The organism is Streptomyces sp. NPDC015127 (assembly GCF_043080095.1).
Classification (GTDB): Bacteria; Actinomycetota; Actinomycetes; order Streptomycetales; family Streptomycetaceae; genus Streptomyces.
The window spans coordinates 230687-288357 of record NZ_JBIBVE010000004.1; the positions used below are offsets into that span (position 1 = coordinate 230687).

Here is a 57671-nt window from a genome sequence, read left to right on the forward strand (position 1 = left end):
AACCGCATCCGGGTCGGCTCGGCCCCCGACTCCTGGGGAGTGTGGTTCCCCGACGATCCCCAGCAGGTGCCCTGGCAGCAATTCCTCGACGAGGTCGCCCGGGCCGGCTACGAGTGGATCGAACTCGGCCCCTACGGCTACCTCCCGAGCGACCCCGTGCGGCTCACGGAGGAGACCGCCCGGCGCGGACTGAAGGTCTCGGCCGGCACCGTTTTCACCGGCCTGCACCACGGCCCCGCCGTCTGGGAGGAGACCTGGGCGCACGTCTCGGACATCGCCGCGCTCACCCGGGCCATGGGCGCGGAGCACCTGGTCGTCATCCCCTCCTTCTGGCGCGACGACAAGACGGGCCGAGTGCTGGAGGACCGCACGTTGACCCCGCAGCAGTGGCGCGACCTCACCGCCCAGAGCGAACGCCTCGGCCACGAGGTGCGCGAGCGCTACGGACTGAAGATCGTCGTTCATCCGCACGCCGACACCCATATCGACACGGAGGAGAACGTCAGCCGCTTCCTCGACGCCACGGACCCCGACCTGGTCTCCCTCTGCCTCGACACCGGCCACTACGCCTACTGCGGGGGCGACAGCGTGAAGCTCATCGAGACCTACGGCGAGCGGATCGGCTACCTCCACCTCAAGCAGGTCGACCCCGCGGTCCTCGCCCAGGTCGTTGCGGACGAGGTGCCCTTCGGGCCCGCGGTCGGCCGCGGCGTCATGTGCGAGCCACCCGCCGGCGTGCCCGCGCTGGAGCCCGTACTGAACGCGGCCTCGTCTCTCGGAGTCGATCTCTTCGCCATCGTCGAGCAGGACATGTACCCCTGCCCGCCGGACCGGCCCTTCCCGATCGCCGAACGCACGCGCGGATTCCTGCGCTCCTGCGGCGTCTGAGCGCCTGCTGCTCATCCGTCACAGTTGTCGCCGTCCGATCACGCATGTCTCCATTTCGCGGGTCTTACGTCACAGCCGGTCAACAGCCCTGCCCCTGCCTCGATCCACGGTCGTTCCCCAGGGCACAGGCTCAGTGATCGCCAGCGTCCGCGCGGCAGCTCCCCCGACGGCATCCCGCCCGCCGCTGCCGCGCGCGCAGGGAGGTGCCAGACACATGACGGACAGAAGGCTCTGGTCCTACAAGGACATCGCCGCGCACATCAAGGTGCAGGCGGACACCGTCCGCTCGTATCGAAAGCACGGCCTTCTTCCGCCTCCCGACCACGTGGAGGCCGGAAAGCCCTACTGGTACGCCGACACCATTCGCGTCTGGGTGGCCAACCGGCCCGGGAACAAAGGCCGCAGAGAATGAGACACCGGGCCCGAGACGCGGAGCTCCAGGCGGGCGGCCCCGCACCCTGGCGGTGCGGGGCCGCCGCCATGACGTGGCGGCGGGCGCCGAACGGGAGGGAGGCGGTCGCATTCCGTTGCCCCGCGCCCCTCTTCGGTGACGCGTCGGCGAAACGCTCGCATTCATACCCCCTAGGGGTATAGAGTGGGTGGCGTCAGGACGCCTCGGTGTTCCCGCGGCCCCTGACGCACCCTGTACTCGTACGTTCCGCTCAGGAGGAGAACGCGATGACCGCCGAGACGAAGATCGAGATCGAGACCGTCCAGGGCTCCGGGTCCTGCTGCTCGACCGACGGCTCCTGCCACGACACCGGAGCGGACGCGCAGGCCGGCGGCGTCACCACGGTCTACCAGGTCTCGGGCATGACCTGCGGCCACTGCGAAGGCGCGGTCAGCAGCGAGATCTCCGAGATCCCCGGGGTCAGCTCCGTGAAGGCGGTGGCGGCCACCGGCACGGTGACCGTGGTCTCCGACGCCCCGCTGGACGAGGCCGCCGTGCGCGCCGCCGTGGACGAGGCGGGCTACGAGCTGGTCGGCCAGGGCTGAGCACCACGGGGACCCGCGCCGCCGACCGGAGGGACGTACCCGGCCGACCGGGGCGGGCGACCGGACCTGGCGCACAGGCGCCCCGCGTACCGAGGACCGGGCCGCACCCGACCAGTCAGATACTGGTGGGGTAAGGCCCGGTCCCTCGTACGTGTGGAGTCCCGAACGTGGAAACAGCCCAGGTCGAGCTCATCATCGGCGGGATGACCTGCGCCTCCTGCGCGGCACGCGTCGAGAAGAAGCTCAACCGCATGGACGGCGTGAGCGCCACGGTCAACTACGCGACCGAGAAGGCGCACGTCAGCTACCCGCCGGACATGCCGGTCGCCGAGCTCGTCGCCACCGTGGTCAAGACGGGCTACACCGCCCAGGAACCGCCGCCTCCGGCCCCCGAACCGGAGGACACACCGGACGGGGCCCCGGCGGACCGGGCCGACGAGCACGGCGAAACCGGCGGGCGGGACGGGGAGCAGCGCGCCCTGCGGCAGCGTCTCGTCGTCTCCGCCGCCCTCTCCGCGCCCGTCGTCCTGATGTCGATGATCGGCGCCCTGCAGTTCGACAACTGGCAGTGGCTCTCGCTGACCCTCGCCGCTCCCGTCGTCGTATGGGGCGGGCTGCCCTTCCACCGCGCCGCCTGGACGAACCTGCGGCACGGTGCGGCCACCATGGACACGCTGGTGTCCACCGGCACACTGGCCGCGTTCGGCTGGTCCCTGTGGGCGCTGTTCTTCGGGCACGCGGGCATGCCGGACATGCGCCACAGCTTCGACCTGACCGTCTCCCGCGCGGCCGGGAGCTCGGCGATCTATCTCGAAGTGGCCGCCGGGGTCACCACATTCATCCTGCTCGGCCGGTACCTGGAGGCTCGTTCCAAGCGCCGGGCGGGCGCCGCTCTGCGGGCGCTGATGGAGCTGGGCGCCAAGGACGTGGCCGTCCTGCGGGACGGCACCGAGGTGCGCGTGCCGGTCGACCGGCTGGCCGTGGGCGACCGTTTCGTCGTACGGCCCGGGGAGAAGATCGCCACGGACGGCACGGTCGTCGAGGGCGCGTCGGCCGTGGACGTCTCGATGCTCACGGGCGAATCGGTGCCGTTGGACGTGACCGCGGGCGACCAGGTCACCGGCGCCACCCTCAACGTCTCCGGCCGGCTCGTCGTCGAGGCCACCCGTATCGGTGCCGACACCCGCCTCGCCCGCATGGCGAAGCTCGTCGAGGACGCGCAGAACGGCAAGGCCGAGGTCCAGCGTCTCGCGGACCGGGTGTCGGCGGTCTTCGTGCCCGTCGTGATGCTGATCTCCCTGACGACGCTCGTCGTCTGGCTGCTCGCCACCGACGACGCCACGGCCGCCTTCACGGCCGCCGTCGCGGTGCTGATCATCGCGTGCCCCTGCGCCCTCGGGCTCGCCACTCCGACGGCCCTCATGGTGGGAACCGGCCGCGGCGCCCAGCTCGGCATCCTCATCAAGGGGCCCGAGGTCCTGGAATCGACCCGCGCGATCGACACGGTGGTGCTGGACAAGACCGGAACCGTCACCACCGGCCGGATGACCCTTCAGGGCGTGCATCCGGCCGAAACCGCCGACGGGGCGGAACTGCTGCGCTTCGCGGGCGCGTTGGAGCGCGCGTCGGAGCATCCGATCGCGCGCGCCGTCGCCGACGGTGCCGAGGAGCGCATCGGCCCGCTGCCCGCGACCGACCATTTCGTGAACGTCCCCGGGCTCGGTGTCCGCGGAACCGTCGAGGGCTACGAGGTGCTCGTGGGACGCGCAGCGCTGCTGCGCAGCGCGGGCGTGGAGCTGCCGGACGCCCTCGTGACAGCAGCGGCCGCCGACCGGGGCCGTACCGCCGTCTACGCCGCCCGGGACGGCAAGGCACTCGGGGTGCTCACCGTCGCCGACGCGGTGAAGGAGACCAGCGCCGAGGCGGTACGGGAGCTGCGGGCCCTCGGGCTCACCCCGGTGCTGCTGACCGGCGACGGGCGAGCCGTGGCGGAGGCCGTGGCCGCCGCGGTCGGCGTGGACGAGGTGTACGCGGAGGTACTGCCCGAGGAGAAGGTGCGGGTCGTCCAGGGGCTGCGGGCCGAGGGCCGTACGGTCGCGATGGTCGGCGACGGCGTGAACGACGCCGCCGCGCTCGCGACCGCCGATCTCGGCCTGGCGATGGGCACCGGCACGGACGCGGCGATCGAGGCCGGGGACCTGACGCTGGTGCGGGGGGACCTGAGGGTCGCCGGGGACGCGATCCGTCTCGCACGTCGGACTCTGGCGACGATCAAAGGGAATCTTTACTGGGCCTTCGGCTACAACGTCGCGGCCCTGCCTCTGGCGGCGTTCGGCCTGCTCAACCCCATGATCGCCGGGTTCGCCATGGCCTTTTCGTCCGTGTTTGTCGTCACCAACAGCCTGCGGCTGCGCTCCTTCTCGTGACTACAAACTGGTCACAAGACCTTCACAAGGAGACCTAGATCACAGATATTTGGGGGTAACCATTAAGGCTCCTCGCGAGTCTAAGTGGTCGATGCCGCGAACGTCTTGGGGGACGTTCATGGAATGTCTTGGGGGACGTTCCAGGCAAGCGTTGGCCGGGGCACGTGCCCGGGGAGCTTTGAGCGGCCCTCCCGTGCGTACGTACCCCGGCAGACCGCGTGAGGAGCCTCTGCTGCCCAGCAGACACCCGGCCGGATCCCGTGGGGGGAATCCGTTGTCGGGGAAATGGGAAGCGCCCCGTCCGCCGACCCGTGGGGGGATCGGCAGCGGGGCGCTTTCCGCGCTTGCTCGCCTGTTGGCTCGCTCGTGACGCACCCGCCCCCTGAGGGGCGGGCGCCGGCCGAGAGGCAGGCTCTCGACCGGGGCTCAGCCCACCGGACCGGGCCGGACCGGGTCCGGGAAGGGGCGGCGCGGAAGCGGCCGGTCCTCGCGCGCCTGCGGCGCGCTCAGCGGGCCTCGACGGGGACGAAGTCGCGCAGGACCTCGCCCGTGTAGATCTGGCGCGGACGGCCGATCCGGGAACCGGGCTCCTTGATCATCTCGTGCCACTGGGCGATCCAGCCCGGAAGGCGGCCGAGGGCGAAGAGCACGGTGAACATCTCGGTCGGGAAGCCCATCGCGCGGTAGATCAGACCCGTGTAGAAGTCCACGTTCGGGTAGAGGTTGCGCGAGATGAAGTACTCGTCGGAGAGCGCGTGCTCCTCCAGCTTCAGGGCGATGTCCAGCAGCTCGTCGGACTTGCCGAGGGCCGAGAGGACGTCGTGCGCCGCCGCCTTGATGATCTTCGCACGCGGGTCGAAGCTCTTGTAGACGCGGTGGCCGAAGCCCATCAGCCGGACGCCGTCCTCCTTGTTCTTCACCTTGCGGATGAAGGAGTCGACATCGCCGCCGCTCGCCTGGATGCCCTCGAGCATCTCCAGGACCGACTGGTTGGCGCCACCGTGCAGCGGGCCCCACAGGGCGCTGATACCGGCGGAGATCGAGGCGAACATGTTCGCCTGCGAGGAGCCGACGAGGCGCACCGTGGAGGTGGAGCAGTTCTGCTCGTGGTCCGCGTGGAGGATCAGCAGCTTGTCGAGTGCGGAGACCACGACCGGGTCCAGCTCGTACTCCTGGGCGGGGACCGAGAAGGTCATGCGCAGGAAGTTCTCGACGTACCCGAGGTCGTTGCGCGGGTAGACGAAGGGGTGGCCGATCGACTTCTTGTAGGCGTAGGCCGCGATCGTCGGCAGCTTGGCCAGCAGCCGGATCGTGGACAGGTGGCGCTGCTTCTCGTCGAACGGGTTGTGGCTGTCCTGGTAGAACGTCGACAGCGCGCTGACCACGGAGGACAGCATGGCCATCGGGTGCGCGTCGCGCGGGAAGCCGTCGAAGAACCGCTTGACGTCCTCGTGCAGCAGGGTGTGCTGCGTGATCTCGCCCCGGAATCCCGCGAGCTGGTCGACCGTGGGAAGCTCACCGTTGATCAGCAGGTACGCCACCTCGAGGAAGGTGGAGCGCTCGGCCAGCTGCTCGATCGGGTAGCCGCGGTAGCGCAGGATGCCCTGCTCGCCGTCGAGGTAGGTGATCGAGGATTTATAGGCGGCGGTGTTGCCGTATCCGCTGTCCAGGGTCACCAGACCGGTCTGGGCTCGGAGCTTCCCGATGTCGAAGCCCTTGTCACCGACGGTGCTCTCGACCACCGGGTAGGTGTATTCACCGTCCGCGTACCGCAGTACTACAGAGTTGTCGCTCACGTCATCCCTCACCGACGTAGTGCCTCTACTTCGAGGTGCCCTGACTGTCTCTACCATCCCCCATTTGGCTCAGGAGAGTGCACTCGGGGTCGACCATTGGGCCCATCGGCGGCACTCAGTGCCGCCAACCTGCTCATCTTGCCCCCTTCGCCCCGGTTCTGAAAGCCAGAGTGGGGCAGGGGTGGTGTTTCCCACCCTCACCGGCACCTTCCCGCACGGCGGGGACCCTGAACCGCCGCCCGGACGGCTCAGCCGATCGGCGGCCCGCCGGCCAGCCGGTGGTCCAGCGCGGTGAAGCGTCTGCCTGCGGAAACCGTGCGCACGGCCTGGCCTATCGCCTTGCGCGAGCCGACCAGCACGACGAGCTTCTTGGCCCGGGTGACGGCCGTGTAGAGCAGGTTCCGCTGGAGCATCATCCAGGCTCCGGTGGTGACCGGGATCACCACCGCCGGGTACTCGCTGCCCTGCGAGCGGTGGATCGTGACCGCGTACGCGTGGGCCAGCTCGTCCAGCTCGTCGAAGTCGTACGGCACCTCCTCGTCCTCGTCGGTGAGCACGGTCAGGCGCTGGTCGTCGGCGTTGAGCGACGTGACGACGCCGACCGTCCCGTTGAAGACCCCGTTGCGCCCCTTGTCGTAGTTGTTGCGGATCTGGGTGACCTTGTCGCCCACGCGGAACACCCGCCCGCCGAACCGCTTCTCCGGCAGATCCGGCCGGGCCGGGGTGATGGCCTGCTGCAACAGTCCGTTGAGCGTGCCCGCGCCGGCGGGACCGCGGTGCATCGGCGCGAGGACCTGCACATCGCGCCGCGGATCGAGCCCGAACTTCGCCGGGATGCGCCGCGCCGCCACGTCCACCGTGAGCCGTCCCGCGTCCTCCGTCTCCTCCGCCACGAAGAGGAAGAAGTCGTTCATCCCCGAAGTGACGGGCTGGAGGCCGGAGTTGATCCGGTGGGCGTTGGTGACGACCCCGGACTGCTGGGCCTGGCGGAAGATGCGCGTCAGCCGCACGCTGGGCACGGGCCCGCCGTCCGCCAGCAGGTCGCGCAGCACCTCGCCCGCGCCGACGCTCGGCAGCTGGTCCACATCCCCCACCAGCAGCAGATGCGCCCCCATCGCCACGGCTTTGATCAGCTTGTTGGCGAGCAGCAGGTCGAGCATCGACGCCTCGTCGACGACCACCAGGTCCGCGTCGAGCGGCCTGTCCTTGTCGTACGCCGCGTCGCCGCCGGGCTTGAGCTCCAGCAGCCGGTGGACCGTGGACGCCTCGGCGCCGGTCAGTTCGGCCAGCCGCTTGGCGGCCCGTCCGGTGGGCGCGGCGAGCAGCACCTTCGCCTTCTTGGCGCGCGCCAGCTCCACGATCGAGCGCACGGTGAACGACTTCCCGCAGCCCGGGCCGCCGGTCAGCACCGCGACCCTGCTGGTCAGCGCCAGCTTCACCGCGGCCTGCTGCTCGGGCGCCAGAGCGGCTCCCGTGCGCTGTGCCAGCCAGGCGAGCGCCTTGTCCCAGTCGACGTCCCGGAACGCCGGCATCCGGTCCTCGTCCGTCCGCAGCAGCCTGCGCAGCTGACCGGCCAGGGACAGCTCGGCGCGGTGGAAGGGCACCAGATACACGGCCGTGACGGGCTCACCGCCGTCGGGACCGGGCACCTGCTCCCGTACGACCCCTTCCTCGTCGGCCGCGAGCTCGGCGAGGCACTCGATGACCAGGCCCGTGTCGACCTGGAGGAGCTTCACCGCGTCCGCGATCAGCTGCTCCTCGGGCAGGAAGCAGTGCCCCTGATCGGTGGACTGGGACAGCGCGTACTGCAGGCCGGCCTTCACCCGCTCCGGGCTGTCGTGCGGTATGCCGACCGCCTGCGCGATCTTGTCGGCGGTCAGGAAGCCGATGCCCCACACGTCGGCCGCGAGGCGGTACGGCTGGTTCCTGACGACGGAGATCGAGGCGTCCTCGTACTTCTTGTAGATGCGCACGGCGATGGAGGTGGAGACGCCGACGCCCTGGAGGAAGACCATGACCTCCTTGATGGCCTTCTGCTCCTCCCAGGCGGCCCCGATCAGCTTCGTCCGCTTCGGTCCGAGACCGGGCACCTCGACGAGCCGCTTGGGCTCCTGCTCGATGACGTCCAGCGTGTCCACGCCGAAGTGGTCGACGATCCGCTCGGCGATGCGCGGCCCGATCCCCTTGATCAGCCCGGAGCCGAGGTAGCGCCGTATGCCCTGGACTGTCGCCGGCAGGACGGTGGTGTAGTTCTCCACGGTGAACTGCTTGCCGTACTGCGGGTGGGAGCCCCAACGGCCCTCCATCCGCAGCGACTCGCCGACCTGCGCGCCGAGCAGCGACCCGACGACGGTGAGCAGCTCACCGGCGCCGCGGCCGGTGTCGACGCGGGCGACCGTGTAGCCGTTGTCCTCGTTGGCGTACGTGATGCGCTCGAGGACGCCTTCGAGGACGGCGAGGCGCGGCATGACCTGTTGGGACATGCTCCGACGTTATCGCCGGGGACGGACAACGCGGGGTACCTGTGGAAAACCTCCGGCACCACGGGCCGGACCACCTGACACGAGCGGTCCTCCGCCGTCGTGACGGCGGAGGACCGCTCGGTCGGGCAAGGCCGGTCAGGCGGGCTTGGCCTGCCAGCGCTGCTGCGCCGCTCCCGAGTCGGTGACCTGCACCACCAGGCCGTCGGCCCCGGCGGCGAGCGAAAGACCGCTGTGCTTGGCCCTGATCGTCAGCGACCCGGAGGTGTTGGTGATCAGCCACTTCTGGTTGGCCGTGTCGCCACAGGTGTACTGCACCACCTTCGCCCCGCTCGTCGTGTCGCTGTACGCCACATCGGCGCACAGCCCGCTGCCGGCGTTCTTCAGCTGGTAGGAGCCGTCGTCGCCACGGGTGACGTTCCACTTCTGCGCGGGAGAGGCGGACGGCTCACCGACCGTCAACTGCCCGGCGTTCGTGTCCCCCGGCGCCTGGAGCAGCGGTCCGGAGTCGGTGCCGTTGGCCAGCGCGTACTGGCCGTCGGGGACCGGCGCCGGGACGATCTCCTCGTGTCCCACGCTCATCGCGAAGACGTGCACGGAGCTGTTGTTCGGCAAGGTGACTGCGGCCACCTGCTTCGCCGGGTCGATGCGAAGGGTCTTGGTGTAGACCCGGTAGTCGACCGTGGGGTAGGCCGGGCCGGACGGGGTGTTCTTGCCCTTGGTGCTGATGGCCGTCTTCGCGCCGTACCTGTCCGTGGGCAGGCAGCACCAGTTGGGGAAGCCCAGGGTCGCCACCGCCGTGGACCCGTCGGTGTAGTGCACGGTCGCCTTGCCGTCGGCCGAACCGCTGGTGCCCGTGCCGAGGAAGGCCAGCGCGTTGCCCTTCTCCGTCGAGGAGACCTTGATGGTCTGGCCCTTGCCGGTCACGTTGTCCGGCGTGCCGGGCTGCGTGTTCGGCCACGTGAAGGTGAACCCGTTCGCCTTCACCGTGGCGCCCGGCGCGGCCCCCTTCTCGGCCAGCCGCTCGGCGATGAAGCTGGAGCCGCCGCCGTCGATGTTGCCGGTCTGCGGCTTGTCGGCCGGGGTGACGCCGACGTTGTCCGCCGCTGCCGCCACGGAGGCGTACGCCAGGGTGGTGCTCGTCCGCGAGGTGACCGTGCGCTGCGCGTTCCGGGTGGCGTACGCCGCCGAGGCGCTGATCTCGAACGAGCCCGGCTTCGCGCTCTCGGGCGGCGTCACGGTGAACCGCGCGGTGAACGTCCTGCCGTCCGCCAGCGACTCGGCGGTCGTGGGCCCCTCGGCCCGCACGCTCCAGCCCTCGGGGGCGGCCACGGTCGTGCCGGTCACCTGCACGGGCTTGCCGGTGCTGTTGGTGAACGCCGCCGTGACCTGCTGCGGTTCGCCGATCGAGGAGATCGCCGGAGTGGCCGCGTCCAGCCGGACGTCACGGTCCTCCGGGTGCTTGCCGCCGACGGAGGCCGCGCCCAGGACACGGACCTTCAGCGGTGCACTGGTCGGCACCTCGGCGGTCTTGACGTGGACCGCACCGGCCCGGTCGTCGTAGTACCAGCCCGACTCCGCCGCGTCGAGCTCCTCCGCCGATGCCACCTTCCGCAGGACGTCGAGGTCCGCCGTGACAGCGGTCGGCCGGTCGTCGGTGTGCACGGTCAGCCCGTACCGCCGCTCGGCGGGCTTGCCCTGGTAACTGCCCTCCAGGGCGCCGACGGTGACCTCGACGTTGCCGGAGCGGCGCGCCTCGGGCGCGCTGACGTCGATCTTCTGCGTGGCCGATGCGCCGTCCGCGTGGGCGCGGGTGCGGCCGTCGTCCTCGTAGACGGTGAAGGACGTGGCGCCCTCGGGGTAGATGTCGAGGTCGAGACGGCCCGCGTCCTTGCCCTGCTTCCAGTCGGTGGTGCCCTCGGGGAACATCGGCACGATCGCGCCCGCCCGCACGAACAGCGGCAGCGTGTCCAGCGGGGCCTGGTAGCCGTCGAGCGTCTGCCCGCCCTCGTACACGCGGCCGGTCCAGTAGTCGACCCAGCGGCCCTCGGGCAGGTAGATGCCGTTGCGGACGTCGCTGTCCTCGTAGACCGGGGCGACCAGGAAGTCGTCGCCCGCGAGGAACTCGTACTTCGCCCGGTCGCCCCATGTGGCCGGGTCGCCCGGGTAGTTGAGGTAGAGCGGCCGGGTGGGGCCGACGCCGTTGTGCGAGGCGGCCGCGCTGTGGGTGTAGAAGTACGGCAGCAGCCGCTCGTGGAGCAGCAGGTACTTCTTGTTGATCTCGGTGTACGGGCTCCCGTAGCGCCAGGGCTGCTTGTCGCTCGACGCCCAGCCGCTCATGGAGTACGTCATCGGCAGCAGCATCTTCCACTGCAGATCGCGCACATACGTCTCGGCGCTGCCGCCGAAGATGCCGTCGATGTCGCCCGTGGTCATGTGATGGCCCGACATGGTGGAGCCGGCATAGGTGGGTATCTGCCAGCGGATGTAGTCCCAGGTGCCGGACTGGTCACCGCTCCACATCGCGCCGCACCGCTGCGTACCCGCCCAGCCCTCGACGGTCAGCACGGTCGCGCGGTCGGTGCTGTACTGCTCGATGCCGCTCTGTGCCTTCTCGCAGGCGTCGAGGGCGAAGCGGTAGCCCGGCCCCACCCAGGCGACGTCGGTCTTGCGCACGCGCACACCGCTGCCGACCTCGGACTCCTGCTCGGTCAGGTCGGACTCGGTCCACAGACCGAGTTCGCCGCCGTGGTCGTGCAGCATGTCGCCGGTCTTCGCGAGGTCCTCGTAGCCGCAGCCGTAGCCGTCGTTGACGAGCATCCAGCCGAGCGGCATGCCGTGCTCCGCGTAACCGTCGGCGATCTTCGTGGCGTCGCGCAGTGTCCTGCGCTCGCCGCGGTTGGCGTTGTGCAGGTAGCAGTCGGCGTCGCCGACCTCCAGCGCGTACATCGGCATCATCGCGGGACGGCCGGTCAGTTCGGTGTACCCGTCGATGACGTCCTTGGCCTCCCCGACGAAGTAGTACGCGTCGAACCGCTGCTCCTTGTGCGTGGTGCGCACCGGTGAGCGGAAGTCGTACCGGCCGGGGGCGAAGGTGTTGCGCAGCACGCCGTAGCCCTGGCTGGAGACGTAGAACGGCACCGCGTTGGGGTTGCCGCCGTCGTTCCAGTTGTAGTCGCGGTCGATGTCGATCGCCTGACCGCGGTGGCTGAACCGGCCGTTCTGCATGCCGCCGCCGAAGAACTGCTCCTCGGCGCCCTGGGTCAGCGACTGCACGGTCCCCTCCTCGGACCATGCGATCGGTGCCCTCTCGCGCCACAGCTCCTTGCCGTCCTCGTCGGCGAGCGTGAGGGTGAGCGGGGACTTGGCGACGGTCAGCGTGGCCTCGTCGGTGCGGATGACGTAGGCGTCGGCGTTCTCGGAGAACGTCGAACCGGCGCCCGCGTAGTCGCGCTTGACGACGATGTCCGCGTCGGGGGCCTTCGGGTCCGACGGGTCGTCATTGGCCGGGTCGGTGAAACGGCCGTCCGGTGCCAGGTGGATACGGAAGAGATCGTCGTCCTGGAAGCTGATGCGCAGCTTCGCCGGGCCCGAGGACACGGTGTAGTCGTCACCGTCCGCCTCGAAGCCGGTGACGTCACCGAGCCGACCCGCGGTGGAGCCGCCGTTCGCCAGGGACGCCGCGGCGCCTGGGCTCGCCGCGGACACTCCTATGAGGACGGAGGCAAGTACCGAGACGCCGAGTCTCGCTCGCCGTTGGATCATGGGGACGCTCCGGAATTCGCGAAGGGATGGCGCATCGGGATGGTGCGCATCCAATCGGCAGGAGCGAGCAGCAGTCAACAGGCGTGCTGCAAAAAACTGCGCGTTTCCATGCTCGAAGCTTCAAGAAACGTCAGCGAGTGGTCTTCCTGGCGAGTGCGGATCCGGCCTGCCCGTGGGCGTTCTCCCGCGCCCGACCTCGTCCGCACCCCCGTGCACCGCGCCCGTACCGGATCGCTGCGGCCCTGCCGCCGCGGCCCGGCCGGGCGCGCACCGGCCGGTGCGCTCAGAACACCTCCCCCGCGAACCTCTTCGCCGTCTCCCCCAGCACGTCCACCCCGTCCCGCGCCCACAGCCCGTCGTTGAACAGCTCCACCTCGATGAAGCCCGTCCAGCCCGCTGCCTCCACCCGCTCGCGCCACTCCCGCATGTCGACGGCCCCGTCGCCCAGTTGGCCCCGGCCCGTCAGGACGCCCGCCGGGAGCGGGGTCGTCCAGTCCGCGAGCTGGAAGGAGTGGATGCGGCCCTGCGCGCCCGCGCGGGCGACCGCCGCGGGGGCCCGGTCGTCCCACCAGATGTGGTACGTGTCCACGACCACGCCCACCTGGGACGACGGGAAGCGTTCCGCCAGGTCGAGGGCCTGGTCCAGGGTCGAGACCACGCAGCGGTCCGCCGCGTACATCGGGTGCAGCGGTTCGATCGCCAGGCGGACGCCCCGCTCCCCCGCGTAGGGGGCCAGCACCGTCAGCGCGTCCGCGATGCGTTCGCGTGCGGCAACCAGATCGCGGCTGCCCGCCGGCAGGCCGCCCGAGACCAGGACCAGCGTGTCCGTGCCCAGGGTGGCCGCCTCGTCGATCGCCGCGCGGTTGTCGTCCAGCGCGCGGGCGCGCCCGGCCGGGTCGAGGGCGGTCAGGAAGCCGCCGCGGCACAGGGACGTGACCGTCAGGCCCGCGTCCCGTACGAGCTTCGCCGCCGCGTCCAGGCCGTACTCCGCGACCGGTTCGCGCCACAGGCCGACCGCCGGGACGCCCAGGCGGGCGCAGGCGTCGACGAGGGCCGGGAGCGTCAGCTGCTTCACCGTCATCTGGTTGATGCTGAAGCGGGACAGAGCGTTCACTGCGGGACTCCGTGGACCGAGAGCAGGGACGTCATACGGGACTCCGCCAGCGCCGGGTCCGGGAACAGGCCGAGGCCGTCGGCCAGTTCGTACGCCCGTGCCAGATGGGGCAGCGAACGCGCGGACTGCAGGCCGCCGACCATCGAGAAGTGCGACTGGTGGCCGGAGAGCCACGCGAGGAACACCACGCCCGTCTTGTAGAAGCGGGTGGGCGCCTGGAAGAGGTGGCGGGACAGGTCGACCGTGGGGTCGAGGAGCTTGCGGAACCCGCCCACGTCCCCGGTGTCCAGGACCCGTACCGCCTCCGCGGCCAGCGGGCCCAGCGGGTCGAAGATGCCGAGCAGCGCGTGGCTGAAGCGTCCTCCCGCCGAGGGCCCCTCTCCCGCGATGAGCTCCGGGTAGTTGAAGTCGTCACCCGTGTAGCAGCGCACGCCCTGCGGCAGGCGGCGGCGCAGGTCGACCTCCCTCTCAGCGTCGAGCAGCGAGACCTTGATGCCGTCCACCTTGTCGGGGTGGGCCACGATGACGTCGAGGAACACGGAGGTCGCCGTGTCGAGGTCGGACGAGCCCCAGTAGCCCTCCAGCGCCGGGTCGAACATCGGGCCCAGCCAGTGCAGGATCACCGGTTCCGACGCCTGGCGCAGCAGGTGGGAGTAGACCGCGAGGTAGTCGTCCGGGGTGCGGGCCGCTGCCGCGAGGGCGCGCGAGGCCATGAGGATCGCCTGCGCGCCGGTGGACTCGACGAGGGCGAGCTGCTCCTCGTACGCCGCGCGCACCTCGTCCAGCGAGGCGGGCCCGGTCAGCTGGTCGGTGCCGACGCCGCAGGCGATCCTGCCGCCGACCGCCTTCGCCTCGGCCGCCGAGCGGCGGATCAGCTCCGCCGCACCCGCCCAGTCCAGGCCCATCCCGCGCTGCGCGGTGTCCATCGCCTCCGCGACGCCCAGCCCGTGCGACCACAGGTGGCGGCGGAAGGCGAGGGTCGCGTCCCAGTCGACGGCAGCGGGCGAGTCGGGCGTGGTGTCGGCGTACGGGTCGGCCACCACATGGGCGGCGGAGAAGACCGTACGGGAGGTGAGCGGCACGCCGGGCGTGAAGCTCAGCGGCTCGGTCCGGGGGTCGTACGCGCGGACCGTGCCGTCCGGGTTCGGGAGGTGGATCGTCACAGCGACAGCTCCGGCACGTCGAGGCGACGCCCCTCCGCGGACGAGCGCAGGCCCAGCTCGGCCAGCTGCACGCCGCGCGCGCCGGCCATCAGGTCCCAGTGGTACGGCTCGTCCAGCGCGACATGGCGCAGGAACAGCTCCCACTGGGCCTTGAAGCCGTTGTCGAACTCCGCGTTGTCCGGAATCTCCTGCCACTGGTCGCGGAAGGACTCGGTGACGGGCAGGTCAGGGTTCCACACCGGCTTGGGCGTGGCGGAACGGTGCTGGACGCGGCAGTTGCGCAGGCCCGCGACCGCCGAGCCGTGGGTGCCGTCGACCTGGAACTCGACCAGCTCGTCGCGGTTGACCCGGACCGTCCAGGAGGAGTTGATCTGGGCGATCGCGCCGCCCTCCAGCCGGAAGATGCCGTACGCGGCGTCGTCGGCGGTCGCCTCGTACGGCTTGCCGTCCTCGTCCCAGCGGCGCGGGACATGTGTGGCGACCTGCGCGGTGACGGAGGTGACGCGGCCGAACAGCTCGTGGAGCACGTACTCCCAGTGCGGGAACATGTCGACGACGATGCCGCCGCCGTCCTCCGCGCGGTAGTTCCACGACGGCCGCTGCGCCTCCTGCCAGTCGCCCTCGAAGACCCAGTAGCCGAACTCCCCGCGCACGGACAGGATCTCGCCGAAGAAGCCGCCGTCGATCAGGCGCTTCAGCTTGAGCAGACCCGGCAGGAAGATCTTGTCCTGCACCACGCCGTGCTTGATCCCCGCGGCAGCCGCGAGGCGGGCCAGTTCGAGGGCGCCCGCGAGGTCGGTGGCGGTGGGCTTCTCGGTGTAGAGGTGCTTGCCGGCGGCGACGGCCTTCTTCAGCGCCTCGACGCGGGCGGAGGTGACCTGGGCGTCGAAGTAGACGTCGATCGTGTCGTCCGCGAGCACGGCGTCGAGGTCGGTGGAGATCTCCGTCAGTCCGTGCCGGTCGGCGATGGCGCGCAGCGCGTGTTCGCGGCGGCCGACGAGGACGGGCTCGGGCCACAGGACGTCACCGTCTCCGAGGTCGAGACCGCCCTGTTCGCGGATCGCGAGGAGGGAACGGACCAGGTGCTGGCGGTAGCCCATCCGTCCCGTGACGCCGTTCATGGCGATCCGCACTGTCCTGCGTGTCACGAAGGTACCTCCATGTTCCCCTCGGTTTTCCCGAGATCCCTCGATATGAGAATAGCAAGCGCTTTCTACGCGGTATGAAGCTAGCCTGCCGACAGCGGCCCGGACAAGGGGGGCCGGTTCATCTCCTGCGGAGGAAAGCGATGACAGTCACCCTGGCGGATGTGGCGGCCCGCGCCCGGGTGTCCCCGGCGACCGTCTCCCGCGTGTTGAACGGCAACTACCCGGTCGCCGCATCGACCCGCGAACGGGTGCTGCGCGCGGTCGACGAACTCGACTACGTCCTGAACGGCCCCGCGAGCTCGCTCGCCGCCGCGACCTCCGACCTGGTCGGCATCCTGGTCAACGACATCGCCGACCCCTTCTTCGGGATCATGGCCGGGGCCGCCCAGACCGAGATCGGCGGGCAGGAGGGTTCGGGGCGCGCCGGCGGCGAGAAACTGGCCGTGGTCTGCAACACCGGCGGCTCCCCGGAACGCGAGCTGACCTACCTGACCCTGCTCCAGCGCCAGCGGGCCGCGGCCGTGGTGCTGACCGGCGGCGCGATCGAGGACCCCGAGCACATCGCGGCGATGAGCGCCAAGCTGACGAAGCTCGCAGACGCCGGGACACGGGTGGTGCTCTGCGGGCGGCCCCCGCTGCCCGGCAGCGACGCCGTCCTGGCGTCGCTGGCCTTCGACAACCGCGGCGGCGGGCGGCGCCTGACCGAGCACCTGATCTCGCTCGGGCACCGGCGGATCGGTTACGTCGCCGGGCCCGTGGAGCGTACGACGACCCGGCACCGGCTGGAGGGCCACCGGGCGGCGCTGGCCGCGGCCGGGCTGACGGGCGGGGACGGGGAACAGGAGCGGCTGACGGTGCACGGGCCGTACGACCGGCGCTCGGGCTACGACGCGACGCTCGAACTGCTGCGGCGCGACCCCGGCTTGACGGCCGTCGTGGCCGCGAACGACACGGTGGCACTCGGTGCCTGCGCGGCGCTGCGCGACCAGGGGCTGCGCATCCCGGACGACATCTCGGTGGCGGGCTTCGACGACCTGCCGTTCTCGATCGACGCGGTGCCGGCGCTGACGACGGTGCGACTGCCGCTGTTCGAGGCGGGGGCGCGGGCGGGGCGGCTGGCGATGGGGAACGAGGCGCCGCCGCCGGGGGGTATCGCGACGATCGCGGCGGAGCTGATGGTGCGCGAGTCGACGGCCCGCCCGGGCCGCGGCGGGGGCGCTGGGCGGACGGCGGAGGAGGGCTGAGGGCGGGTGCGCGGGGGGTCGGGGGCGAGGTGGGGGCGGGGCGCACGCTCCGTGGGTGCGAGCCGGTGGGTGACTCGCGCGCCCCGTCCGCACCGCCCGCAGCATCTTGCGGCCGGCGACGGCGTCGGCATACCTTTGACTCTGTCAACGGTATGCCTCTGGGGGCCGCCATGTCCGTCCACGAAATCCGCGCCTTCAACCGCTTCTACACCAACGTCATCGGTGCCCTCGACTACGGCAAGCACCTCTACACGCCGTACACGCTCACCGAGTCCCGCGTGCTGTACGAGCTCGCCCACAGTCCTCGCACCGACGCCGCCGATCTCCGGGCGCAGTTGTCGCTCGACGCGGGGTATCTGAGCCGGCTGCTCGGCAAGTTCGAGCGGGACGAGCTCGTCGAGCGGGCGCCGTCCGAGGTCGATCCGCGGCGGCAGAGGATCACGCTCACCACGCGCGGGCGGGAGGCCGCGGCCCTGCTGGACGAGCGGTCCCGGCGGGCCGTCGGGGCGCTGCTGGACGGGGTGCCGGAGCCGGAGCGGGAGCGGCTCGCCGAGGCGATGCGGACCGTGCGCGAGGTGCTGGCGGAGGCCCGCCCCGACAGCGACCGGGAGCCTGTGCTCCGTGAGCCCGGCCCGGGCGACCTGGGATGGATCGTGCAGCGCCACGGCGCGCTGTACGCCGCGGAGTACGGGTGGAACACCGAGTTCGAGGGCCTTGTCGCGAGGATCGTCGCCGACTTCGCGCAGGACCACGACCCGAGCCGGGAGCGGGTGTGGATAGCCGAGCTGGACGGCCGTCCGGTGGGTTCCGTGATGTGCGTACGGGACGACGCCCCGGCCACCGCGCGGCTGCGCCTGCTGCTCGTCGAGCCGGAGGCCCGCGGGCACGGTCTGGGCGACCGGCTGGTGCGCACGGCCGTGGATTTCGCGCGCCAGGCGGGATATCGGGACATGGTGTTGTGGACGAACGACGTACTGGACAGCGCCCGCCGGATATACGAGCGGACCGGCTTCACGCTCGTCGCCGAGAAACCGCATCGCTCGTACGGGGCGCAGCTGGTCGGCCAGGACTGGCGGCTGCCCCTGCACTCACCGCCCCTGCAGGAAGGACCGACCCCATGAAGTTCGCCTTCTCGACCCTCGGCGTGCCCGGCATGCCCGTCGCGGACGTGGCCGCGCTCGCCGCCGGGACCGGCTACCAGGGCGTGGAGTTGCGCACGCACCCCGAGGAGCCGGTGCACCTGGGCCTGACGACGCCCGAACGGCAGGCGGTGGTGAAGGAGTTCGAGCGAGCGGGTGTCGAGATCCTCACGGTCGCCGGGTATGCGCGGGTCGCCGCGGCGGGGGACGACGGTCCCGTCCTTCAGGAGCTGGACCGGTTGGTCCGCCTGGCCGGCGACCTGGGGGCCGCGTTCGTCCGCGTCTTCCCCGGCGGCGGCGACCAGGGCCCGTCGGAGGCCGACGCGATCGCGGCGCGGCGGCTGGGCGCGGCCGCGGAGACCGCGGCGAGCACGGGTGTGCGGATCCTGCTGGAGACGCACGACTCGCACCGCACGGGCGCCGATGTCTCACGCGTCCTCGGCACCGTCGGCCACAAGCACGCGGGCGCGTTGTGGGACGTGATGCACCCGTGGCTCGGCGGTGAGGCCCCTCGGACCACGCATGCCAGCCTGAGCCCGTTCCTCGGCTACCTCCAGGTCAAGGACGTGGCCTCGCGGGACGATCTGACACCGCTCCCGCTCGGCGCCGGCCTGCTGCCGCTCGCCGAGTGCCTGTCCTTGGCGGACCCGGACGGCTGGGTGTGCTGGGAGTACGAGAAGCGCTGGTACGAGGGGGCGGCGGAGTTGCCGGGACTGCTGGCTGCGGGCCGGGAGCATCTGGCGGGGCTGGTCTGAGGGGGCGCCGGGCTGTCGATGCGTGCCCCGAGGTCGTCAGGTCCGCGCGCCCGTCACCGCCTCCCTCGACTCCACCGCCGCCACGTCCCCGGCCTTGCGGCCGCCGGACAGCGACGTCAGCGCCACTCCGCCCACCAGCAGCGCCGCCGCGCACCAGCGCAGGGGGCTGATCGACTCGTCGAGGAACAGGGCGGCCGACGACATGCCGAACACCGGGACCAGCAGGGAGAACGGAGCGACAGAGGAGGCCGGATGATGGCGCATCAGGAATCCCCAGGCGCCGAAGCCGAAGATCGTGGTGATCCAGGCGACGTAGACGACGACGCCCGCGCCCGTCCAGTCGAGCGAGCGAAGGGCCGCCATGTCCCGGTCCACGCCCTCGGTGAGCAGGGACAGGCCGAGCAGGGGGAGGATCGGGACGAGGCTCACCCACACCATGAAGTTCAGGGCGTCGGGCGGGGACGCCTTGCGGGTCATGACGTTGGAGACGCCCCAGCAGGCCGCCGCGGCGATGCACAGCAGGAAGCCCAGCAGCGGACCCGACATGCCCTCGTCGACCGCCGCGACCCCGATGCCGGCGAGGGCCACGGCCATGCCGAGGGCCCGTACGCGCCCCGGCCGTTCGCCGAGGGCCACGAAGGCGAACAGGGCGGTGAAGACCGCCTGCACCTGGAGGATCAGGGACGACAGGCCGGCGGGCGCCCCCTGGTCCATGCCCGTGAAGAGCAGGCCGAACTTGGCGACGCCCAGCACCAGACCGACCCCGACGATCCACTTCCAGGCGACCTTGGGGCGGCCGACGAAGAAGACCGCGGGCAGGGCCGCCGCGAGGAATCGCAGGGCGGAGAAGAGCAGCGGCGGGAAGTGGTCGAGGCCGATCTCGATGACGACGAAGTTGACGCCCCAGACGGCGGCGACCAGGGCGGCGAGGGCGATGTGAGCGGGTGGCATGACGCGAACGGGACGCATGGCATCGAGCATCTCCGTCAGGGAACATGTAGCACCAGCTCGGATTCCTTCATGGTTGGATGAAGCACTGCTGAACGAAAGGATGCGGACGTGCTCGATCTCGGCCGGCTGCGCGCTCTGCACGCCGTCTCCGTCCACGGCACGGTCGGCGCCGCTGCCGCCGCTCTCGGCTACACGCCCTCCGCCGTCTCCCAGCAGATCGCCAAACTGGAGCGGGAGACCCGCACGACGCTGTTGGAGCGACAGGGCCGCGGCGTACGGCTGACCGACGAGGCACAACAACTCGCCGCGACGGCTCATCAGTTGCTGTCCATCGTCGAGGAGGCCGAGGTACGTCTCGAGGAGCGGCGCGGCGTGCCGTCCGGGCGGCTCGCGGTCGCCTGTTTCGCCAGCGCGGCGCGCGGCCTGATGCCCCTCGTACTCGCCGATCTCTCCCGCCGGCACCCCTCCCTCGACGCCCGCCTCCAGGAGATGGACCCGCATGTGTCGATCGACCTCGTCGCCCGCGGTGCGATCGACCTGGCCGTGGTGCACGACTGGGACATCGCGCCCATGCCGGCCCCGCCCGGCGTGGAGCAGGCCGTGATCGGCGACGACCTGTGCGACCTGCTGGTTCCGGCGGACCACCCGATGGCCGCCGAGAAGTGCGTCCGGCGGGAGGAGCTGGGCGGCGAACGGTGGATCATGCAGCCGCCGGGCACGGTCTGCCACGACTGGCTCATGCGCACCCTGCGGGCGGCGGGCCACGAGCCGCTGGTCGCCCACCAGGCCGAGGAGTACCACACGCAAGTCGCCCTGGTCTCCGCCGGGCTGGGCATCTCGCTGGTCCCCCGGCTGGGCCGCGGGCCGCTGCCGCCCGAGGTCACGGTCGTCGGACTGGATCCGGCGCCGAGCCGGCGGCTGCGCGCGCTGTGGCGTGCGGGGGCGGCCAGACGGCCGGCGATCACGGAGACGGTCCGCACGCTGCAGCGGCTGTGGCCGCAGGTCGCCGACCGGGCGTAAGAGGCCACCGGAGCCTCCCGGCCGCCCTCGATCACGGCCGGACCGGGCGGCCATTCGTGCCGGTTCTGCGCGGGGCCTTGACCTGGCAGTTACTTTCCGGATATCCGTGGCACCTTGGCAGTTTCCTTCAACCTCCCTTGTGCAACTCCCCTGCTCTGCAAGGCCGGAAGGAGCACCAGTGCACGACCGGAACCTCTCCAGACGCACCCTTCTCACCGCGACCGCGGTCGCCGCCGGGGCGGTCGCGACCATGTCGCCCGCCGCCGCGTCGCCCGCCGCCCGCGGCACCCGTGACCGCCTCAAGCGGCTCATCTCCCGGATGAGCCTGGAGGAGAAGGTCGGCCAGCTCTTCGTGATGCGGGTCTACGGGCACTCCGCCACCTCGCCCGACCAGGCCGACATCGACGCGAACCTGAAGGAGATCGGCGTCCGCACGGCCGCCGAGCTCGTCGCCCGGTACCACGTCGGCGGCATCATCTACTTCGTCTGGGCGCACAACACCCGTGACCCGCACCAGATCGCGGACCTGTCGAACGGGATCCAGCGCGCCGGGCTCGCCCAGCCCACGCCCGTGCCGCTGCTGATCTCCACCGACCAGGAGCACGGGATAGTGGCCCGTGTCGGCAAGCCGGCCACGCTGATGCCTGGCGCGATGGCGCTCGGGGCCGGGGGCTCGCGGTCCGCGGCCCGCACCGCCGCGCACATCGCCGGGACCGAGCTCGCCGCGATGGGCATCGTGCAGAACTACGCGCCCGACGCCGATGTGAACGTGAACCCGGCCAACCCGGTCATCGGCGTCCGGTCGTTCGGCGCCGACCCGGCCGCCGTCGCCCGGATGGCCGCCGCCCAGGTGACGGGTTACCAGGCCGCGGGCATCGCGGCGACGGCCAAGCACTTCCCCGGTCACGGGGACACCACGGTGGACAGCCACACCGGCATCCCGGTCATCACCCACACCCGCGAGGAGTGGGAGCGGATCGACGCGCCGCCCTTCCGGGCGGCGATCGACGCCGGGATCGACTCGATCATGACGGCGCACATCCAGTTCCCCGCGCTGGACCCGAGCAACGACCCGGCCACGCTCTCCCGCCCGATCCTCACCGGCATCCTGCGCGAGGAACTCGGCTACGACGGCGTGGTGGTGACGGACGCGCTCAACATGCAGGGCGTACGGGAGAAGTACGGCGACCACCGGGTGCCGGTGCTCGCCCTGCTCGCGGGCGTGGACCAGCTGCTCAACCCGCCGGATCTGGCGGTCGCGTGGCACGGGGTGCTGAGCGCGGTCAAGAGCGGCGAGGTCAGCGTCGCCCGCATCGAGGAATCGATCCTGCGGATTCTGCTGCTGAAGGAGAAACTCGGGCTGTTCCGCGACCCGTTCGTCTCCCACCGGGGCGTGGACCTCGCCGTCGGCACCGCTCCGCACCTGGCCGCCGCCGACCGGATCGCCGAGGGCACCACCACCCTGCTGACCAACCCGGACGGGCTGCTGCCGCTCAGCCGCCGCAGTTCCCCGAACCTGCTGGTCGTCGGCGCCGACCTGGCCTCTCCCAGCGGCACGACCGGCCCGCCGACGTCCGTGCTGGCGAACGCCTTCACCGAGCTGGGCTTCCGGGCGAGCGCCCTGTCCACCGGCACGGCGCCCAGCAGCGCGAAGATCGCCGAGGCGGCGGCCGCGGCGCAGGACAAGGACGTCGTCGTCGTGGGCACCTACAACGTCTCGGCGACCAGTTCGCAGCGCACGCTGGTGGACCGGCTGGTCGCCACGGGGGTGCCGGTCGTCGCGCTCGCCATCCGCAATCCGTACGACATCGCCCGGCTGAGCGGGGTGAAGGCGGCGCTTGCGAGCTACTCGTGGACCGACGTCGAACTGCGCGCCGCCGCCCGGGTGATCGCGGGCGCGGCCGAACCGCAGGGCAGGCTGCCGGTTCCGGTGCAGCGCGCCGACGACCCGGCGCGGGTGCTGTTCCCGATCGGCCACGGGCTGTCGTACAGCTGACGTGCGAAGGGGCTGTGTCCGCCGTACCGCGGACACAGCCCCTCCTGCTGTACGGATGTCACGGACGCAGGGTGCGCTCCGTGTCCCGCTTGTCGAGCGTGGCGTCCGCCTTCGCGAGCGGCCTGGCCTTCGCCGGGTCCTCCTGGACGGCGGCCGGGGCGACGCCCGCCCACGTCAGGATGGTGGCGGTGGCCTTCGCCTTCTCGTCAGCTGCGAGACGGGCGACGCTCGCACCGTGGTTGGCACCCGGCGCGGTGTAGACGTAACTGTCACGCGCGCCCGCGCCCAGACGGAACGGCTCCGCGCTCCACGGGTCGTTCTGGCCGTTGACGAACATCATCCGGTGGGCGTTGTGACGCACCCAGCGGTCGACGTCCTTCATCACCCAGGGCTCGAACCGCATCGGGATGTCGCGCGGCACGAAGTTCCGCGGCGGCTGGTAGCCGTAGCGGCTCAGGCCGGCCAGGTGCGGCTGCTGGATGTCGGGCGAGCCGAGCTCGGTGCCCGCCTGGTAGTAGTACGGCGTGTAGGTGGAAAGACCCTGGTCCGCATAGGCGGAGAAGCCCGAGATCCCGTCGATGCTGTCCCAGATCTGCTGGTCCGTGGCGGTGGCCGCGGCAGGGATCGCGTCGCAGTCGGCGAGCAGGCTGTACTGCCAGAACGCCCACACGTAGTCGAGGACGGTCGCCTCGTAGGCGCGGTCGAGGCTGCCGACCGTGTCGAACGTGAGCTTGTTGTCCGCCGCGTACTTCTCGTACATGGTCTCCAGCGGCTCACGGCGCACCAGCGCCTCGCGCTGCACCGCGTTCAGCCTGTCGCGGCACTCCTTGGTGCCGACGTTCTCGAAGAAGCGGTCGTAGGCGCTGTCCTCGTTGTTGACCACGTCGTTGGGCGCGACGTAGGCGACGACACCGTCCATGTCGCGCGGGTAGTGGCGCTCGTAGTACGTGGCGGTCATGCCGCCCTTGGAGCCGCCGGTGGACAGCCACTTCTTGGTGTAGATCTTCTTCAGTGCGCCGAAGACCCGGTGCTGGTCGCTGGCGGCCTGCCAGATGTCCAGTTTCGACCAGTCGGCGGGAGCGGGCCGCGACGGCGTGAAGAAGCGGTACTCCAGGGAGACCTGGTTGCCGTCGATGATGGTCGTCGGCTCACTGCGGCGCGGCGTGGTGGACACGTTGTAGCCGGAGGTGAAGAAGACGGTGGGGCGGCTCGTGTCCTTATGCAGCAGGGTGATCCGCTGCTTGAAGGTGCCCTTGTCCGGGTGCCGGTGGTCGACCGGCTGTGTGTAGTTGAGGACGAAGAACCGGTAACCCGGGTACGGCTTCTCCTCGATGAGACTCATGCCCGGAATCGCCAGGATCCGGTCCTTGATGTCCGTGCCGGCCGTCGGCTCGGCGGCGGTAGCCGCACCGGCCGTCGCTCCGGCCGCGCTCACAGTGCCTATGAGCACAACGAGCGACAGCAGCCATCTGAGCGCCTTGCGCATTCACCCTCCCCTGGAGATCTCCTCTTGAGATCAAACGGTCGCGGGTGAACCTAGCGGGGCCAACGGCGCGCCCGCCACCCCCAGTTGGCTACCGGCCGGCCGTCTAGGCCCTGTCCGGTCGATCTTGCCGGGCTCGCGTGCCCTGGCACGCACTCCCCCGTAGCCCTTCGGGCACGGGAGGTACCCCCACGCTGCGTTGTCGTCGGTCGCCAATGTCCCCCGTAGCCCTTCGGGCAACGGGGGAGGCTCCTCCCCCTACGCCTCCGGCGTGGGAGGTACCCCCACCTCCGCCTGGCATCTGCACGCACCAGACCCTCCCCCTACGCCCTGCGGGCGTGGGGGGACCCCCACTCACTGATCCGGCCTGATCGACCGGACAGGACCTAGGATGCGCTCAGCACAGGATCCAGCCGGTCGAGCGGGAGGTGCCGGAGACCGAACCGGTGGCCTTCACGCACCGGCCGCGCGGCTGCACGGTGACCGGCCCCGCCTGGCGCGTGAACCGCCCGCTGTCCGTCTCCGCATGCCTGCCGCGCACCTGGAGGGAGACCGACATGGGCCGCCTGGCGCCGGGGTTCCTGGCGAGGGTGACGGCGCAGACCTGCTGCCCGCTCTGATAGACCCTCAGCTCCCCGGTGGTGAAGGAGACGGACTTCGCCAGGCGCCCGGCGCACGGCGCCGCGGCCTCCGCGCGCTGGAGGCCGGGGCCCGTCAGCGCCAGGGCGGCCGCGGCCGTCAGAACGGCGAGCGTCCGGCAGAGTGCCCGGATCGCCCGCCCCGTGTGCGTGTTCCCCACCCCGTCGACCACGTCCGCTCCCCACTGCCACTGCTCCGTACACGCGTACGACGCACACAGCGGGCGATGGGTTGCGCCGCCGCGTCCGGGCTTCGCGCGGTCCACCCGCGCACGGCCCCCTCGGCGGCGCCCACCACGGCGACGCCCGTCACACGGCCGCGGGCTCGTCCTCCCCTATGAAGGTGCGCCACAGGGCCGCGTACCGGCCGCCCCGCGCGAGGAGTTCGTCGTGTGTGCCGTCCTCGGCGACGCGTCCGTGGTCCATCACCACGACCCGGTCGGCGCGGGCCGCGGTGGTGAGCCGGTGCGCCACCACCAGCGTGGTGCGCCGGCCGGCCAGCCGGTCCGTGGCCTGGTTGACCTGGGCCTCGGTCGCCAGGTCCAGCGCGGCGGTCGCCTCGTCGAGCAGCAGCACGTCGGGGTCGACGAGTTCGGCGCGGGCGAGGGCGATCAGCTGGCGCTGTCCGGCCGAGAGGTTGCGCCCGCGCTCGGAGACCTCGTGGAGGTACCCGCCGTCGAGGGTGGCGATCATGTCGTGCGCGCCGACGGCCCGGGCCGCGGCCTCCACCTCGGCGTCGCTCGCGCCGGGACGGCCGTAGGCGATGGCGTCGCGGACCGTGCCGGAGAAGAGGTACGCCTCTTGGGGGACGACGCCGAGCCGGTGCCGGTAGGCGGTCAGGTCCAGCTCGCGCAGGTCGTACGCTCCCCCGGAACCTTCGGCCCGGCCGGAACCCCCGTCGGGGGAAGCGTCCTTGAGAGTGACGGTGATCCGGCCGCCGGTCGGGTCGTAGAACCGGGCCACCAGCTTCACCAGCGTGGACTTGCCCGCGCCGGTCTCACCGACGAACGCGACGGTCTGCCCGGCCGGAATGCGCAGATCGACGCCGGTCAGCGCCTCCTCCTCCGTGTCGCCGGAACCGTAGGCGAACGACACGTTCTCGAAGGCGATGTCGCCGCTCAGCTCCCGCACCTCGCGCGGCCGCTGCGCGGTGGCCGTCGACGTCGGCTCCCGCAGCAGCTCCTGCACCCGGCCCAGCGACACGGTGGCCTGCTGGTAGCCGTCGAAGACCTGGGAGAGCTGCTGCACGGGCGCGAAGAAGAGGTCGATGTACAGCAGGTAGGCGACGAGCGCACCCGTGGTGAGGGTGCCGGCCTCCACCCGGCCCGCGCCGACGATCAGCACGGCCGCGGCCGCCACCGACGACAGCAGCTGGACGAAGGGGAAGTAGACGGAGATCAGCCACTGGCCGCGCACGCGGGCCTCGCGGTAGCTGTCGCTGCGGGCCGTGAAGTCGGCCACGCCGTCGCGCTCGCGCCGGAACGCCTGCACGATCCGCAGCCCGGACACGGACTCCTGGAGGTCGGCGTTGACGACGCTGATGCGCTCGCGGGCCAGCTCGTACGCCTTCACGCTCTTGCGGCGGAAGAAGTACGTGCCGACGACGAGGACCGGCAGGGTGGCGAACACGACCAGCGCCAGCTGCACGTCGATGACGACGAGCGCGACCATGATGCCGAAGAAGGTCACCACCGAGACGAACGCGGTGACCAGTCCCGTCTGGAGGAACGTGGAGAGGGCGTCCACGTCCGTCGTCATCCGGGTCATGATCCGGCCGGTCAGCTCGCGCTCGTAGTAGTCGAGGCCGAGCCGCTGGAGCTGGGCGAAGATCTTCAGGCGCAGCGCGTACAGCACCCGCTCGCCGGTGCGCCCCGTCTTGCGGATCTCGCCGGTCTGGGCGGCCCACTGGACAAGGACGGTGCCGAGCGCGAGGAGGGACGCCGCCCATACGGCGCCGAGCGAGACCTGTTCCACGCCCTCGTCGATGCCGTGCCGGATCAGCACGGGCAGCAGCAGGCCCATGCCCGCGTCGACGGCGACGAGCAGCAGGCTGACCAGCAGGGGCAGGCCGAAGCCGCGCAGGATCCCGCGGAGCCTGCCGCCCTCCCCGGCGCGGGCGTCGGCCGGTTCGGGCCGCACCGCCCGTGCCTCGTCGATGTCGGGGGTGCCCGTGGCGGGCGGCAGGGCCTCGACCTGGGCCAGCAGTTCGGGGGTGGCGCTCGCGTCGTCCTTGGCCGCCCTGGCCTCCTCGGACCGCTCGTCGCGCACCCACAGCCTCGGGGTGATTCCGCGCTCGGCGTCGAACTCCGCGTCCAGTTCGTCCCGCACGGTGCGGTCCTCGTCCGGCTCGGGCGCGGACCGCGGGAGCACATGGCCGGGCGAGACGCCGCCGAGCTCGTCCGGGTCGGTCAGCAGCCGCCGGTACAGCGCGGAGCGCTGCTGGAGCTCGTCGTGCGTGCCGATGTCGGCGAGCCGGCCCTTGTCCAGGACGGCGATCCGGTCGGCGAGGTTGAGGGTGGAACGGCGGTGGGCGATGAGGAGCGTCGTACGGCCGACCATCACCTGCCGCAGCGCCTCGTGGATCTCGTGCTCCACGCGGGCGTCGACGGCGGAGGTGGCGTCGTCGAGGAGGAGCAGGCGCGGGTCGGTGAGGATCGCGCGGGCCAGCGCGATCCGCTGGCGCTGCCCGCCCGAGAGAGTCAGTCCGTGCTCGCCGACCTTGGTGTCGTAGCCGTCGGGCAGCTCGGCGATGAACCGGTCGGCCTGGGCGGCGCGCGCGGCCCGGTCGATCTCGTCCCAGGTCGCGTCCGGCTTCCCGTACGCGATGTTCGCGCGGACGGTGTCGGAGAACAGGAAGCTGTCCTCGGGCACCAGCCCGATGGCGGCGCGCAGCGACTCGAAGGTCAGCTCGCGCACGTCGTGGCCGCCGACGAGGACGGCGCCGCGGGTGGCGTCGTAGAAGCGCGGCAGCAGGAGCGAGACGGTGGACTTGCCGCTGCCGGACGCGCCGACGACCGCGACGGTCTCGCCGGGGCGGATCTCCAGCGAGAAGCCGTCCAGGACCGGCCTGCCGTCGGCGTACGCGAAGCTCACGTCGTCGAACTCGACGCTCGCCGCCGCGTCCGCGGGGAGCTCCTTGGTGCCGTCGCGCAGGGACGGCTCGGTGTCGATGAGCTCCAGCACCCGCTCCACACCGGCGCGCGCCTGCTGGCCGACGGTGAGCACCATGGCCAGCATGCGGACCGGCCCGACGAGCTGCGCGAGGTAGGTCGAGAAGGCGACGAACGTGCCGAGCGTGATCTCGCCCTTCGTCGCCAGCCAGCCGCCGAGTGTGAGCATGGCGACCTGCCCGAGCGCCGGGACGGCCTGCAGGGCGGGCGTGTACCGCGCGTTCAGCCGGATGGTCCGCAGCCTGCCCGCGAAGAGCCTGCGGCTGACCTCACGCAGCTTCCCGGTCTCCTGGTCCTCCTGCCCGAACCCCTTCACGACCCGCACGCCCGACACGGCCCCGTCGACGACTCCGGCGACGGCACCGGCCTGGCTCTGCGCGTACCAGGTGGCCGGGTGCAGCCGGGTGCGGCTGCGCTTGGCGATGATCCACAGGGCGGGGGCGACGGCGAGGGCGATCAGGGTGAGCGGCAGCGACAGCCACGCCATGATGCCCAGCGAGATCGCGAACAGCAGGAAGTTGCCGATGGTCATCGGCAGCATGAAGAGCAGGCCCTGGATGAGCTGCAGGTCGCTGGTCGCCCGTCCGACGACCTGACCGGTCGACAGCTCGTCCTGACGCCGCCCGTCGAGCCGGGTGATCGTGCCGTACATCTCGGTGCGCAGGTCGTGCTGGACGTCGAGCGCGAGCCGGCCGCCGTAGTAGCGGCGGATGTAGGTGAGGACGTACACGGCCACGGCGGCGGCGATCAGCAGACCGGTCCACATGGCGAGGGAGCGCGTCTTCGCACCGATGACGTCGTCGATGACGACCTTGGTGATGAGCGGTACGACGGCCATGACGGCCATGCCGCCGAGCGAGGACCCGAGCGCGAGCACCACGTTGCGCCGGTAACGCCAGGCGTAACCGGCCAGCCGCCGCGCCCAGCCGTCCTCTTTTCGAGCCGCCGCCGCCACGTGGGCCTCCCCGTTCCGATGCTCGGATCCCGCTGATCCCATTGATCTGATCTTCCGCAAGGCACCAACGCCGCCCGGAGCGGATTTCATCCCTCCGCAACAAATCCCCGTCCCTGGTCCTAGGACCGGATCGGATACGGGGAATGCGCACTCCACGCCGAGCGGCCCGACGGCCGTCGCATCCCGGCACGAGCACATCTGCCTGACGCACGGGCCCCGCCCTTGACCTCAAGCGCGCTTGAGGGATCAGGCTCGCGGCCATGGACATCACCGAGATGCGGCACGAGCTGCGCGCGCTGACCGACCGGGCCGAGATCACCGACCTCCTCGACCGCTACCTCCGCTCCCTGGACGAGGGCGTCATCGACGAGGAGTGGGCCCGCGCCTTCCACACCGAGGACGTCACCGCCGAGATGCCCGTGGGCACGGTCCACGGCCGCGACGCCGTTCTGGCGACAGTCGGCCGCGCCATGGCCTTGTTCGACCGGACCGTGCACCTGGGCGGCAACCCCGTGATCGAGATCGACGGCGACCGGGCCACGGCCCGCGGAGCCCAGCTGAGCACCCACGTCCTGGCGGACGGCTCGGAGGACGTCTTCGTCTCCGCCGGCCGCACGGAAACGGACCTGGTCAGGACGGCGGACGGCTGGCGCATCTCGGCGACGGCCCTGCGCATCGTATGGACACGGGGAACCCCGCCGCGTCTGCCGGAGGGACTGGGCGCCCAAGCCGGCGCCGGTTCGCCGGACGCGGCGATGGGTAGGCACTGACGGCGTCCGGGCGGGCCCGTCCGGGCCCCGCCAAGGGAGGGGACATGTCCGACGCTCCACCCAGCCGTGGTCATCTCTGCGGCCAGCTGTACGCGACGCTTCGGGCGCTGGAGGCCCTGAGTGCCGCCCACCGGAAGCTGGAGGACATCCGCCCGAACGACAAGGTGCGAGTCAGTCCGCTGAAGTGGCTGCCGGGCATGCTGGGCAAGGCGGGCGAGCATCTGGTCAAGGCCCGGAGGCGGGGACCCGCGCACGGTGGCGCTGCCGACGAGCTGTTCCGGGCCATACCGGACTGTCTCCCTGCCAAAGGGAACCTCCCCGGCTCCCTCGGCGACGGGGAGCCGGGCCGGTTCGACGAGGGGTACCGCCTGCGGATGGCCGCGTACACGGCCGCTCACGGCGCACTGCTGGAGTGACCGGGGAGCGCCTCACCGGAGAGCAGTGGCAGCGCCTCACGCGTCCCGGCGCATCAGCCGCCGGCCGCCCGCCCACAGGGCCGCCGCCACCCACAGCAGCAGGACTCCCGTCCCGGTCCACGGGCCCAGCGGGCCGTCCGGCTCCTGGAGGAGGATCTGCTGACCGGCCCGGTCGGGCAGGAAGTCGACCCAGCCGCCGCCCTGCGACACGTCCCCGAGGACGAACGACAGCATCAGCAGGAACGGGATGAGGATGCCCATGACCGCCGGGGCGCTGCGCAGGAGGGCGGCGAGTCCGGCCGCGAACAGGGCGATCAGGGCCAGGTAGACCCCGCACCCCACGACCGCCCGCAGCGCCCCGGGCGCGCCGATGCCCACGCCGTGGTCACCGAGGAAGGTCTGGCCGAGGGCGAAGCAGGCCGCGCTCGTGGCCAGACCGACCGCGAGCGACAGCAGCCCGACGACCGTGATCTTCCCCGCCCAGAAGACGCCCCGGCGTGGGACGGCCGCCAGCGAGACGCGGATGCCGCCCCCGCGGTACTCGCCCGCGACGGCGAGCGAGCCGAAGCAAATGGCGGCGATCTGACCGAAGTCGATGCCGAAGAACGACGAGCGGACGGGGTCGAAACCGCGCTCGGACAGCTCCTCGGCGCCGAATGTCGCGCACATCAGGGCCGAGAACACCACGGTCGCCGCGAACACGGCGGCGAGCGTGACGCACTGGGAGCGCACCGAGCGGATCTTCAGCCACTCGGAACGCAGGACGGGCAGGACGCTCATGGCGGGAGCGACGGACATGGGTCACGCCTCCTGTACGGACGGGACGGGGCGGGTGGCGGTGTACTCGGCCTCGCCGGCGGTGAGCGCGAGGTACGCCTGCTCCAACGTGGCCTCCTCACCGGCGAGTTCGAGGATCGGGACGTTCTCGCGCGCCGCGAGCGGACCGATGTCCTCCACGCGCGCGCCGTCGACGGTCCAGCTGCCGTCGTCGCCTTCCACGGCCGTGAACCCCGCTCCCGCCAGGGCGGTGCGCAGCCGTGCGCCCTCGGTGGTGCGCAGCCGCACCCGGGGCGAGGTCCAGGCGTCGATGAACTCGCGCATGCCCGTGTCGGCGAGCAGCCGGCCCCGCCCGAGGACGACGAGATGGTCGGCGAACGAGGCCGTCTCGCTCATCAGGTGGCTGGAGACGAGGACGGCCCTGCCCTCCCCGGCGAGTTCACGCATCAGCTCGCGGATCCAGATGATTCCCTCGGGGTCGAGCCCGTTGGACGGCTCGTCGAGCACGAGCACCGCCGGGTCGCCGAGCAGCGCCGCCGCGATTCCGAGCCGCTGGCGCATGCCGAGCGAATACGTCCTGATCCGCCGGTCCGCGACGCCCGCGATCCCGGCCTGCTCCAGCACCTGCTCCACGCGCGGGGCCGGTATCCGGCCCGCGGCGGCCAGGATGCGCAGGTGGTCGCGTGCGGTGCGGGAACCGGCCGCGGCCTGCGCGTCGAGCAGGGCGCCGACGTGCCGCAGCGGCTCGTCGAGCGCCGCGTAGGGGCGTCCGCCGACGGTCGCGGTGCCGGAGGTGGGCCGGTCCAGGCCGAGGACGAGCCGCATGGTGGTCGACTTCCCGGCGCCGTTCGGACCGAGGAAGCCGGTGACACGGCCGGGCCGCACGCTGAACGTCAGACCGTCCACGGCCCGCGTCCTGCCGTACTCCTTGGTGAGGTTGGTGACGTCGATGCTGGTCATGGCTTCAGCCTCGCCGCGCGCGGGTGGCCGCGGCCTCCCCCGCCCGTGGCGGGCGTCTCCCCCGTGCGAGGGAGACGCCGGCGCGCGGGCCGCTGGCACGATGGCGGCATGCTCCGCTCGCCGCATCCGCAGGCCCTCCGGGGCACCCGTATCCGCCTGCCGCGTCCGCAGGCCCTCCGCGTCACCCGTATCCGTCTGCCGCGTCCGCTGACCCGCCGCGTCACCTACACCCGCTGGCTGCATCTGTTCATCAGCACGATCGTCATCGGCATCTGGATGTTCATCAGCACAGATGCCCTGTACGTGCCGGTCATCGTGCTCGGGCTGCTGGGCTTCCTCCCGGCGATGCGGCTCGTCGAGGGCCTGCAGGCACGGCTTCTGCTGTCGCCGTACGGGTACAAGGACGACGTCTCGGGCATCGCAGTGTCCGCGTCGACGACCTGGGCCGAGCGGTGGCGGACCGCCTTGTGGCTGGAACTGCGGCTCGGCCTCGGCATGCTGACCGGTCTGCTCACGGTCAACCTGATCGGCCTCTCGATCGACCTGGCGCTGACGGCCGCCGGCGGCGGCGCCGACTCGGGCGCGATCGTCCCCCTGCCCGCGGGCGAGGGCCACTGGTGGTACGTGCTGTTCGTCCCCGTACCGATCGCACTCCTCCTCGCCTGCGTCGTCGCGCTCGGCGAGCTGATCGCCTTCCTCGCCCGCCGGCTCCTCGGCCCCTCGGCGGCGGAGCGTCTCGCCGCTCTGGAGGAGCGCACCGAGCAACTGCTGGAACGCAACCGCATCGCGCGCGAGCTGCACGACTCGATCGGGCACGCGCTGACCGTGGCGGTCGTGCAGGCGGGCGCGGCACGGGCAGCGGGGAACGCGGAGTTCACCGAGCGCGCGCTGAGCGCCATCGAGGCGACCGGGCGCAGCGCGCTGGAGGACCTGGAGCGCGTGCTGCTCGTGCTCCGCGAGTCCGCACAGCCCACGAGCAGCCGCCCGACGCTCGCCGACACCGGCCGGCTGCTGGAGTCGGCGCGCGCGTCCGGCGCCGAGGTGGACGCCGAGGTGACCGGCCCGCTGACGCAGGTGCCGGGGCCGGTGTCCCGGGAGGGTTACCGCATCGTCCAGGAGGCCCTCACCAACGTCCTGCGGCACGCGGGCCCGGTGCCGACGCGGGTGCGGATCGCCGTCGCGGACGGCCGGCTCGAACTGGAGGTGCAGAGCGCCCTCTCCGGGACCGCCGCCCCCGCCGTGGCGGGCTCCCGCGGCAGCGGGCTGCGCGGCATCCGGGAACGCGCGGCGCTGCTCGGCGGGGAGGCCACCACGGGCCCGCACGAGGGGCGGTGGAGGGTGCGGGTGGGGCTGCCGCTGGACGGCCTACGCTGAGCGGGTGCCGATCACCGTACTGCTTGTCGACGACGAACCTCTCGTACGGGCGGGGCTGCGAGCCGTGCTGGAGGCTCAGCCGGACATCGAGGTGGCCGGGGAGGCGGCGGACGGCGCGGCCGTGATCCCGCTGGTGCGGCAACTGCGGCCGGACGTCGTGGCGATGGACGTCCGGATGCCGCTGCTGGACGGCATCGAGGCGACACGCGCGGTGCTGCGGACCCTCGCCGACCCGCCCAAGATCCTGGTGATCACGACGTTCGAGAACGACGAGTACGTGTACGAGGCACTGCGCGCGGGCGCCGACGGCTTCCTGCTCAAGCGGGCCCGCCCGGCCGAGATCGTGCACGCGGTACGGCTCGTCGCGGAGGGCGATTCGCTGCTCTTCCCGGCGGCGGTGCGCTCGCTGGCCGCCGAGTACGGCAGCACGACGGCACGCGCGGCGATGGAACGGGCCGCCCTGACCGGCCGCGAGGTGGCGGTGCTGCGGCTGATGGCGCGGGGCATGTCCAACGCGGAGATCGCGGCGCAGCTGGTCGTCGGCACGGAGACCGTCAAGACGCATGTGAGCGCCGTGCTGGCCAAACTGGGGGCGAGGGACCGGACGCAGGCGGTCATCGCGGCGTACGAGTCGGGGTTCGTCACGCCGGCGTGAGCGATGAGGTCCGGGACGCGGCACAGTCGTATCTGCGGGGGCCGTCGACGGGAGCAGTGCCATGGGCAGCGACGAACAGCAGATCCGGACCTTGATCGAGCGGTGGGCGGAGTCCGTCCGCAAGGGTGACCTGGAGCAGGTCGTGGTGGACCACGCCGACGACATCGTCATGTTCGACGTGCCCCCGCCGCACGAGGGCGTCCGCGGAATCGGTGCCTACCGGGAGACGTGGCCGCCGTTCTTCGAATGGCAGGCCAAGGGGGCGACGTTCGACATCGTGTCCCTCGACGTCACCGTCGGTGACGACGTCGCCTTCGCGCACGCCCTGCTGCGCTGCGGGACCCGGAGCGAGCTCGCCGAGCACCCGGAGACCCGGCTGCGGCTCACCGTCGGGCTCCGCAAGGAGCACGGCAGCTGGGTGGTCGCGCACGAGCACCACTCGTTCGCGGACACGACCGCGGCGGAGGGCTGAAACGGGCCCGGCCCCGCCGCCCCGGGGGCGGGGCGGCGGACCGGGTCGGTCACAGGTGCGTCGGCGCGAACATCCGCAGCACGGCCGGGAGCACCACCACCGAGGGGCCGGGCCGGGCCAGCGCCTTGGCCAGGTCGTCGGACAGCGTCTCAGGGGTGGTCCGGGTCGCCGGGACGCCGAAGGACTCGGCGAGGGCGACGAAGTCCGGACGCGCCAGCTCCGTCGCGGTGGCCTCGCCGAACGCGTCCGACATGTACTCGCGCAGGATGCCGTAGCCGCCGTCGTCCACGATCAGCCAGGTGACCGGCAGGTCGTACTGGCGGGCCGTGGCGAGCTCCGCGATCGAGTACATCGCTCCGCCGTCGCCCGAGACGGCGAGCACCGGGCGGGTACGGTCGGCGGCGGCCGCGCCGAGCGCCGCCGGGAAGCCGTAGCCGAGGCCGCCGGCGCCCTGGGCGGAGTGCATGGTGTTGGGCCGGCGGGCGTCGAAGGCGGACCACGCCCAGTAGGCGAGGATCGTCATGTCCCAGAAGCTGGGCGAGTCGTCCGGCAGGGCCTCGCGCACGGAGGCCAGGACCTGCTGCTCCAGGGTCAGTTCCTGGGAGTCGATCCGGGCGCGGACCGCGGCGAGCACCTCGCGCACGGCATCGGCCGCCGAGGGGTCGCGGCGCTCCTCCACCGTCTCCAGCAGGGCGGAGAGCGCGAGGCGCGCGTCCGCGTGGATGCCGAGGCCGGCGTGGTTGGACTCCAGCTTGCCGAGGTCGGCCTCGATCTGGATCACCCGGCCGCGCGGGGCGAACGTGTGGTAGTTCGAGGACAGTTCGCCGAGGCCCGAGCCGACGACGAGCAGGACGTCGGCCGACTCCAGGAAGTCGGTCGTGTGGCGGTCCTCCAGCCACGACTGGAGGGACAGCGGGTGCTCCCAGGGAAACGCGCCCTTGCCGCCGAACGTCGTGACGACCGGCGCGTCGATCCTCTCGGCGAGTGCGCGCAGCTTGCCCGACGCGTCGGAGCGTACGACGCCGCCGCCCGCGATGATCACCGGACGCGTGGCGGTGGACAGCAGGTGCGCGGCCACGGCGGTCAGTTCGGGGCGCGGCACGACGTCCTCGGGCGCGGCGTCCATCGCGGTGACGACCGGCAGGGACGTCTCGGCGAGCAGCACGTCCTGCGGGATCTCGACCCACACGGGTCCGTGCGGTGCGGTCAGCGCCGACTCCCACGCCGCCGCGATCGCCGAAGGGATCTGCGAGGCGGTGCGCACCACGTGCACGGACTTCACGATGTCGCGGAACGACGCCTGTTGGTCGCGCAGTTCGTGCAGATAGCCGTGGCGTCCCCCGCCGAGCCCCGCCGTCGGGACCTGACTGCCGATCGCCACCACGGGCGCCGACGCCGCGGCGGCCTCCTGGAGCGCGGCGAGCGACATCAGCGCGCCGGGACCGGTGGACAGCAGCAGCGGTGCGGCCTCGCCGGTGACGCGGCCGTAGGCGTCGGCGGCGAAGCCCGCGTTGTTCTCGACGCGCAGGCCGACGTAGGTCAGGTCGGAGCGGCGCAGCGCGTCGAACATGCCGAGCGCGTGCTGGCCGGGCAGCCCGAAGACGGTGGTCGCGCCGAGGCCCTGGAGGGTCTCGACGACGAGGTCGCCGCCGTTGCGCCCGGCGGGCGGGTTCAGCGCGGCCTCGGTCTGCGCGGCGGTGGGCCGCAGGACGAGGTCGTGGTCGTGGGTCACCGTGGCGTCCTTGGTGTCGGCGTCTGGTCGTTCGGTACGTCTGCCCGCGGGCGCGTACGCGCGTCGTCGGGGCCTTCGGGCATCCGGCTCGACGTTACGCGCGCGTACCCGGCCGGCGCGTCGGTGCCGGTCCCGGTGGCGGGACCGGCAGCGCGGTCACTTCGCGGTCTGCTCCGCGCCGGAGGCGCGGCTCGCGGCGATCTGACGGGACATGATCGTGGTCAGTTCGTAGGCCGTGTGCGAGGCGGCGACGGCGGTGATCTCGGCGTGGTCGTACGCCGGGGCCACCTCCACCACGTCGGCCGAGACCAGGTTGCACGAGGACAGGCCGCGCAGGATCTCCAGGAGTTCGCGCGAGGTCATGCCGCCCGCCTCGGGCGTACCGGTGCCGGGCGCGTGCGCCGGGTCGAGGCAGTCGATGTCGATGGAGATGTAGAGCGGGCGGTTGCCGATGCGCTGGCGCAGCTGGTCGGCGACCTCGTCCGCGCCGCGGCGGTAGATGTCGGACGAGGTGACGATGCCGAAGCCCATCTTCTCGTCGTCGGTCAGGTCCTGCTTGCCGTACAGCGGGCCGCGGGTGCCGACGTGGGACAGCGCCTCGGTGTCGAGGATGCCTTCCTCGACGGCCCGGCGGAACGGCGTGCCGTGGGTGTACTCGGCGCCGAAGTAGGTGTCCCAGGTGTCCAGGTGCGCGTCGAAGTGCAGCAGGGCGACCGGGCCGTGCTTCTTGGCGACCGCGCGCAGCAGCGGCAGCGCGATGGTGTGGTCGCCGCCGAGCGTCATCAGGCGCGCGCCGGTGCCGAGCAGGTCGTCGGCCGCGGCCTCGACGGTCTCGACGGCCTCGTTGATGTTGAAGGGGTTGGCCGCGATGTCGCCCGCGTCGGCGACCTGGGCGAGCGCGAAGGGCGAGGCGTCCTGCGCCGGGTTGTAGGGGCGCAGGAGCCGCGACGCCTCACGGATGGCGTTGCCGCCGAAGCGGGCGCCGGGGCGGTAGGAGACGCCGGAGTCGAAGGGGACGCCGACCACGGCGACGTCGGCGGTGCCCACCTCGTCGAGCCGGGGCAGCCGGGCGAACGTGGCGGGTCCGGCGTACCGCGGGATGCGGGACGAGTCGATCGGGCCGCGCGGCTGCTCGTTGCTGCTCATGGTCGGGTCCTCCTGGGGTGTGTCGGTGGTGTCCGGCCGGGGCGCCTGGTCGCGGGGCCCCGGGCCGGGGTCGTGGGTGCGCCGCCGTCAGGCGGTCACGGGTGCGGGCTCCGCTCCGGGCTCGGGCGCGGACTCGGACGGGTCCTGGCCGGCCAGCCGGGCCCGCCAGTTCGCGAGCACGGCGGCGTCCGTCGGGCGGGTGGCCAGGGAAACGATCACGTAGGCGGCGAGCGAGGCGAGCAGACCATAGTAGATCGGCTGGTTCGCCAGGATTCCGTAGGCGGCCATGAGGCCGATGACGGCCACGCCGCCGACGGCGACCGCTGCCAGCGCGCCCTGCACGGTGCCGCGCTTCCACAGCAGTCCGCCGAGGATCGGCACGAGCAGTCCGCCGACCAGCAGGTTGTAGGCGACAGTGAGGGCCTGCACGACGTCGTTGAGGGCGATGGCGACGAGGATGACGGCGATGCCCATGATCAGGATGAAGGCGCGGTTGCCCTTGACCTCGTCGTGGTCGTCCGCCGCCGTCTTCGCGGTGAGTCCGCGCAGCCGGGACCAGATGTCGTTGTTGGCGACGGTGGCGCAGGCGATGAGCGCGCCGGAGGACGTGGACATGACGGCGGCGAGTGCGGCGGCGAGGACCAGGCCCCGCACGCCCATCGGCAGCTCGTCCTTGACGATGGTGGCGAAGGCGTCGTCGGCGCTGGGCAGGTTCGGGTAGAGCACCTTGGCCGCGGTGCCGATCACGGCGCCGGCGAGGGCGTACGCGAGACAGTACGTACCGGCGACGGTGCCGCCCCACTTGGCGACCTTGTCGGTGCGGGCGGTGAAGACCCGCTGCCAGATGTCCTGTCCGATGAGCATGCCGAAGGTGTAGATCAGCACGTACGTGAAGATCGTCTCGCCACCGATGCCGAGCGGCTCGAAGTACGCGGTCGGCAGCGCGGCCTTCATCTCGGCGAATCCACCCGCCTTGACGACGGCGATCGGCAGCAGCAGGAGCAGCACACCGATGGTCTTCACCACGAACTGCACCATGTCGGTGATGGTGATCGACCACATGCCGCCGAGGGTCGAGTAGGCGACGACGATCGCGCCGCCGAGGACGATCGCGGCCGTCCGGGGCAGGTCGAAGAGGACGTCGAAGATCGTGGCGTAGGCGATCGTGGAGGTGACGGCGAGCATCAGGGTGTAGGCCCACATGACGAGGCCGGTGATGACGCCGGCCCTGCCGCCGTAGCGCAGGTCGAGCATCTCGGAGACGGTGTAGACCTTGAGCCGGGCGATCCGCGCCGAGAAGAAGACGGACAGGGCGAGCAGTCCGAGGCCGATGGTGAAGACCATCCAGGCGCCGGAGAGTCCGTACTTGTAGCCGAGTCCGACGCCACCGATGGTGGACGCGCCGCCGAGGACGATGGCGGCCATGGTCCCGGAGTACATCCAGGGGCCGAGACGGCGGCCCGCGACCAGGAACTCGCTCTTGGACTTGGCGCGGCGCATGCCCCACCAGCCCATCGCGAGCATGCCGGCCAGGTACAGGACGATCACTGTGTAGTCGACGGCCATGGGCCCTCCTTCGCTCACCTCGGTGGCGTGTCGTGCGGGGAAAGGTGCCAGGGCTGATCGCGGGGACATCCGCCCGTACCCGCGGCCTCTGGATGGCACGACAGTAGGTGGCCGGAAAGCGACGCTGAAGTGTACGTTTCCTCCACTGTTCCTATGCTGGATGTACGAAGGGTCCACCATCATGTCCGCGCAGGAACCCGTCTCCACCCCGCCGGCTCCCCCGGTCCCGCTCGCCGCGCTGCTCGCCCGCCGGGACCTCGGGCTGCGTCTGCTGGCGGGCCCCGAGGACGCCTCGCTCCACTGGGTGCACACCTCCGAGATGACCGACCCCTATCCGTATCTCCTGGGCGGCGAGCTGCTGATGACGGCTGGCGTGCAGCTCAGCGACCCGGCGTGGTACGTGGAGCGGGTGGTGGAGGCGGGCGCTGCGGCACTCGGCTTCGGCGTGACGCCGGTGTACGACACCGTCCCGGCGGAGCTCGTCGAGGCGTGCACGCGGCACGGTCTGCCGCTGGTCGAGGTGCCGCCGCAGACCCCCTTCACGGCGGTGGCCCGGGCGCTGTGGCGGCTGATGGCGGAGGCGCGCCTGAAGGAGCTGCGCCGGGTGACCGAGGCCCAGCAGTCACTGGCGACGGCGGCGGCCAGGCCCGCCCCGGTGCCGGCGGTGCTCGGCGCGCTGGCCTCGCGGCTCGGCGGGCGGGCTGTGCTCTTCGCGGCGGACGGTACGCAGTCCGCGGCGGCGGGCCGGGCCGTTCCGGACGAGGCGGCCGGGGCGCTCGCCGACCTGGCGGGCGTGGTCGGGCCGCGCCCGGGCGGACCGGCGACGGCAAGCGGGAACAGCGGCGGGCTGCGGCTCGCCGCGTACGCGCTCGGCGGCGGGGACGGCCTCACCCTCGGGGTGGCGACCGAGCACCACGAGCCCGGGAACCACACGATCGCCGGGGTGGCCGTCGTTCTGCTCTCGCTGCTCACGGCCCCCCACCGGGGCGCGGACACTGCGGCACGCGACGCGGCCCTGGTGCGGCTGCTCCTCGGCGCGACCCCGGCCGAGGCGGCGCGCGCCCTGGACCCGGGCCCGTGGACGGTGGTCCACGCCCGGGGCGGCGACGGCACCCCGTTCGCGGCGGCGGCGCTGGCGGCGGCGCTGGGCACCTCCTTGGTCGAGACACCCGACGGCACGGCGGTGCGGCTGCTGCTGCCCGCGAGCACGCCCGTCACGTCGCAGCCCGGCTGGACGCTCGGGGTCAGCGCCCCCGTCGAGGCGCGGGACCTCGCCGTCGCCGACACCCAGGCGGCACGGGCGGTGCGCCGGGCGGTCACGATGCGCAAACCGCTGGTGCGCCACCGCGAGTCGGGCCCGCTCTCGCTCGACGACGCCCGCGCGCGCCTGGCCCCGCTCGCGGACAACTCCGCGCTGGTCGAGACACTGCGCACCTGGCTGTCCCTGCACGGCAGTTGGGACCGTACGGCGACCGCGCTGGGCATCCACCGCAACACGGTGCGCCAGCGCATCGCACGCGTCGGGACACTGCTGGACGAGGACCTGGACGACCCGGACGTCCGGATGGAGCTGTGGTTCGCGCTGCGGCAGGAATGAGGCGTCCGGACGTCCGCGGTTCCGTGGGAAGCCCACGACAAGGGGACCCGGAAACTGTCCGCCCGAACCACAAGTGCCGGGCGCCGTACGGGTGTTGAATTTCCGCATGACCACCATGGCCGACGGTTCCACACCCGCGTCCGCGGATGGACGCCCGCAGCGCCTGCGCGCCGAGATCGAGCGACTGCGTGACGAAGCGGCACGGCAGAGAGCGCTCGCCCACCGGCGCGCCGAGTTCTGGACCGTGGTCGACATCGCCCTCGGCTTCCCCGCGGCCATCCTCGCCGCCACGGCCGGAGCCGCGGGACTGGCCACGGCGGACGCCCGCATCCCGGCGGCGGTGCTGGCCCTCGCCTCGGCGGGTTTCGCGGCGGGCTCGGGCTTCCTGCGCAGCGACACCCGCCGCATCGGCAACAAGCGCGCCCGGCAGGCATGGGCGGCCCTGGAGGGCAGGGCGACGGTGAAGCTGGCCCAGGAGGAGCTGACCCCCGAGGATCTCGGCGAACTGCTCCACTACCGCCATGCGGCACTCGCGGCCTACGAGGGCGAGGACCCCCAGCCCCCCGCCCTGGGCGGCTGACTTGCCCCTTCGCCGGAGCCGGTTGGGCACGGCCGGCCACCCGTCGAGTCCCCTGCGGCCCCGTCCCCGGACGGGGCCGTTCGTCTGCCCGCGGACGTGCCCAGCATCACTATGGACACTTTCAACAACTGCCGGGTAACTTAGCTCTGAGCAAGCGCTTAGACAACCTGGGACAAGAGGAGGCGTCCGTGCGCCGGACCGTATTCAACGAGGACCACGAGGCGTTCCGGGACACCATCCGCGCCTTCATCGAGGCCGAGGTCGTCCCCGTCTACGACGAGTGGTTCGCCGCGGGCCAGGCGCCGCGCGACTTCTACTACAAGCTCGGCGAGCTGGGCGTCTTCGGCATCAACGTCCCCGAGGAGTTCGGCGGCGCGGGCCTGGACACGCACAAGTTCGAGGCCGTGCTCTACGAGGAGACCGCCCGCGCCGGGGTCCAGTTCGGCGGCTCCGGTGTGCACGTGCTGCTCGCCCTGCCGTACATCAAGATGCTCGCCACCGACGAGCAGAAGAAGCGCTACCTGGAGAAGTTCGTCACCGGCGAGGAGATGTGGGCGCTGGCGATGACCGAGCCGGGCACCGGCTCCGACGTCGCGGGCATGAAGACCACCGCCAAGCCCTCCGAGGACGGCACCCACTACGTCCTCAACGGCGCCAAGACCTTCATCACCGGTGGCGTGCACGCCGACCGCGTGATCGTCTGCGCGCGCACCTCCGCGCCCCGCGAGGACGACCGCCGCTTCGGCATCTCCCTGTTCGCCGTGGACACGAAGTCCGCGGGCTACTCCGTCGGCCGCAAGCTGGACAAGCTGGGCCTGCGCACCTCCGACACCGCCGAGCTGGCCTTCGTCGACGTCAAGGTCCCGGTCGAGGACCTGCTCGGCGAGGAGAACAAGGGCTTCTACTACCTCGGCCAGAACCTGCCGTCCGAGCGCTGGGGCATCGCCTTCGGCGCGTACGCGCAGGCCAAGGCGGCCGTCCGGTTCGCCCAGGAGTACGTGACCGACCGCACGGTCTTCGGCAAGCCCGTCGCGTCCTTCCAGAACACGAAGTTCGAACTGGCCGCCTGCCAGGCCGAGGTGGACGCGGCCGAGGCCGTCGCCGACCGCGCCCTGGAGGCCCTGGACGCCGGCGAGCTCACGCCCGCCGAGGCCGCCTCCGCGAAGCTGTTCTGCACCGAGGTCGCCCACCGCGTCATCGACCGCTGCCTCCAGCTGCACGGCGGCTACGGCTACATGAACGAGTACCCGATCGCCCGCCTATACGCCGACAACCGCGTCAACCGGATCTACGGCGGCACCAGCGAGGTCATGAAGTCCATCATCGCCAAGTCGATGGGCCTGTAGGTTCACGGACGTGACCCAAGCGCTCGACGACCTGCTCGATCTGCTCGACCTGGAGCAGATCGAGCAGAACATCTTCCGGGGCAGCTCCCGCTCCGCCCTGGTCCCGCGCGTCTTCGGCGGGCAGGTCGCGGCCCAGGCGCTCGTCGCCGCGGGCCGCACCGTGCCCGCCGACCGCACGGCGCACTCCCTGCACTCGTACTTCCTGCGCATGGGAGATCCCGGCGCGCCGATCGTCTACACGGTCGACCGCATCCGCGACGGCCGGTCGTTCACGACCCGCCGGGTGGTCGCCGTCCAGCACGGACAGCCGATCTTCCACCTCTCGGCCTCCTTCCAGGTGCGGGAGGAGGGTCTTGAGCACCAGGCGGACATGCCGTCCGCGCCGGACCCGGAGTCGCTGCCGACGGCCGCCGAGATGCTGCCCCGGCACCTGCCGGCCGAGGTCGCGCGGCGGCTGGTCGAGGCCCGGGCCGCGGTGGACCTGCGGTACGCCGACACACCCCCGTGGGGCAGCGTCGGCGAGCGGCGCGAGCCGCGCTCGCAGGTCTGGTTCCGCACGAACGGCAAGCTCGACGAGGACACAGCCGGCCCCCTGCTCCACGTCTGCCTCGCCACGTACGTCTCCGACATGACGCTGCTCGACTCCGTGCTCCTCGCCCACGGGCGGGGCGGCTGGGCGGTCGGCGACGTGGTGGGCGCGTCACTGGACCACGCCATGTGGTTCCACCGGCCGTTCCGCGCCGACGAATGGCTGCTGTACGACCAGGAGTCGCCGTCCGCGTCCGGCGGCCGGGGCCTGGGCCAGGCGCGCATCTACACGCAGGACGGACGACTGGCGATCACGGTCATCCAGGAGGGCGTGGTCCGCGTCCCGCGGGACTGACCGCGCCCCCGCCCCTGCTCCTCAGGCGCGCGCACCCGGCGGGGCGGGGAAGGGCAGCACCGCGTCGAGCGCGTAGCCGCCGTCCGGCGTCGGGCCTGCGGACAGCGTGCCGCCCAGTGACGCCACGCGGCCGCGCAGGCCGGGCAGGCCGTGGCCGCCGCGGTCGGGGTCCGTGCGGGGCGGCCCGGCGGGCGGGCCGTTGCGGACGGCGATGCGCAGCCCCTCGTCCGTACGGCGGACCGAGACCGTGGCCTCGGCTCCCGGGGCGTGGCGGCGGACGTTCGCCAGCGCCTCCTGGACGACGCGGTACGCGGCGTGCTGGACCTCCGGCGGGCAGTCGGCCGGGTCCAGCCCGCCCAGCTCCCCCCGTACGCCCTCTCCGGCAGCCGCCACGAGCTCGGGGAGCCGCGCGAGACCGGGCCCGGGGTGGCGGATCGTCCGCCTCAGGTCTGTCGCTGCCCGCCGGGCCAGTTCACCCAGCCTTTCCGCCTCCTCGCGGCACGCCGCGGACTCCGCGGACGCGGCGAGCACCGAGGACCGCAGACTGATCAGGCTCAGATGGTGCGCCGCGGTGTCGTGCACGTCGCGGGCCAGCCGCTCCCGCTCCCGCAGCGCGGCCTGTTCGGCGGCGTACCGGCGTTCACGCTCCCGGGACAGGGCCAACTCCGCGAGGCGCGCCGCCAGTTCGCGGCGGGCACGGCCCAGGAGGCCCAGCGCGGCGGGCGCGACGGCCAGCAGTCCCGAGAGCAGGACGCCGAGGGTCACGTCGGGGACGGTCCACGGATAGTCGTCCATGTTCTGCCACGGCACGAACGACACGACGGCGACCGCCGCCGCCGAGGCGACGACCTCGCAGCGGCGCCGCTCGGACGCGGCGACCGCGTGCAGCGCGGCCATCGCCGGGATCCACAGCACGCCGGTGGCCAGGGTCGGCAGCGCGAGGAGCATGAACGCGCGGGGGAAGCGCCGCCGCAGCGGGAGCACACACGCCACGGCCGGCGCGGCCCAGTCCGCCCACCCGGGGAGCCAGTGCCGGGTGGCCAGCGCCTCGGCGAGCGCGGCGGCCACGACCAGGGCCTCGACGCCCACGGTCACGGGCCGGGGACGGCGGTCCGCCCTCACGGCGCGGCCGCCGACCGGTGGGCCACCGTCGCCAGGGCGACCCGGCTGCCGACGGACAGTTTCCGCTTGAGGGCGCCGATGTGGGTCTTGACCGTCGTCACGCCCATGCCGAGGTGGGCCGCGATGTCGGCGTTGGACAGGCCGGCCGCGATGAGCGTGAGGACCTCCCGTTCACGGGCCGTGAGGTGATCGAGGGCGTCGGGGGCGCCCAGGGCGGGTTCCGGGACGGGGACCGCGTACCGGGACAGCGCCTCCGCACTGCCGGACGGTGTGCAGACCACCCCGCCCGCGGCGAGCAGCCGCACGGCCTCCACGAAGATCCGCGGCTCGGTGGTCTTGAGCAGGAACCCCGACGCCCCCTCGCGCAGCGCGCGTTCCACGTGGTCGGCGGTGTCGAGGGCGGTGAGCATGGCGACGGCGGGCGGCCGGGGCAGGGCCCTCAGAGCGCGCAGCACGTCGAAGCCGGGCGCGGACGGCATGTCGATGTCGAGGAGGACCAGGTCGGGTCCGAGGTCGCGTACGGCGCCGACGGCGTCGGGGCCGTCGCAGGCCCCGACGACGGTCACACCGTCGGCCGAGCCGAGAACCTGCTGGAGCGCGGTGCGTACGAGCTCCTCGTCGTCGACGACGAGGACACGCACCGGCCTCAAGTCGTAGGGCAAAGGTCGTCCTGTGGTCTGAGCGATGCGGCGGCCGCTGCTGGGAGTCTGGATGCAGATCCTAGGCAGTACCCGCAGGGCATCCCCGTGCGCCCCACACGCACGGGGCGGCTCGCGGGCACTGCCGCGGGACGCCACGAGCGCCCGTACGGATCTCCCGGGCCGACCATTCCCCGGGACCATGCCTGCCCGGGCGGCGCACCGGGACCGTCAAAGGGAACGGACACCGTGAGCGCTCAGCCGCCGGCCGAGGAGGAACCGACGTACGACGACCCGTCGTCGCACGACGCGGCCGGTGGCATCGGGTGGGCGGCGGCGCCGCCCGCCGTACGGGCGCTGTGGACCGTCGGCGGGGGCGTGCTGATCCTCGGCTCCGTGGCGCTGCTCATCGTCGTCCGCGACTGGTCCACCGACCTCGCCGGCGGTGTCCGTCACGGTCTCGGTCTCGTGATGCGGGGCGTGCTGATGGTGATGCTGCTGGCCGGCACGTACGGCGTGGTGCGCGGCACCTGGCGCGACTGAGCGCCGGCTGGCGGGCAGCACGCGGCGGGGAACAGCCCGTGCGGCTCCCCCGCGCACGGCCCGGCACCCCCGCGCGCGGCACGGTCACGCGACACGGCCCGGAACCCGCGCGCGGCACGGTCACGCGCTCGGGCCGAGTCCCGCCGCGTCGAGCAGGTACGCCGTCATCGGGTCGTAGAAGCGCGGGTCGGTCACGTGGTCGTCGAGCGGGACCGTCACCTGGAGGGTGCCCTCGGCCTCGCCGATGAACAGCGCCGGGTCGTTGCAGTCCGCGTAGCCCACGGCGTCGATGCCGCGCTGGCCCGCGCAGCCCGCCCAGCCGTGGTCGGCCACGACGAGGTCGGGCAGCGGCCGGCCCTCGCGCGCCATGCCGTCGAGGATCGCGGCCATCGGCGCCGGCGAGTGCGTGTGCCACAGGGTCGCGCCGCGCTCCAGCATGGCGACGTCGGCGAACTGGAAGACCATGCCCTCGTCGGCCATCAGACCGCCCGGGATCCGGACGATCTCGCACCCGGCGGCCCGCAGCGCCTCGGCCGTCTGCCGGTGCACGTCCAGCAGCCCGCCGGGGTGCCCGGTCGCGAACAGCACGCACTCCCGCGCGGCGGCGGCCTTGCGCAGGCGGGCGGCCATGCGCTCCAGGGCGTCGACCGTCAGCTCGGGGTCGATGGTGTCCTGGCCCTGCCGGTGCTCGGGGTCGTCGCTGACGCCGCACCGCTCGGCCATGACCGCCAGCACGTCCTGCTCGTCGCTCCAGCGGTCGCCGAGCTCCAGTCCCAGCCAGTAGTGCCGGTCGCCGTTGGCGAGCTTGCGGTAATGGGAGAGGTTGTTGTCGCGGGGGGTGGCGACGTCTCCGGCGATACGTGAGCGGACGAGATGATCGACAAGAGCGGCGCGGCTGGGTATCGGCATGCGCCCATTGTGCCGTGGGGTGCGCGGAGCGTACCCACCGTCTTGTCCAGCGGACGTGGCCGGCCGGCCCGCCCCTCGCCCGCCGCGAACCGGACGCGAGCGCTCCGCGGGCCGGCCGCCCGGGACGTGCCGGCCCCGCCCCCTCAGCCGCCGCTCAGGGACGCGAACGCCCCGTGCGCCAGGCGCCGCAGCAGCGACTCCGTCGCCGCGCGGCCCAGCGGGCCTCCCCCGTTCGCACCCAGGTGGGGGGTCGAGTTGAGCAGGCCGAACACCGCGTGCACGGCCGCCCGCGCCTCGGACTCCGCCACGTCCGGGTGCAGCTCGCGCACCACCGTCACCCACAGCTCCACGTACTGGCGCTGCAGCTGGCGCACCAGCTTGCGGTCGCTGTCCCGCAGGCGGTCCAGCTCGCGGTCGTGCAGAGTGATCAGCGGGCGGTCGTCGAGCGCGAAGTCGATGTGGCCGTCGATCAGGGACTCCAGGACCGCGTCCGGGCCCGCCGACGCCTCTTCGACCCGCAGTCGGCCACCGCTCAGGAGCCGTTCGCTGATGCCCACGAGCAGCTCCGCGAGCATCGCGTCCTTGCCGGGGAAGTGGCGGTAGAGACCGGGGCCGCTGATGCCCACCGCGGCCCCTATCTCGTCGACGCCCACGCCGTGGAAGCCGCGCTCGGCGAAGAGGCGCGCGGCCTCCTTGAGGATCTGCTCGCGGCGCGTCGGGGCCGAGGTCCTGGTGCTCATGGGAATTCATTCTAGACAGGGCTGTTAGCGGTCGTTAACCTAAGAGAAACACGTTAACGCTCATTAACCGAGCAAGGGAGCTCGAGCAATGCAGCAGGCACCAGTGCTGGCGAGCGCCGCGGACCCGGCGTCCGAGGCCTGGCAGGCCAACGAGGCGGCACACCAGGAGCTCGCCGACGGTCTGCGCTCACGCCTGGCGGCGGCCCGCCTCGGCGGCGGCGAGAAGGCGCGCGCCCGCCACACGGCGCGCGGGAAGCTGCTGCCGCGTGACCGCGTGGACACCCTCCTCGATCCGGGCTCGCCGTTCCTGGAGCTCGCGCCCCTCGCCGCAGAGGGGATGTACGACGGGCAGGCCCCGGCGGCCGGGGTGATCGCCGGGATCGGGCGGGTCAGCGGCCGCGAGGTCGTGGTCGTGGCCAATGACGCCACCGTCAAGGGCGGGACGTACTACCCGATGACGGTCAAGAAGCACCTGCGCGCCCAGGAGGTGGCCCTGGAGAACAGGCTGCCCTGCGTGTACCTCGTGGACTCCGGCGGCGCGTTCCTGCCGATGCAGGACGAGGTCTTCCCCGACCGCGAGCACTTCGGCCGGATCTTCTACAACCAGGCCCGCATGTCCGGCGCGGGCATCCCCCAGATCGCGGCGGTGCTCGGCTCGTGCACCGCGGGCGGGGCGTACGTGCCCGCCATGAGCGACGAGGCCGTGATCGTGCGCAACCAGGGCACGATCTTCCTCGGCGGCCCGCCGCTGGTGAAGGCCGCGACCGGCGAGGTCGTCACCGCCGAGGAGCTCGGCGGCGGCGAGGTCCACTCCCGGGTCTCCGGCGTCACCGACCACCTCGCCGAGGACGACGCGCACGCCCTGCGGATCGTGCGGAACATCGTCGCGACGCTGCCCGGGCGCGGCCCGCTCCCGTGGTCCGTCGAGCCTGCCGAGGAGCCCAAGGTCGACCCGGCGGGGCTGTACGGCGCGGTGCCGGTCGACTCGCGCACGCCGTACGACGTGCGCGAGGTCATCGCCCGGATCACGGACGGCTCCCGGTTCGCCGAGTTCAAGTCGGAGTTCGGGCAGACGCTGGTCACCGGCTTCGCCCGGATCCACGGCCACCCGGTCGGCATCGTCGCCAACAACGGCATCCTGTTCGCCGAGTCCGCCCAGAAGGGCGCGCACTTCATCGAGCTGTGCGACCAGCGCGGCATCCCCCTGCTCTTCCTGCAGAACATCTCCGGCTTCATGGTCGGCAAGGACTACGAGGCCGGCGGCATCGCCAAGCACGGCGCCAAGATGGTCACGGCCGTGGCCTGCACGCGCGTGCCCAAGCTGACGGTGGTCGTCGGCGGTTCGTACGGCGCGGGCAACTACTCGATGTGCGGTCGGGCGTACGGTCCCCGCTTCCTGTGGATGTGGCCCAACGCCAAGATCTCGGTGATGGGTGGCGAGCAGGCCGCGTCCGTACTGGCCACGGTCAAGCGGGACCAGCTGGAGGGCCGCGGCGAGGAGTGGTCCGCCGAGCAGGAGGAGGCCTTCAAGGACCCGATCCGCGCCCAGTACGAGCAGCAGGGCAATGCCTACTACGCGACGGCCCGCCTGTGGGACGACGGCGTGATCGACCCGATGGACACCCGGCAGGTGCTGGGTCTGGCCCTGACCGCGTGTGCCAACGCCCCGCTGGGTGACCCCGGCTTCGGCGTCTTCCGGATGTGAGGGACCTTTCACGATGACGATGTTCGACACCGTTCTGGTCGCCAACCGCGGCGAGATCGCGGTACGGGTCATCCGCACCCTGCGGTCCCTCGGCGTGCGCTCCGTGGCCGTCTTCAGCGACGCGGACGCCGGTGCCCGCCATGTGCGCGAGGCCGACACCGCCGTGCGCATCGGGCCCGCGCCGGCCGCCGAGAGCTACCTCTCGATCGACCGCCTGCTGGACGCGGCCGTGCGCACCGGCGCCCAGGCCGTCCACCCCGGCTACGGCTTCCTCGCGGAGAACGCGGGCTTCGCCCAGGCGTGCGCCGAGGCCGGTCTGGTCTTCATCGGCCCGCCCGCGTCCGCGATCTCGCTGATGGGCGACAAGATCCGCGCCAAGGAGACCGTGAAGGCGGCCGGTGTCCCGGTCGTGCCCGGATCCTCGGGCAGCGGCCTCACCGACGAGGAGCTGGCCGCGGCCGCCCGCGAGATCGGTATGCCGGTGCTGCTCAAGCCCTCGGCGGGCGGCGGCGGCAAGGGCATGCGCCTCACCCGGGTCGAGTCGGCGCTGATGGAGGAGATCGCGGCCGCCCGCCGGGAGGCGCGCGCCTCGTTCGGCGACGACACCCTGCTCGTCGAGCGCTGGATCGACCGCCCGCGTCACATCGAGATCCAGGTGCTGGCCGACGGGCACGGCCAGGTGGTCCACCTCGGCGAGCGCGAGTGCTCGCTCCAGCGTCGCCACCAGAAGATCATCGAGGAGGCGCCGTCGGTCCTGCTGGACGAGGCGACGCGTGCCGCGATGGGCGAGGCGGCCGTGCAGGCGGCCCGTTCCTGCGGCTACCGGGGCGCGGGCACGGTGGAGTTCATCGTCCCGGGCACCGACCCCTCGCAGTACTACTTCATGGAGATGAACACCCGTCTCCAGGTCGAGCACCCGGTCACCGAGCTCGTCACCGGTCTCGACCTGGTGGAGTGGCAGCTGCGGGTCGCGGCGGGCGAGCGACTGCCCTTCACCCAGGACGACATCACCCTCACCGGCCACGCCGTCGAGGCCCGCGTCTGCGCCGAGGACCCCTCGCGCGGCTTCCTGCCCTCCGGCGGCACGGTCCTGCGCCTCCACGAGCCCCAGGGCGACGGAGTGCGCACGGACTCGGGCCTGACCGAGGGCCTGGAGGTGAGCAGCCTCTACGACCCGATGCTCTCCAAGGTCATCGCGTACGGCCCCGACCGGGCCACGGCCCTGCGCAAGCTGCGTGCGGCTCTCGCCGAGACGGTGACGCTGGGCGTCCCGACCAACGCCGGGTTCCTGCGCCGGCTGCTCGCCCACCCGGCGGTCGTCTCGGGCGAGTTGGACACGGGCCTGGTGGAGCGGGAGGCGGACGCGCTCGTTCCCGACGGCGTGCCGGACGAGGTGTACGAGGCGGCGGCGGCCGTGCGGGCCGCCGAGCTGGCTCCGCCGCGCACGACCGGCTGGACGGATCCCTTCTCGGTGCCGAGCGGCTGGCGGATGGGCGGCGAGGCGGCCCCCCTCGCCTTCCCGCTGCGCGTCCCGGGACTCGACCCCGTCACGCACACCGTGGGGCGCCAGGCGGTCCCCCGGGTCGAGGAGGACACGGTCGCCGTCGAAGTGCACGGCGTCACGCACACCTTCCACCGCGCGGGGGACTGGCTCGGCCGGGACGGCGACTCCTGGCACGTGCTGGACCACGACCCCGTCGAGGCCGCGCTCAGCGGCACCGCGCACAGCGGCGTGGACACCCTGGCCGCGCCGATGCCCGGCACCGTCACCGTCGTCAAGGTGGCGGTGGGCGACGTGGTGGCGGCCGGACAGAGCCTGCTGGTCGTGGAGGCGATGAAGATGGAGCACGTCATCTCCGCCCCGCACGCCGGCACGGTCACCGAGCTCGACGTCACCGCGGGCTCGACCGTCGCCATGGACCAGGTGCTCGCCGTGGTCACCCCGGACGAGACCGACGAGACCGACGAGGAGGCGCGGGCATGACCGGCACCGAAGGACTGCCGATGACCGTGCGGGCCCCCGGTCTCCCCCCGCGGGTGCGCATCCACGAGGTCGGCCCCCGCGACGGCCTGCAGAACGAGAAGTCGGTGGTGCCGGTCGAGGTCAAGGCGGAGTTCATCCGCCGGCTGGCCGCCGCCGGGCTCACCACCGTGGAGGCGACGAGCTTCGTCCATCCCAAGTGGGTCCCCCAACTGGCCGACGCCGAGCAGCTGTTCCCGATGGTCGCCGGCCTCCCCGGGGTACGGCTGCCGGTCCTCGTGCCGAACGACCGCGGCCTGGACCGGGCCCTCGGCCTCGGCGCCCGGGAGATCGCCGTGTTCGCCAGTGCCACGGAGTCGTTCGCCAAGGCCAACCTCAACCGCACGGTCGACGAGGCGCTCGCCATGTTCGAGCCGGTCGTCACCAGGGCCGTCGAGCACGGCCTGCGGGTGCGCGGCTACCTGTCGATGTGCTTCGGCGACCCGTGGGAGGGCCCGGTCCCGGTCGACCAGGTGGTCGCGGTGTGCCGGCGCCTGATCGGCATGGGCTGCGACGAGCTCAGCCTCGGCGACACGATCGGCGTGGCCACCGCGGGCCATGTCCGCGCTCTGCTCACCGCGCTGACCGACCAGGGGGTGCCGATCGACACGATCGCCGTGCACTTCCACGACACCTACGGCCAGGCTCTGGCCAACACCCTCGCGGCGCTCCAGTGCGGAGTGACCACGGTGGACGCCTCGGCGGGCGGCCTCGGCGGCTGCCCCTACGCGAAGAGCGCCACCGGCAACCTCGCCACCGAAGACCTCGTGTGGATGCTCGACGGCCTCGGCATAGAGACCGGGGTCGACCTCGGCCGGCTCACCGCCACCAGCGTGTGGATGGCCGAACAGCTGGGCCGTCCCAGCCCGTCCCGTACCGTCCGCGCCCTCTCCCACAAGGAGTGACTTCCCGATGTCCCTGGACCACCGGCTCTCCGCCGAGCACGAGGAACTCCGCCGTACGGTCGAGGAGTTCGCGCACGACGTGATCGCGCCCAAGATCGGCGACTTCTACGAGCGCCACGAGTTCCCCTACGAGATCGTCCGCGAGATGGGCCGCATGGGCCTGTTCGGGCTGCCGTTCCCGGAGGAGTACGGCGGCATGGGCGGTGACTACCTCGCCCTCGGCATCGCGCTGGAGGAGCTGGCCCGCGTCGACTCGTCCGTGGCCATCACCCTGGAGGCCGGTGTGTCGCTGGGCGCGATGCCGGTCTACCGCTTCGGCACCGAGGAGCAGAAGCGGGAGTGGCTGCCCCGGCTGTGCTCGGGCGAACTGCTCGGGGCGTTCGGCCTGACCGAGCCGGAGTGCGGTTCGGACGCGGGCGGCACCCGGACCACGGCCGTGCGCGACGGCGACGAGTGGGTCATCAACGGCTCCAAGTGCTTCATCACCAACTCCGGCACAGACATCACGGGTCTGGTGACGGTGACGGCCGTGACGGGCCGCACTGTGTCTGATTCTTCTGGGTCCGGCCGTCCCGAGATCTCGTCCATCATCGTCCCGTCCGGTACGCCCGGCTTCACGGTCGCCGCGCCTTACTCGAAGGTCGGTTGGAACGCGTCGGACACCCGCGAGCTGTCGTTCTCCGACGTCCGCGTCCCGCTCGCCAACCTGCTGGGCGAGGAGGGCCGGGGCTACGCCCAGTTCCTGCGCATCCTCGACGAGGGCCGGATCGCCATCTCGGCGCTCGCGACGGGTCTCGCGCAGGGCTGCGTGGACGAATCGCTCAAGTACGCGAAGGAACGTCACGCCTTCGGGCGGCCGATCGGCGACAACCAGGCCATCCAGTTCAAGATCGCGGACATGGAGATGCGGGCGCACATGGCGCGCGTCGGCTGGCGTGACGCGGCGTCACGGCTGGTGCTGGGCGAGCCGTTCAAGAAGGAGGCGGCGCTCGCCAAGCTGTACTCGTCGACGGTGGCGGTGGACAACGCCCGTGAGGCGACGCAGATCCACGGCGGCTACGGCTTCATGAACGAGTACCCGGTCGCCCGGATGTGGCGCGACTCCAAGATCCTGGAGATCGGCGAGGGCACGAGTGAGGTCCAGCGGATGCTCATCGCACGGGAGTTGGGTCTCACCGGCTGACGCACCGGGCACACACGCGCGCGACCTGCCACAGGGCGGTCGCGCGCGTTCGCGTTCCGGTGCCGCGCGGCGGGCGCGTGTCCGAGGTCACGGGCCCGGCCGCCTGCCGTACCGACGACCCCCTCTGGACAACTTGTGAGGTTAGGCTAACCTTTCTTCGAACCTGGCCCGTGGCCGAATCGGCACGTACGAAGGCGGACATCACCATGCCCAACGCCCGAGCACACCACCTCACTCGCCGCGGCGTCCTCGCCGCCGGCGGCGCCCTCGGGCTCGGCCTCGCACTCGCCGCCTGCGGCAAGGACGACACCAAGGGCAGCGGCTCGGGCAAGGGCTCCGCGAAGGACACGGGCCCCTGGTCCTTCAAGGACGACCGCGGCACCGCCGCCGAGTCGGGGACGGCCCCGAAGAACATCGTCGCCTTCACCGGCACCGCGGCCGCGCTGTACGACTACGGCATCCAGGTCAAGGGCGTTTTCGGCCCGACCAAGACGCCGGAGGGCAAGCCCGACGTCCAGGCCGGCGACCTGGACATCGGCAAGGTGGAGATCCTGGGCAACGTCTGGGGCGAGTTCAACGTCGAGAAGTACGCGGCCCTCGCGCCGGAGCTGCTCGTCACGGACATGTGGGACAAGAACGCCCTCTGGTACGTGCCGGACCAGTCGAAGGACAAGATCCTCAAGCTGGCCCCGAGCGTGGCCCTGTGGGCCGCGGGGGTCAACATGCCCGCCGCGCTCGCCCGGCGCGCCCAGCTGGCCGAGTCCCTCGGCGCGGACCTGAAGGCGAAGCAGGTCACCGACGCCAAGGCCCGCTTCGAGAAGGCAGCCGAGCGGCTGCGCCGGGCCGCGAAGGCCAAGCCCGGCATCAGGGTGCTCATCGGCTCGGGCAGCGCCGACCTGTTCTACGTCTCGACGCCGGACCGCCCGACCGACCTCAAGTACTTCAAGGAGCTCGGCGTCGACATCATCACCCCGTCGAAGCTCGACGCGACCGGCTGGTTCGAGGAGCTCAGCTGGGAGAACGCCGCCAAGTACGACGCGGACATCATCATGATGGACAACCGCACCGGCACGCTGCAGCCCGCCGACCTCGCCAAGTCCAAGCCCACCTGGGCCGGGCTCCCCGCCGTCAAGGCCGGTCAGGTCATCCCGCGCGTCACCGAGCCCATCTACTCCTACGCCAAGTGCGCGCCGATCCTCGAGGACCTGGCCAAGGCCATCGAGAACGCCGAGAAGGTCGCCTGACCATGACGACGCCAGGGCCGAGCCCGGGAAAACCCACCACCGGACAGCAACCACCAACGGCCCCTGCCCTGACGAACCACGACCGCGTCAGGGCCGAGCCCGCCCCTTTCCGCTTCTTCGACCTCACGGTCGTACGGGTCCGGCGGCTCGGCCCGTCGTTCCTCCGGGTCACCTTCACCGGAGCCGACGGCACTCTCGACGGCTTCGCGGCCGGCGGCCGCGACCAGTCCCTGTCGCTCTTCCTCCCGCACCCCGGCCAGGACGCCCCGGTCGTCCCGGTCGACGCGGGGGACGGCAGCGCGGTCTTCGCCGCGTGGCGGGCGCTGCCCGACGACGTGCGGGCCGTGATGCGCTCGTACACCGTCCGGGAACAGCGCGCGGAAGCCGGCGAGCTCGACATCGACTTCGCCGTCCACGAGGACGGCGGTCCCGCGTGCCGTTGGGCGCTCGCGGCCGAGCCGGGTCACCGCGTGATGGTGCTCGGACCGGCCGTCGCGGACAACACGGCGGTGCGCTGCCGCCCGCCCGAGGACACCGACTGGGTGCTCGTCTGGGGCGACGAGACGGCGCTCCCGGCGGCCGCGGCGATCCTCGAGTGGCTGCCGAAGGGCATGAAGGCCAAGGTCTGGCTGGAGGTCGCGCACGCGGGCGACCGGCTGCCGCTGGACACCGACGCGGACGCCGACATCACCTGGCTGGTGCGGGAGGAGAACGCCCCGCCCGTCCTGGAGGCCGTCGCCGCCGCCGAGTTGCCCGAGGGCACCCCGTACGCCTGGATCGCGGGAGAATCGGGCAGCGTGAAGGCGCTGCGCCGCCACCTGGTGAACGACCGTCATATCGACAGGCGCCGGGTGACGTTCGTCGGCTACTGGAAGCAGGGTCTGAGCGAGGACGGCCTGCGCGAGCAGGCCGATCCCGGGTAGACACCGGGCGCGCGGCGACAACCGGCAGACGGTGGCCGCGCGCCCCCGAGACCGGACGGGCGCCTGTTGAATACGGTCCCTCAACAGGCGCCCGTCCGCCCCTTTTTCGTCCGCTACTCCGCGGGCCAGGGCACCTGCGCCGAGCGGTAGTAGTCGATTCCCAGCGCCTCCATCCGCGGCCCCTGCGCCGCGAGCCTGACCTTGTAGTCCTCCCAGTCGTGCGTCGCCGCGGGCGACCAGCCGAGCTCGGCGACACCGGGCAGGCGTGGGAAAGCCATGTGGTCGATGTGCGCGTTGCTGGAGATCGTCTCCGTCCACAGCGGCGCCTCGACGCCGGCGATCGCGCTCGCGGGAGCGCCGGGCAGATAGGCGCCCGGGTCCCAGTCGTACGAGCGCCGGACCTCGACGTAGCCGGCCCAGGACAGGCCGAGCTCGGTGTCCTTGTTGTACTTCATGTCGAGGTAGACCCGGTCGGCGGGCGACAGGATCAGCCGGGTGCCGTTCTGCGCGGCCCTGGCGACCTGCGCCTTCTCCGCCGCGCTGGTGCCGTCCAGGCCCCAGTACTGGGCGAGCGCGCCCTCGGCAGGGGTGGCGCCGGTCAGCTGGTGCCAGCCGACGACGGTCTTGCCGTACTTCGCGACGATCGGCTGCACACGGTTCATGAACGTCACGTAGTCCGCGTGGCTGGTGGAGTGCGCCTCGTCACCGCCGATGTGGATGTACTTCCCGGGAGTGAGCGCGGCGAGTTCGCGGATGACGTCGTCCACGAAGTCGTACGTCACGGCCTTGGGCACGCACAGGGAGCTGAAGCCGACGGCCGTGCCCGTGTAGAGCGGCGGCGCGACGCCGTCGCAGTTGAGCTCGGCGTACGAGGCGAGGGCGGCGTTCGTGTGGCCGGGCATGTCGATCTCCGGCACGACCTCGATGTAGCGGTCGGCTGCGTACCGCAGGATCTCCTTGTACTGGGCCTTGGTGTAGTAGCCGCCCGGGCCGCCGCCGACCTGTGTGGAGCCGCCGTAGGTGGCCAGCCGCGGCCAGGAGTCGACGGCGATGCGCCAGCCCTGGTCGTCGGAGAGATGCAGGTGCAGCTTGTTCATCTTGTACAGGGAGATGTGGTCGAGGTAGCGCTTGACCTGGTCGACGGTGAGGAAGTGCCGCGAGACGTCGAGCATGGCGCCACGGTGGGCGAAGCGCGGGCTGTCGGTGATCGTGCCGCCCGCGACCTGCCAGGGACCCGGCTGGCGGGTGTCCTTCTCCACCCGGGACGGCAGCAGCTGGCGGAGGGTCTGCACGCCGCGGAAGAGGCCCGCGGCGCGGTGGGCGGTGATGGTGAGCGAGCCCCGCGAGGACTGGAGCCGGTAGCCCTCCTCGCCGAGGGCGCTGTCGCGCCCGCTCAGCCGCAGCCGGATGGCACCGGGCGAGGGACGGTCGGTGACGGGCAGGGCGTAGCCGGTGGAGGGGCGCAGCACCTCGGCCAGCCGGTCGCCGACGGCGCGTGCCGCGGCGGAGCTGTCGGTGTGGATGCGGGTCCCGGCGGTGAGCGTGAACGGCGCGCCGCCGGGCTCGACGGAAGCGGGGGCGGGAACGGTCTGACCGAGCGGGCGGACGGCGGGCTCGGCGGCCTGGGCAGGCGCCGCCGCGTACCCGGAAGCCGCGACGCCCGACAAGGCCGCCGCCGCGAGGAGCAACAGCGAACCGAGCAGTCGGGGAATCGGTCTGGGCTGACTCACAGGGGGTCCCTTCGACGGGGTTCTCGACTGTGCGCAGTGCAACCGGACTGTCACCATGCGTACCTGGTGCCACAACGGCGGTCAAGGTGTAGACCACTTAGACGTCCTGCGGACGCGAGAATCCCTCGGAACCGGGAGCCGTCCAGACGGGCCGAATCCGGTCATTCAGCATGAATACGACGCGCGACGAAGCGCTTCCTGCCCGGAATCGGGCAGGATTCTTGCAAAGCGGCTCCTCCACCCCTCAATATCTACGGGTGCTCGAACAACGCCCGTCGTCCCATGACGACCTCGTCGACCATCTGGTGCGCAGCACCGCGCTGGCGCGCGGTGAAGCGGCCCGGGTCGTGCTCGACGTGCTGGCGTACTTCGACGAGACGACCGAGGAATTCGTACGCCGCCGCCACCGCGAGCTTCAGTCCGGCGGCGCGGTGAACGCCGAGATCTTCGAGCGCATCGCGGCCGAGCTGCCGCACCGCGCGGTGGCGCCGCCGGAGCTCTCGCTCCGCCAGCTGCGCCGCATGGTCTACGGCTGACCGGTCGGCCGTTCACCCGGGCACACACCTGATCTACGGAGGGGCAAGACTTTATGTGCGGAATTGTCGGTT

The 57671-nt window shown here is 72.1% G+C and carries 47 protein-coding genes (2 of these 47 running past the window's edge); 27 read left to right on the forward strand and 20 right to left on the reverse strand.

Annotation, left to right across the window (positions count from 1 at the left end; genetic code table 11):
- From ACF08N_RS09895 to ACF08N_RS09910, 4 genes are all read left to right on the forward strand, one after another.
- A protein-coding gene (locus ACF08N_RS09895; RefSeq protein WP_392324090.1) for a sugar phosphate isomerase/epimerase family protein crosses the window boundary here: on the forward strand, positions 1–888 show its 3' portion. 24 nt of this gene lie to the left of the window's left edge; 888 of the gene's 912 nt are visible here — the last part of the coding sequence; its start codon lies off the left edge, out of view; the stop codon is at positions 886–888.
- Positions 889–1102: 214 nt separating this feature from the next.
- Complete coding sequence (locus ACF08N_RS09900; protein ID WP_392324091.1) at positions 1103–1300, forward strand: helix-turn-helix transcriptional regulator; 198 nt, start codon at positions 1103–1105, stop codon at positions 1298–1300.
- Between the two features lie 266 nt (positions 1301–1566).
- On the forward strand, positions 1567–1884 hold the full coding sequence (locus tag ACF08N_RS09905; RefSeq protein WP_392324092.1) for a heavy-metal-associated domain-containing protein: 318 nt from the start codon (positions 1567–1569) through the stop codon (positions 1882–1884).
- Positions 1885–2087: 203 nt separating this feature from the next.
- Complete coding sequence (locus tag ACF08N_RS09910; RefSeq protein WP_392324324.1) at positions 2088–4310, forward strand: heavy metal translocating P-type ATPase; 2223 nt, start codon at positions 2088–2090, stop codon at positions 4308–4310.
- Between the two features lie 506 nt (positions 4311–4816).
- Here ACF08N_RS09910 and ACF08N_RS09915 read toward each other — a convergent pair.
- From ACF08N_RS09915 to ACF08N_RS09940, 6 genes are all read right to left on the reverse strand, one after another.
- Positions 4817–6106 (reverse strand): citrate synthase, encoded by a 1290-nt coding sequence (locus ACF08N_RS09915; RefSeq protein WP_392324093.1) that lies wholly within the window; start codon positions 6104–6106, stop codon positions 4817–4819.
- 248 nt (positions 6107–6354) lie between these two features.
- Positions 6355–8574, reverse strand: a complete 2220-nt coding sequence (locus tag ACF08N_RS09920; protein ID WP_392324325.1) for an ATP-dependent RecD-like DNA helicase — start codon at positions 8572–8574, stop codon at positions 6355–6357.
- Between the two features lie 150 nt (positions 8575–8724).
- Positions 8725–12351 carry a TIM-barrel domain-containing protein gene (locus ACF08N_RS09925; RefSeq protein WP_392324094.1) on the reverse strand — a complete coding sequence of 1209 codons (3627 nt, stop codon included), beginning with the start codon at positions 12349–12351 and terminating at the stop codon, positions 8725–8727.
- 283 nt (positions 12352–12634) lie between these two features.
- A complete protein-coding gene (locus ACF08N_RS09930; RefSeq protein WP_392324326.1) occupies positions 12635–13432 on the reverse strand; it encodes a sugar phosphate isomerase/epimerase family protein in 798 nt (265 codons plus the stop codon).
- A 29-nt stretch (positions 13433–13461) separates the two neighbouring features.
- Positions 13462–14628, reverse strand: coding sequence for a dihydrodipicolinate synthase family protein (locus ACF08N_RS09935; RefSeq protein ID WP_392324095.1), 1167 nt, complete (start codon positions 14626–14628; stop codon positions 13462–13464).
- Entirely contained in the window at positions 14625–15776 is a 1152-nt protein-coding gene (locus ACF08N_RS09940) for a Gfo/Idh/MocA family protein (RefSeq protein ID WP_392324096.1), read from the reverse strand. The genes ACF08N_RS09935 and ACF08N_RS09940 overlap by 4 nt, the downstream gene beginning before the upstream one ends.
- 140 nt (positions 15777–15916) lie before the next feature.
- On the opposite strand from ACF08N_RS09940, the gene ACF08N_RS09945 reads away from it, so the two are divergent.
- The 3 genes from ACF08N_RS09945 (at position 15917) to ACF08N_RS09955 (ending at position 18914) form a co-directional block, all read left to right on the forward strand.
- Positions 15917–17020 carry a LacI family DNA-binding transcriptional regulator gene (locus ACF08N_RS09945; RefSeq protein ID WP_392324097.1) on the forward strand — a complete coding sequence of 368 codons (1104 nt, stop codon included), beginning with the start codon at positions 15917–15919 and terminating at the stop codon, positions 17018–17020.
- Positions 17021–17190: 170 nt separating this feature from the next.
- Positions 17191–18141, forward strand: coding sequence for a GNAT family N-acetyltransferase (locus ACF08N_RS09950; protein WP_392324098.1), 951 nt, complete (start codon positions 17191–17193; stop codon positions 18139–18141).
- On the forward strand, positions 18138–18914 hold the full coding sequence (locus ACF08N_RS09955) for a sugar phosphate isomerase/epimerase family protein (RefSeq protein ID WP_392324099.1): 777 nt from the start codon (positions 18138–18140) through the stop codon (positions 18912–18914). Before ACF08N_RS09950 ends, ACF08N_RS09955 begins: the two co-directional genes overlap by 4 nt.
- A 36-nt stretch (positions 18915–18950) precedes the next feature.
- Here ACF08N_RS09955 and ACF08N_RS09960 read toward each other — a convergent pair whose 3' ends face one another.
- Complete coding sequence (locus ACF08N_RS09960; protein ID WP_392324100.1) at positions 18951–19865, reverse strand: EamA family transporter; 915 nt, start codon at positions 19863–19865, stop codon at positions 18951–18953.
- Between the two features lie 108 nt (positions 19866–19973).
- Here ACF08N_RS09960 and ACF08N_RS09965 point away from each other — a divergent pair, with 108 nt between their 5' ends.
- Both ACF08N_RS09965 and ACF08N_RS09970 read left to right on the forward strand, forming a co-directional pair.
- Positions 19974–20885 (forward strand): LysR family transcriptional regulator, encoded by a 912-nt coding sequence (locus ACF08N_RS09965; protein ID WP_392324101.1) that lies wholly within the window; start codon positions 19974–19976, stop codon positions 20883–20885.
- A gap of 178 nt (positions 20886–21063) precedes the next feature.
- The gene (locus tag ACF08N_RS09970; protein WP_392324102.1) at positions 21064–22881 is read left to right on the forward strand and encodes a glycoside hydrolase family 3 protein; all 1818 of its coding nucleotides are present in this window, start codon (positions 21064–21066) and stop codon (positions 22879–22881) included.
- Positions 22882–22939: 58 nt separating this feature from the next.
- Here the strand turns inward: ACF08N_RS09970 and ACF08N_RS09975 are convergent, their stop codons facing one another.
- The 3 genes from ACF08N_RS09975 to ACF08N_RS09985 form a co-directional block, all read right to left on the reverse strand.
- Entirely contained in the window at positions 22940–24367 is a 1428-nt protein-coding gene (locus ACF08N_RS09975) for a S28 family serine protease (RefSeq protein WP_392324103.1), read from the reverse strand.
- A 394-nt stretch (positions 24368–24761) separates the two neighbouring features.
- Positions 24762–25175, reverse strand: a complete 414-nt coding sequence (locus tag ACF08N_RS09980) for a hypothetical protein (protein WP_392324104.1) — start codon at positions 25173–25175, stop codon at positions 24762–24764.
- Between the two features lie 136 nt (positions 25176–25311).
- Positions 25312–29169 carry an ABC transporter ATP-binding protein gene (locus ACF08N_RS09985; protein WP_392324105.1) on the reverse strand — a complete coding sequence of 1286 codons (3858 nt, stop codon included), beginning with the start codon at positions 29167–29169 and terminating at the stop codon, positions 25312–25314.
- 218 nt (positions 29170–29387) lie between these two features.
- Here ACF08N_RS09985 and ACF08N_RS09990 point away from each other — a divergent pair, with 218 nt between their 5' ends.
- Together ACF08N_RS09990 and ACF08N_RS09995 are read left to right on the forward strand one after the other, a co-directional pair.
- A complete protein-coding gene (locus ACF08N_RS09990) occupies positions 29388–29897 on the forward strand; it encodes a nuclear transport factor 2 family protein (protein ID WP_392324106.1) in 510 nt (169 codons plus the stop codon).
- A 44-nt stretch (positions 29898–29941) separates the two neighbouring features.
- A complete protein-coding gene (locus ACF08N_RS09995) occupies positions 29942–30313 on the forward strand; it encodes a hypothetical protein (protein WP_392324107.1) in 372 nt (123 codons plus the stop codon).
- 36 nt (positions 30314–30349) lie between these two features.
- Here ACF08N_RS09995 and ACF08N_RS10000 read toward each other — a convergent pair whose 3' ends face one another.
- On the reverse strand, positions 30350–31111 hold the full coding sequence (locus ACF08N_RS10000) for an ABC transporter permease (protein WP_392324108.1): 762 nt from the start codon (positions 31109–31111) through the stop codon (positions 30350–30352).
- 3 nt (positions 31112–31114) lie between these two features.
- Entirely contained in the window at positions 31115–32050 is a 936-nt protein-coding gene (locus ACF08N_RS10005) for an ABC transporter ATP-binding protein (protein ID WP_392324109.1), read from the reverse strand.
- A 108-nt stretch (positions 32051–32158) separates the two neighbouring features.
- Between ACF08N_RS10005 and ACF08N_RS10010 the strand changes: the two genes are divergently transcribed.
- The 3 genes from ACF08N_RS10010 (at position 32159) to ACF08N_RS10020 (ending at position 34551) form a co-directional block, all read left to right on the forward strand.
- Complete coding sequence (locus ACF08N_RS10010; protein ID WP_392324110.1) at positions 32159–33424, forward strand: sensor histidine kinase; 1266 nt, start codon at positions 32159–32161, stop codon at positions 33422–33424.
- 4 nt (positions 33425–33428) lie between these two features.
- Positions 33429–34079, forward strand: coding sequence for a response regulator (locus ACF08N_RS10015; protein WP_392324111.1), 651 nt, complete (start codon positions 33429–33431; stop codon positions 34077–34079).
- Between the two features lie 61 nt (positions 34080–34140).
- The gene (locus ACF08N_RS10020) at positions 34141–34551 is read left to right on the forward strand and encodes a YybH family protein (protein ID WP_392324112.1); all 411 of its coding nucleotides are present in this window, start codon (positions 34141–34143) and stop codon (positions 34549–34551) included.
- A 49-nt stretch (positions 34552–34600) separates the two neighbouring features.
- On the opposite strand, the gene ACF08N_RS10025 is transcribed toward ACF08N_RS10020, so the two are convergent.
- The 3 genes from ACF08N_RS10025 to ACF08N_RS10035 all read right to left on the reverse strand — a co-directional run bounded on the left by ACF08N_RS10025 (position 34601) and on the right by ACF08N_RS10035 (position 38995).
- A complete protein-coding gene (locus ACF08N_RS10025) occupies positions 34601–36283 on the reverse strand; it encodes a thiamine pyrophosphate-binding protein (protein ID WP_392324113.1) in 1683 nt (560 codons plus the stop codon).
- Between the two features lie 156 nt (positions 36284–36439).
- On the reverse strand, positions 36440–37429 hold the full coding sequence (speB, locus tag ACF08N_RS10030; RefSeq protein ID WP_392324114.1) for an agmatinase: 990 nt from the start codon (positions 37427–37429) through the stop codon (positions 36440–36442).
- 87 nt (positions 37430–37516) lie between these two features.
- The gene (locus tag ACF08N_RS10035; protein WP_392324115.1) at positions 37517–38995 is read right to left on the reverse strand and encodes a sodium:solute symporter; all 1479 of its coding nucleotides are present in this window, start codon (positions 38993–38995) and stop codon (positions 37517–37519) included.
- A gap of 181 nt (positions 38996–39176) precedes the next feature.
- Between ACF08N_RS10035 and ACF08N_RS10040 the strand changes: the two genes are divergently transcribed.
- From ACF08N_RS10040 to ACF08N_RS10055, 4 genes are all read left to right on the forward strand, one after another.
- On the forward strand, positions 39177–40592 hold the full coding sequence (locus ACF08N_RS10040) for a PucR family transcriptional regulator ligand-binding domain-containing protein (protein ID WP_392324116.1): 1416 nt from the start codon (positions 39177–39179) through the stop codon (positions 40590–40592).
- Positions 40593–40698: 106 nt separating this feature from the next.
- Positions 40699–41172: a hypothetical protein gene (locus tag ACF08N_RS10045; RefSeq protein ID WP_392324117.1), complete on the forward strand. Its 474-nt coding sequence runs from the start codon at positions 40699–40701 to the stop codon at positions 41170–41172.
- Between the two features lie 188 nt (positions 41173–41360).
- A complete protein-coding gene (locus ACF08N_RS10050; RefSeq protein ID WP_392324118.1) occupies positions 41361–42518 on the forward strand; it encodes an acyl-CoA dehydrogenase family protein in 1158 nt (385 codons plus the stop codon).
- A gap of 10 nt (positions 42519–42528) precedes the next feature.
- On the forward strand, positions 42529–43401 hold the full coding sequence (locus ACF08N_RS10055; protein ID WP_392324119.1) for an acyl-CoA thioesterase: 873 nt from the start codon (positions 42529–42531) through the stop codon (positions 43399–43401).
- A 21-nt stretch (positions 43402–43422) separates the two neighbouring features.
- Here ACF08N_RS10055 and ACF08N_RS10060 read toward each other — a convergent pair whose 3' ends face one another.
- Together ACF08N_RS10060 and ACF08N_RS10065 are read right to left on the reverse strand one after the other, a co-directional pair.
- The gene (locus tag ACF08N_RS10060) at positions 43423–44496 is read right to left on the reverse strand and encodes a sensor histidine kinase (protein WP_392324120.1); all 1074 of its coding nucleotides are present in this window, start codon (positions 44494–44496) and stop codon (positions 43423–43425) included.
- A gap of 23 nt (positions 44497–44519) precedes the next feature.
- Positions 44520–45185 (reverse strand): response regulator, encoded by a 666-nt coding sequence (locus ACF08N_RS10065; protein ID WP_392324121.1) that lies wholly within the window; start codon positions 45183–45185, stop codon positions 44520–44522.
- Between the two features lie 225 nt (positions 45186–45410).
- Here ACF08N_RS10065 and ACF08N_RS10070 point away from each other — a divergent pair, with 225 nt between their 5' ends.
- A complete protein-coding gene (locus tag ACF08N_RS10070) occupies positions 45411–45704 on the forward strand; it encodes a hypothetical protein (protein ID WP_392324122.1) in 294 nt (97 codons plus the stop codon).
- Positions 45705–45824: 120 nt separating this feature from the next.
- Here ACF08N_RS10070 and ACF08N_RS10075 read toward each other — a convergent pair whose 3' ends face one another.
- The gene (locus ACF08N_RS10075; RefSeq protein ID WP_392324123.1) at positions 45825–46613 is read right to left on the reverse strand and encodes a phosphatase; all 789 of its coding nucleotides are present in this window, start codon (positions 46611–46613) and stop codon (positions 45825–45827) included.
- A 143-nt stretch (positions 46614–46756) separates the two neighbouring features.
- Positions 46757–47353, reverse strand: coding sequence for a TetR/AcrR family transcriptional regulator (locus ACF08N_RS10080; protein ID WP_392324124.1), 597 nt, complete (start codon positions 47351–47353; stop codon positions 46757–46759).
- A gap of 88 nt (positions 47354–47441) precedes the next feature.
- On the opposite strand from ACF08N_RS10080, the gene ACF08N_RS10085 reads away from it, so the two are divergent.
- From ACF08N_RS10085 to ACF08N_RS10110, 6 genes are all read left to right on the forward strand, one after another.
- Entirely contained in the window at positions 47442–49058 is a 1617-nt protein-coding gene (locus tag ACF08N_RS10085; protein ID WP_392324125.1) for a carboxyl transferase domain-containing protein, read from the forward strand.
- 19 nt (positions 49059–49077) lie between these two features.
- The gene (locus ACF08N_RS10090; RefSeq protein WP_392324327.1) at positions 49078–51042 is read left to right on the forward strand and encodes an acetyl-CoA carboxylase biotin carboxylase subunit; all 1965 of its coding nucleotides are present in this window, start codon (positions 49078–49080) and stop codon (positions 51040–51042) included.
- Positions 51039–51983 (forward strand): hydroxymethylglutaryl-CoA lyase, encoded by a 945-nt coding sequence (locus tag ACF08N_RS10095; RefSeq protein WP_392324126.1) that lies wholly within the window; start codon positions 51039–51041, stop codon positions 51981–51983. The genes ACF08N_RS10090 and ACF08N_RS10095 overlap by 4 nt, the downstream gene beginning before the upstream one ends.
- Before the next feature lie 7 nt (positions 51984–51990).
- Positions 51991–53166, forward strand: coding sequence for an acyl-CoA dehydrogenase family protein (locus tag ACF08N_RS10100; protein ID WP_392324127.1), 1176 nt, complete (start codon positions 51991–51993; stop codon positions 53164–53166).
- A gap of 206 nt (positions 53167–53372) precedes the next feature.
- Positions 53373–54410, forward strand: a complete 1038-nt coding sequence (locus ACF08N_RS10105) for an ABC transporter substrate-binding protein (RefSeq protein ID WP_392324128.1) — start codon at positions 53373–53375, stop codon at positions 54408–54410.
- 2 nt (positions 54411–54412) lie between these two features.
- The gene (locus ACF08N_RS10110) at positions 54413–55333 is read left to right on the forward strand and encodes a siderophore-interacting protein (RefSeq protein WP_392324129.1); all 921 of its coding nucleotides are present in this window, start codon (positions 54413–54415) and stop codon (positions 55331–55333) included.
- A gap of 113 nt (positions 55334–55446) precedes the next feature.
- Here ACF08N_RS10110 and ACF08N_RS10115 read toward each other — a convergent pair whose 3' ends face one another.
- On the reverse strand, positions 55447–57063 hold the full coding sequence (locus ACF08N_RS10115; protein WP_392324130.1) for a beta-N-acetylhexosaminidase: 1617 nt from the start codon (positions 57061–57063) through the stop codon (positions 55447–55449).
- A gap of 257 nt (positions 57064–57320) precedes the next feature.
- Between ACF08N_RS10115 and ACF08N_RS10120 the strand changes: the two genes are divergently transcribed.
- Entirely contained in the window at positions 57321–57599 is a 279-nt protein-coding gene (locus ACF08N_RS10120; protein ID WP_392324131.1) for a hypothetical protein, read from the forward strand.
- A 53-nt stretch (positions 57600–57652) separates the two neighbouring features.
- Positions 57653–57671: the 5' portion of a glutamine--fructose-6-phosphate transaminase (isomerizing) gene (glmS, locus tag ACF08N_RS10125; RefSeq protein WP_392324132.1), read on the forward strand. The gene runs 1799 nt beyond the window's last position; the window shows 19 of its 1818 coding nt (coding positions 1–19); it begins with the start codon at positions 57653–57655; its stop codon lies off the right edge, out of view.

Coding starts and splice junctions, on each gene's coding strand:
- ACF08N_RS09900 (WP_392324091.1), top strand. CDS start 1,103: ATGACGGACAGAAGGCTCTGGTCCTACAAGGACATCGCCGCGCACATC.
- ACF08N_RS09905 (WP_392324092.1), top strand. CDS start 1,567: ATGACCGCCGAGACGAAGATCGAGATCGAGACCGTCCAGGGCTCCGGG.
- ACF08N_RS09910 (WP_392324324.1), top strand. CDS start 2,088: ATGACCTGCGCCTCCTGCGCGGCACGCGTCGAGAAGAAGCTCAACCGC.
- ACF08N_RS09920 (WP_392324325.1), bottom strand. CDS start 8,574: ATGCCGCGCCTCGCCGTCCTCGAAGGCGTCCTCGAGCGCATCACGTAC.
- ACF08N_RS09925 (WP_392324094.1), bottom strand. CDS start 12,351: ATGATCCAACGGCGAGCGAGACTCGGCGTCTCGGTACTTGCCTCCGTC.
- ACF08N_RS09930 (WP_392324326.1), bottom strand. CDS start 13,432: ATGACGGTGAAGCAGCTGACGCTCCCGGCCCTCGTCGACGCCTGCGCC.
- ACF08N_RS09945 (WP_392324097.1), top strand. CDS start 15,917: ATGACAGTCACCCTGGCGGATGTGGCGGCCCGCGCCCGGGTGTCCCCG.
- ACF08N_RS09950 (WP_392324098.1), top strand. CDS start 17,191: ATGTCCGTCCACGAAATCCGCGCCTTCAACCGCTTCTACACCAACGTC.
- ACF08N_RS09955 (WP_392324099.1), top strand. CDS start 18,138: ATGAAGTTCGCCTTCTCGACCCTCGGCGTGCCCGGCATGCCCGTCGCG.
- ACF08N_RS09960 (WP_392324100.1), bottom strand. CDS start 19,865: ATGCCACCCGCTCACATCGCCCTCGCCGCCCTGGTCGCCGCCGTCTGG.
- ACF08N_RS09975 (WP_392324103.1), bottom strand. CDS start 24,367: ATGCGCAAGGCGCTCAGATGGCTGCTGTCGCTCGTTGTGCTCATAGGC.
- ACF08N_RS09985 (WP_392324105.1), bottom strand. CDS start 29,169: ATGGGATCAGCGGGATCCGAGCATCGGAACGGGGAGGCCCACGTGGCG.
- ACF08N_RS09990 (WP_392324106.1), top strand. CDS start 29,388: ATGGACATCACCGAGATGCGGCACGAGCTGCGCGCGCTGACCGACCGG.
- ACF08N_RS09995 (WP_392324107.1), top strand. CDS start 29,942: ATGTCCGACGCTCCACCCAGCCGTGGTCATCTCTGCGGCCAGCTGTAC.
- ACF08N_RS10000 (WP_392324108.1), bottom strand. CDS start 31,111: ATGTCCGTCGCTCCCGCCATGAGCGTCCTGCCCGTCCTGCGTTCCGAG.
- ACF08N_RS10005 (WP_392324109.1), bottom strand. CDS start 32,050: ATGACCAGCATCGACGTCACCAACCTCACCAAGGAGTACGGCAGGACG.
- ACF08N_RS10010 (WP_392324110.1), top strand. CDS start 32,159: ATGCTCCGCTCGCCGCATCCGCAGGCCCTCCGGGGCACCCGTATCCGC.
- ACF08N_RS10020 (WP_392324112.1), top strand. CDS start 34,141: ATGGGCAGCGACGAACAGCAGATCCGGACCTTGATCGAGCGGTGGGCG.
- speB (WP_392324114.1), bottom strand. CDS start 37,429: ATGAGCAGCAACGAGCAGCCGCGCGGCCCGATCGACTCGTCCCGCATC.
- ACF08N_RS10035 (WP_392324115.1), bottom strand. CDS start 38,995: ATGGCCGTCGACTACACAGTGATCGTCCTGTACCTGGCCGGCATGCTC.
- ACF08N_RS10040 (WP_392324116.1), top strand. CDS start 39,177: ATGTCCGCGCAGGAACCCGTCTCCACCCCGCCGGCTCCCCCGGTCCCG.
- ACF08N_RS10045 (WP_392324117.1), top strand. CDS start 40,699: ATGACCACCATGGCCGACGGTTCCACACCCGCGTCCGCGGATGGACGC.
- ACF08N_RS10075 (WP_392324123.1), bottom strand. CDS start 46,613: ATGCCGATACCCAGCCGCGCCGCTCTTGTCGATCATCTCGTCCGCTCA.
- ACF08N_RS10080 (WP_392324124.1), bottom strand. CDS start 47,353: ATGAGCACCAGGACCTCGGCCCCGACGCGCCGCGAGCAGATCCTCAAG.
- ACF08N_RS10085 (WP_392324125.1), top strand. CDS start 47,442: ATGCAGCAGGCACCAGTGCTGGCGAGCGCCGCGGACCCGGCGTCCGAG.
- ACF08N_RS10090 (WP_392324327.1), top strand. CDS start 49,078: ATGTTCGACACCGTTCTGGTCGCCAACCGCGGCGAGATCGCGGTACGG.
- ACF08N_RS10095 (WP_392324126.1), top strand. CDS start 51,039: ATGACCGGCACCGAAGGACTGCCGATGACCGTGCGGGCCCCCGGTCTC.
- ACF08N_RS10100 (WP_392324127.1), top strand. CDS start 51,991: ATGTCCCTGGACCACCGGCTCTCCGCCGAGCACGAGGAACTCCGCCGT.
- ACF08N_RS10105 (WP_392324128.1), top strand. CDS start 53,373: ATGCCCAACGCCCGAGCACACCACCTCACTCGCCGCGGCGTCCTCGCC.
- ACF08N_RS10110 (WP_392324129.1), top strand. CDS start 54,413: ATGACGACGCCAGGGCCGAGCCCGGGAAAACCCACCACCGGACAGCAA.